Below are 53,547 nucleotides of genomic sequence, written 5' to 3'. Positions count from 1 at the left end.
CGGCATCTCGCCCACTTCGTCAAGGAACAAGGTTCCGCCATCGGCCTCGGCAAAGCGCCCGATCTTGCGCTCGAACGCGCCCGTGAACGCGCCCATTTCATGCCCGAACAATTCGGACTCGACCAGATTGGCGGGGATCGCGCCGCAATTGACGCAGATCATTTCCTTCTTGTTGCGCGGCGACGCGGCATGGATCGCCTCGCCCACCACTTCCTTGCCGACGCCGCTCTCGCCTTCGATCAGCACCGGCACGCGGGCGCGCGCCGCCTTGGCGGCAATGGCGAGCGCCGCGCGAAACAATGGGGCGGAGCCGACAATCTCGTCAAATGCCAGGCTGGCGGTAAGCTTTTCGGTGAGGGGGCGCAGTTCGCCGGCGCTCTTGCCGCCGACTGCCGCCTCGAGCGCGGCGAGCAGCCGTTCGGAAGCCAGCGGCTTGACGAGGAAATCGGTGGCCCCCGCGCGCATCGCGCTGACAGCGGCGGCAACCGAATTGTTGGCGGTGACCATGAGAATGGGCAATTGCGGACGGCGCGCCCGAAGCTCGGCGATCAGATCGGCGGCATCGGCATCGGGGGAGGCATGATCGAGTATCACGGCATCGAGCGCCATGCCATCGGGCGTGCCCAGGGTCGCGACGCCGGTTTCGGGATCGCTCGCGAAGATGGTGCGCCAGCCACGGCGCGCGGCGATGGCCGCGACGAGGCGGCGCTGCGCCGGCTCGTCGTCGATCAGCATCAGGAGGCGCTGGCCGTTGCGCGTCATATCGTCCCCATCGTCCCGTTTCAGGTCGCCACTCATAAAACGGATGGGTAAAGGCCGGCTTAAGCCTATCCTTCAGTCATCTTTCGCCATGGGGTTGAGGCTATGGAACCCTGCGGTTAAGGTCGCATGACATTGTTGTTCTGGAGAGAAACCGCATGGCCGACACTGGCGACCACGGCATGGATTATCCCGCCCATGAGAAGACCTGGGGCGGCTTCACCGCCATGATGACTTGGGGCACGGTGGCGAGCGCTTTAGTCGCCGCGCTCGTCGTTTTCCTGATCGCCTAGGGTGAAGATCGCGGTCCTGAAGGAAACCGCCGCCGGCGAACGGCGCGTTTCCGCGACTCCCGAGACCGTCAAGAAGTTCATCGGTCTCGGTGCCAGCGTAACGGTGGAGAAGGGCGCGGGCGAAACTGCCTCGATCGCCGATCAGGGCTATTTCGATGCGGGCGCGTCCTTAAGCAGCCGCGCCGATGCGCTTAAGGACGCCGATATCGTGCTCGGCGTCGCCGGCCCCGATCCGAAGAGCCTCACCGGCATGAAGTCAGGCGCGTGGCTGGTCGCGGGACTCAACCCCTTCGGTGAGCGCGCGCGCATCGATGAATATGCCGCGCTTGGCCTGGAGGCGCTGGCGATGGAGTTCATGCCGCGCATCACGCGCGCGCAATCGATGGACATCCTCTCTTCGCAATCGAACCTGGCCGGCTACAAGGCCGTGTTGGATGCCGCGGGCGAATATGGCCGCGCTTTCCCGATGATGATGACCGCGGCGGGCACCGTCTCCGCCGCCAAGGTCTTCGTGATGGGCGTCGGCGTGGCGGGGCTCCAGGCGATCGCGACCGCAAGGCGGCTCGGCGCGCAGGTCTCCGCCACCGACGTGCGCGCCGCGACCAGGGAACAGATCCTGTCCTTGGGCGCCAAGCCGATCTTCGTCGAGGCGGTGAAGGGCATCGAAGGCGAAGGAACCGGCGGCTACGCTACCGAGATGTCTGACGAGTACAAAGCCGCGCAGGCCGAACTGGTCTCGTCGCATATCGCCAAGCAGGACATCGTCATCACCACCGCTTTGATCCCAGGCCGCCCCGCGCCGCGGCTGATCAGCGACGCGCAGATCGCCAGCATGAAGCCGGGCAGCGTGATCGTCGATCTCGCGGTCGAGGCGGGAGGCAATGTCGAGGGCGCGGCAGCGGGCGAAATCGTCGAGAAGCACGGCGTCAAGATCGTCGGCCACAAGAACGTGCCGAGCCGCTTGGCGGCGGACACCTCGGCCTTGTTTGCGCGCAACCTGTTCAACGTCCTCTCGGCCTTCTGGGACAAGGAAGCGCAGCGGCCGGTGCTCGACGAGGAAATCGGCGATGCGATCCGCCTGACCCGAGGCGGAAAAGTGGTGAATTCCAGGTTGCTCGCGTGATCGACTCCTTGTTTCGAACTTGGCTGAGCGAGAACTATTCATCGAACAGTGCCGCCAGTCATTTTTCTTGCGCGAAGCGGGTCGAGGAACATTACGGCGACCTAGATGCGCACTTTGACGATGGCACTCTCGATGATTTGGTGGAGCAACTCGCGTACTCCAAGGCGGACGAGAAAGCAGGCAAACCAAATCCCACAAAGCTTCCCGTTGGGGGCAATCCCTATAACGCACTGAATAATTTCAAGTCTGCGGTTCGATGCTATCGGTTCTTCAAGGATCAAGGCGGCGTTGCCGAGGTAGCGACGGAGTCGGTCCTCGAGAAGGCGGCAGAGATCGCGAAGGCGAACAAGGAGGGGAAGCAGTTCGAACTTGAGCGAAATTTGCAAGCCGCATTGCGCGCAGAGATTTGCCAGCTTGAGCCGGGCTTGAAGATCATCGACGGCGGCAATGAGCTGAGTGTAGCGTCGGGCAATATCGATATCCTTGCTGAGGATCCCAGCGGCTGCGCTGTGGTAATCGAGTTGAAGGCGGGGATCGTTAAGCGCGAGGCGATTGGCCAGATTACCGGGTACATGGGCGATCTAGTCGAAGACGAAAAATTCGACAAAGTTCGCGGAATTCTCGTTGGGGCTACGTTCGACAAGAGCGCTCGTGCTGCTGTCCGAGTGATCCCCACTTTATCGCTCAAACAGTACCGCTTCTCGTTCTCGTTCTCTGAACCACAGGTGGCGTAATGGATTTCATCTCGATCTTCTCGATCTTCGTCATGGCCTGTTTCGTCGGCTATTATGTCGTCTGGTCGGTCACGCCGGCCCTGCATACGCCGCTGATGGCGGTGACCAACGCCATTTCATCGGTGATCATCGTCGGGGCGCTGATCGCGTCCGCAGCGATCGGGCTCGGCAATGGCGGGACGGTGTCGAAATGGCTGGGGCTGCTCGCGGTGGTGCTGGCCAGCGTCAATATCTTCGGCGGCTTCGCAGTGACTGCGCGGATGCTGGCGATGTACAAGAAGAAGGTGCGCTGAGATGGAACATGCCGTCGCGGTAAGCCCGTGGGTTTCATTGGCCTATCTGGTCGCGGGCATCTGCTTCATCCTCGCGTTGCGCGGACTTTCGAGCCCGGTCACCAGCCAGCGCGGCAACCGCTTCGGCATGATCGGCATGGCGATTGCGGTGGTGACGACGCTGGTGACCCATGTCCCGACGGGGGGGGGCACATCGCTCGACGGCAGCGAGATCGACTTTCTTACAATATTCGAAGTCCTGGCTGCGATCGGCATCGGCGCGGTGATCGGTCTTGTCACAGCTCGCCGAATCGCAATGACCGATATGCCGCAGCTTGTCGCGGCCTTCCACTCGCTGGTCGGCCTGGCGGCAGTACTCGTCGCCGCCGCCGCATTCCTCAATCCCGATGCGTTCGGCATCGTCGACGCCGCTGGTGCTATCCTGCCCGTAAGCCGCGTCGAAATGGGCCTCGGCGTCGCGATCGGTGCGATCACTTTCTCCGGATCGGTGATCGCCTTCCTCAAGCTCAACGGCAATATGGGCGGCAAGCCGATCATGCTGCCCGGGCGGCACGTCATCAATTTGGCAGTCCTTGCGAGCATTCTCGGCTTGATCGCTTATTTCACCCAAGACCAGTCGCCCTGGATCTTCTGGACCGTTACCGGGCTCAGCTTCGCGATCGGTTTCCTGCTGATCATCCCGATCGGCGGCGCGGACATGCCGGTCGTCGTGTCGATGCTCAATTCCTATTCGGGCTGGGCCGCCGCCGCGATGGGCTTCACGCTGCACAACACCGCGATGATCATCACCGGCGCACTCGTCGGGTCGTCGGGCGCGATTCTCAGCTACATCATGTGCCGCGCGATGAACCGCAGCTTCATCAGCGTGATCGCCGGCGGGTTCGGCGGGGACAGCGGCGGGGGCGGCGATGGAGAAGCCAAGGAGCAGCGCCCGTGGAAGCGCGGATCGGCCGAGGACGCGGCCTTCCTGATGCAGCAGGCCGAGCAGGTCATCATCGTGCCAGGCTATGGCATGGCGGTCGCCCAGGCGCAGCACACGCTGCGCGAGATGGCGGACAAGCTCAAGCATCACGGCGTTCGTGTCAAATACGCCATCCACCCGGTCGCAGGGCGGATGCCGGGGCACATGAACGTCCTGCTTGCCGAAGCCAACGTGCCCTATGACGAAGTGTTCGAGCTAGAGGACATCAACAGCGAATTCGCCCAGACCGACGTTGCCTTCATCATCGGCGCGAATGACGTGGTCAATCCAGCTGCCAAGACCGACAAGGCATCGCCGATTTACGGCATGCCGGTGTTCGATGTAGGCAAGGCCAAGACCGTGCTCTTCATCAAGCGATCGATGGGGGGCGTCGGCTATGCGGGCGTTGATAACGACGTCTTTTATGCCGACAATACTATGATGCTCCTTTCCGACGCGAAGAAGATGGTCGAGGAAATTGTGAAATCGCTGGATTGAGATGGATCTCGATCCCGTTACCCGCCGTGAAAGACACGACTGATCCATAACGGAGATAGTTTCGGCCACAGGACAGAGTAGCCGCCATACAAGGTCCATAATGGAGGAGTGCGGACTCCGTCGTTCCCAAAGCCGGGTGAGGCCTTCGGAACGAATGTGAATTCAGGGCGGGGGCGAATTTGGGCACTGATGAAACCAATTCGTACGCGATCGGCGCGACAGCGCTGCTTATCGCGGAAAGCGCGCCAGGCGACGCCACGCAGGCGCTCGCGCTGACGGGTATAAGAGTCCGCGCGCAAGTCGATTTCGCACACGCCGCCGAACACCTGTCCGAGCAGGGACTCGACATGATCGTGATCGAGGCCGCCGCAGCTCCCGAGGCATTGGTCGAAAATGTCCTGGCCCGAGTGGATGCCGTGGCGCGCGAGCGGCATTTATCCATCGTGGCGGCGGTCTCCTTCGATCAGGTCGATCTCGCGTACGCAAATTTATTTGGCCCGCACGCCGGTTTGCTATGCGATCCGACCATGCCCGAACGAGTGAACGCCTTCGCAGTGGCGCGCGCTTCAAAGGATTGCCGCCGCCGGCCAGCCCTGCACGATGTCGGCCGCGATGCCGAAGCCGCACGCCTCCAGCGGCTCAACGAGGAAGTTGCGCGCATCGCGGACACGCTCGCGCGGTTGAGCCGAAGCGAAGGCGTCACGCGCCGAGGCAATGCCGTACGCGAGCCCGGCAGTGAATATTGCGGGCCGGTAGCCGTTACCGCGGAAACCAGCGCAGCTGAAATCCGCGCAGTAATCCGCTCGCGCCGGCTGCGCGCGCAGTTCTTCGCCCCCGATCTGCTCGCAGATCCGGCCTGGGACATGTTGCTCGATCTGTTCGCGGCGGCGCTGGAGCAGCGCCAAGTCTCTGTGTCGAGCCTGTGCATCGCCGCGGCCGTGCCGCCGACAACCGCCTTGCGCTGGATCAGCACATTGCATGAAGCGGGGCTGTTCGCGCGCCAGGCGGACCCGAGCGACCGCCGACGCGCCTATATCGGGCTCAGCGCCAAGGGGCTGGAAGGAATGCGCGGCTATGTGAGCGCAGCCAAGCGCGCGGGGATCGGACTGGTCTGAAGCTTGTACGTTCGCCGAGAAACAGGCGCTAAGGGGCTTGCCCCGCCGCACGCGCTTTGGCATCTCCGCAGTGCGGGCGCTTAGCTCAGTTGGTAGAGCATCTCGTTTACACCGAGAGGGTCGGCGGTTCGAGCCCGTCAGCGCCCACCACGCATCAACTCTGGTCAGTTCGCCGTAAAGGTCGGCGTTCCGGCGGCGTTGTAGCGGATCGTCACATAGGCGTTGTCGCATACGTTGATCGCGCTCCATGTCGATGTGGCGCCATCGGCAAAGGTCGCCTTCACATCGTACCTGCAGCCCGGCCCCTTGTCGAAATGGACGGTCATCCGTCCCCCCACCTTGGTCGTCGCATCTTCCTTCTTGAATTCGGGATCGACCTTGTTCGGCTGCCAGGTGGCGGTGCCCGCCGGGGCGAGTTCGACCGTCTTTATCGGCTTGCCGCTGCCGTTTATCAGGACGAAATCCCAATCGTCCGCGAATGCCGGTGCTGCCAAAAGAGTCATGGCGGCCGCCGTTACAGCCAATTTCATCATCGCATTCCCTCCTGCGTGGATCGAAACTGCGCCTATCCGCGCAATAGGGCAAGGGGGTCTCACAGGGAACGCACGAGACGCACCGCGCGGGCGATCCAGGCGGGGTCGGCAACGACTTGCTGGCGCGCGCCCGCGCCTAACGGCAGCAGGTGCAGCTTGCCCTCCTCCCGGCCAATCAGCCTTCCGAAGAGGAAGCGCCCGGCGGGGCGCGGCACGAGCACATCGCGGTTAAGCGCGCGGGCAAACTCCTCGGGCGCGAGCGTCGCACACCAGATCTCGTCTCCCGCGCGGTAATCGCCGATCCCGCCGGACACCGTCACTGCGACCATCCCAGCCTCGCCGCGCGGCGGCGCGACCATGGCGGGCCGGCGCGGCGCCTGGACACCGCCGCCATCCAGCACCGCCGCGACAGCGATCTCCGGCCGGTCGGCAAGCCGGACCAAGTCGGCGCCATCGACGTCGAGGGCGCCGGCGATGCGATTGAGCCAGCCGACCGACACCGTGCGCGTCCCGGTTTCGAGCCGCCCGATCGTCTGCGCCGTGGTTGGGGGGACGCACCGTTTCGCCACATCATCTAGGGTGAGACCCTTTGCCCGGCGGACTTCGCGGATAGCGGTGATCATTCACGGCCCTTTATAACCAGCGTGGTTTTCTCTGTCCTACAGATGCGCCGGCATGGCAAGCCCTGCGACTCGCAACAGGAGGCAGCGGATGCGTGAATTGGTCGAGAAAGAAATCATTTCAGGCGTTGTGGTGCCCGGGAGGACAGCAAAACACCGGCAGCGAACCGTAACGGTAAATCTAGCGGAGTCACCACTGGGTTGGCTACGCTCTCGCGGGCATGTCGATGCCCGGCAGTTCGAGGCTGGCGAGCGACTGCGCCTTGATTACGAGACGGCGGCGCTCGGCCCTCGCGTGACGATGTGCTGGGATTCCGCGCCTCGCGCCGGGCGCTCAGGTCCGCCGGTCGGCCTCGATCCCGCCCTCGCCCAGATCTCAGCCAAGCGACGGTTCGACGCGGCAATCGACGCCGCCGGCCCGGGACTGAGCGACATATTATGGCGCGTGGTCTGCGCTTGCGAGGGACTAGGCCCAGCCGAAAAGGCGCTGGGCTGGCCAAGCCGCGCCGGCAAGTTGGTGCTCTGTCTCGCACTGGACCGCGTCGCCAGCCATTATGGCCTGCGATGAGGCGAGATCGCTAACGCCACCGGCGCATTGGATTGCTCAGTGGCCCCGGCATGCCAGAGCTTCGAGAATATCGTCGATCCGCGCGGGATCGCCTGCGGCGATGACCTCGCCGCTGCTGCCGGCGTGAAGCGGGTCACCCTGCCAGTCGCACATCCGCCCGCCCGCACCCTCGACCACGGGGACAAGCGCTGCGAAATCGTGGAGCTTGAGCCCGGCCTCTACCACCACGTCCATCCAGCCGCTGGCGACGCAGCCATAATTATAGCAGTCGCCGCCCAGCACCGTGCTCATCACTGCCCCGTCGAGGTGCTCGAAGGCATGAAGCTGATCGTCGCCGAACAAGGCGGGTGAAGTCGTGCCGAGAATGGCCTGCTTGAGGTCGCGGCAGCGGCGCGTGCTGGCCGGCGCTCCGTTGAACAGGGTCGGGCGGCCCATCACGCCCAGCCAGCGTTCCTTTGCGATCGGCTGGTCTATGATCCCGAGCAGCGGCCAGCCATCCTCGATCAGCGCAATCAGCGTGCCGAAGATTGGGCGGCCGGCGATGAATGCGCGCGTGCCGTCGATCGGGTCGAGCACCCATGTCCGCCCGCTGGTCCCCGGTCGCTCGCCCAACTCTTCGCCGATAATGCCGTCCATCGGCGCCTCGGCGATCAGCAGCTTGCGCATCGCTTCCTCGGCAGCGCGGTCGGCCAGGGTGACAGGGGACAGATCAGCCTTCGCCTCGACGCCATGCTCGGCCCGGAAGTAGGGCCGGATCGCCGCACCGGCCGCGTCGGCGAGAGCGGAAGCGAGGGCGACATCTGTCTTGGTTACGGCCATTCGCCTGCCGTAGCGGGCGCATTTTGACTCGCCAAGCCGCCAAGTGAATGCCACCCACCGCGATCATGCGCCTGCTCCTTTTAGCCTTCGGCCTTATCGCCGCCAGCCCGGCGGCCGCGCAGCTACGCGCGATACCCGCTCAGCCGGCGTCCGAAAGCGAGGCCTTGCGGGGCGTGGAAGTGTTTCTCGTCAATGAAGGCGAGGCCCCGGTCAGTGATGCGGGGCCGCGCGCATTGGAAGTGACCGCGACCGACGGCACCCGCCTCATGCTGGAGCGCGCGCCAGGACCGACACGCACCGTGCAACCCGGGGGGTTCGTCAAGGCCCGCTACGTGCCGGTAGGCATTGCGGGCAGGGCCGTGCCGCCAAGCGCCGCACACGCCCCGGCCGAGGCGCCTGCAAGCGAAACTACAGTGCAAAGCTCGACCGGCAGCTCCTCCGCCTTTATCGATCGCTTCGAGCCGCATGAACCGGTCTATGGCGTGGTCGGGGCTGGCAACGCAGGTGGCAAGCTTCAGGTCAGCTTCGCCTTCCGCCCGTTCGACGCAGACGCGCCGCTCAAGCTCGGCAACCTCCGCTTTGCCTATACCCAGACCATGTTCTGGGCGCTCGACCTGCCCTCCGGTCCGCTCAGCGCGACCAATTACGCGCCCGAAGTCTATGCCGACATGCCGCTCGACGAGACCACGAAGCTGGCGTTGGGCTATCGTCACGATTCGAATGGGGGCGGGCTGCTGCACTCGGTCGATGTGAATCGCATTTTCGCCCGCGCGGAGAAATCCTTCGATCTGGGCGATGACTGGCGGCTTGATCTTGCGCCCCAGGCCTGGTTCTACATCGGCCAAACGACTGTCACGCCCGATCTGCGCGACTATTTCGGCTACACGTCGCTCAGCGCCGCGATCTCGCAGCCCGAGGGACTCAAGCTCTCGCTGACCGGACGCGGCAGTTTCGAGACGGGCAAGGGCGGGGCCGAACTTTTTGTGTCCTATCCGCTCACCAGGCTGGGCGGCGGCGTGGGCTTCTATATCTTCGGCCAGGCCTTTACCGGATATGGCGAAGCCCTCGATGAGTATCGCCGCAACCGGACCCGTGCGCGGATCGGCATCGCACTGACGCGTTAGACTCGCAGGCGCGCGGCAGCTAGGCTAAGCCGTCCCATAGGAGACTTGCCATGCGCCCGTTGCTGTTCGCCGCCCTCGCCTTCGCGCTGGCTGTCCCCGCAAGCGCGGCGCTCGCCCCGGGCGCGCGTGCGCCGGACTTCACTGCGCAAGGCGCCATCGCCGGCAACCCGGTGACGGTGAGCCTGAAGGCGGCGCTGAAGAAAGGGCCGCTAGTCCTCTATTTCTTCCCTGCTGCGTTCACCTCCGGCTGCAACGCGGAGGCCGCCGCCTTCGCTGAAGCGCTACCCGATTTCACTGCGGCGGGCGCGACGGTGATCGGGATGACCGCAGGCAATGTCGATCAGCTCGCCAAATTCTCGAGCGCGCATTGCGCGGGCAAATTCGCGGTTGCCGCAGCCACGCCGGCGGTGATCAAGGGCTATGACGTAGTCAGGATGGCCGACGGCAAGCCTTCGAACCTCACCAGCCGCACCAGCTTCGTCATCGCTCCGAACGGCAAGATCTTGTCGGTGCATGCCGATATCGGCCCGGTAGAACATATCCGCCTGACGCTCGCCGAGGTCCGCAAATATCGAAAAGCGCACAAGCGCGGCTGATATCTTCACCAACCGGCAAGTTTTGCTCACCGGATATTAGCAAAGGGGGGACTAGGTAATTTCCCGAATGACATGCCGCTCCATCCGGGAGCCTGGCATAGAACGGGGCTAGGCGATGGGCGGGGCGAGTGCCTTAAGAGGAGCAGGCGGGGAAGATCCCGCGCGCCGCCTCTATGGGCGCATCGGCACTTTCCTGACCGACCAGCGGCTGGATCCAAATCCGGCCAATTACGCTTTTGCCTATCATCTGCTCGCCAATCCCGATGGTCCGCTGGCCCGGGCGGTCGCGGCGCTGACGGACGGCGGCGTGCGGCTGACCCAGCGCGACATCGAGACGCTGGGCTGCGAGAACAAGCCCGTCGCCAATCCAAAGGCCATTGTGCAGAAGGCGGACGGCCTGGTCGCGCAGACCCAGATGCAGGTTGAAGGCTTTGAGGATATGGTCACTGCGATCCGAGCCGAGACCGAAGGTTTCGGTCGCGATCTTGCGGCCAGCGCCGAAGCGATGCAGCGCTCGACCGGGGGTGATATCGCCGAAATCGCGGGGATCACGGCGGCGATGCTTGAGCGTGTGCGCACTGCCGAGGCCCGGCTCGATTCGGCGACGCGCGAGGCGAGCGAATTGCGCAAGAAGCTCGAGGAAGCGCGTGACAATGCCCGCCGCGATCCGCTCACCGATCTTCCCAACCGCCGCGCCTTCGAAGAGGCTTATGCGGCCCAGGCCGCGTCGGGCGAGCGGATATGCATGGCGGTTTGCGATATCGATCACTTCAAGTCGGTCAACGACCGGTTTGGCCACGCAGTGGGCGATCGCGTGCTGAAGGCCATCGCCGATGCCCTTTCGACTTCGTGCAAGGGCCATTTAGTGGCGCGCTATGGCGGGGAGGAGTTTGCAGTGCTGTTCGCCGGAGTCGATCTTGCCGCCGCGCGGGTGACGCTCGACGCCGCCCGCGCCGGTGTCGCCACCCGGCAATACCGGCTGCGCGAAGACGATGCGCCGCTTGGCGAAGTCACTTTTTCGGGCGGTCTCACCGCCGCCACGGCCGAGGACAGCTACCAGAGCCTGTTCCAGCGCGCGGACCAGTTCCTTTATGCCGCGAAGACCGCAGGCCGGAACTGCCTCCGTTCGGACTGACCGCAATCGGACATTTTAGTGTCCGCTTTTATCTGGTGAAATTTCCCACTCTATGGTGAATTTTTTACCATCCCCGCGAAACTTTGTTCGTCGTGCTAGTGATATCAATCACTTAGAAAACTGGCACGCTCCCTGCAATCCTGTTGGCATCGGCCGCCGGATGGTCCGGAAGAGCCGCATCACAGGGAGTAACTTCAATGACCGCTCGTCTCGACTCGCTTCAGCAGACCGCCGCCGTGTTCAGCGCCGTACTTTTCACGACTGCCCTGGTTCTTTTCTCCGGTGTCATCGCGCCCCTCGCATGATGCCGGAACAACAGGAGAAGATCAGCATGGTGCGCAGTCTCTTGGTGGGCGTGCTATCGTTCGCGGGCACCGCGGCGATCCTCGTCGGCAGCTTGCAGGGTTCGGCCGTGATCGGCTGAGCCCTGCCCTCACTCAACAAACAGCGGAACTCCCGCTTCCGCAACAGGTTACCTCCGGCAAACCCCTTTTCAGGAGCTTGGCCGTGAGTGAGACCGAAGTGATCGACATGATCCACGAAGATGCGCTGCCGGGGCATGAAAGCGCGCTCGAGCCCAAGCCCGACTGGGAGCCGCTCTACCCTGGCTCGGGGCGCCTCAAGGACAAGGTCGCGGTAATCACCGGCGCCGATAGCGGCATCGGCCGGGCAATCGCGGCGCTCTATGCCCGCGAAGGCGCCCATGTGGCGATCCTCTATCTATGCGAGCATGACGACGCGGCGATGACCGCCGACATCGTCCGCCAAGAGGGCCGCGAGGCAATCACAATCGCCGGCGACGTGGGCGACAAGGCTTTCTGCGACTCCGCGATCGCCAAGGTCGTCGAGAAGTTCGGGCGCATCGACGTGCTCGTCAACAATGCCGGGGAGCAGCATCCCGACAAGGAAATCACCGACATCACCGAGCAGCAGCTCAAGCGGACCTTCCAGACCAACATCTTCGGGATGTTCTTCATGGTCCAGGCCGCGATGCCGCACCTGAAAAAGGGCGCGGCGATCGTCAATTGCACCTCGGTCACCAATTACCAGGGCTCCAAGGAACTGCTCGATTATTCGTCGACCAAGGGTGCGATCACCGCCTTTACGCGCAGCCTTTCGGAGAATTTGATCGAGAAGGGCATTCGCGTGAACGGCGTCGCCCCCGGCCCCATCTGGACGCCGCTCAACCCGATGGGCGGCGCGAGCAAGGAGAAGCTGGCGACATTTGGCGAAAGCACGCCAATGGGGCGCGCCGGCCAGCCCAACGAAGTCGCGCCGAGCTTCCTGTTCCTCGCATGCGAGGATTCCAGCTACATGTCCGGCCAGGTGCTGCACCCCAATGGCGGCACCATCGTCAACGGCTGAGCCGCGCGAAAGGTTAGTAAAGGTTACACCAAGAACGCGGTTTGGCGTCAGGGGTCTGCAACGGTTCAAAGAGCGGCTGACGGCAAGGTCGGCGCTGCGAGTCAAGCAGGTGAAATCCTACATTGCAAGCGCCGGCGCTCAGGCCAGCGCGCCCAAGCCCGCGGGACCCGACAGCGACTCTTCGCCGCGCGAATAGGTGCCGGTGAGCAGCCCGGCCGCCAGTACCCTGCCCTCCATCGCCGCGAGCAATGCGCCGCGGCCGGGGGTGTCGCCGACGTCGGGTCCATCCGCCAGCGCGAAGAGCTGAAAGGCGTAGCTATGCTCGCCATGCCCGGTCGGCGGATCGGGGGCGAGCCAGCCTTCTCCGAAGAAGCTGTTGCGGCCGACATCGCTGCCATCGGCCCCGCCGGCGCCGTCGCTAGTGATCGCGCCTTCCTTCAGATCGCCGTCCGCACCGGGGATGTCCCACACTATTGCATGAACCAGGGGCTGCGGGGACGGCGCGTCGGAATCCTCGACGATCAACGCCAGCAGCGCAGTGCCCTCGGGCACGCCTGTCCAGAACAAGGGCGGCGACACGCCCTCTCCATCCGCGGTGAACCGCTCGGGCAGCCGCGCGCCATTGGCGAAGGCGGGGCTGGCGAGATGCATGGTCTCGAAGCTGCCGAGCTGCGGCTGGACGATCGCAAGCTTGTCCGCGCCCGCCCGCAGCCCGCTCAGTGCACTGCCGAGCCAATGGGGTATATGTTCGAGCATCGGGGCCTCCATGGGTGAAACGTACGAAAGATCATCTTTGCTCGCGCTCAAAACAGGTAATTTGCGAAGGCCAACATGATCAGCGCAATGCTCACCGCACGCCCTCTGCAGAAAGCCAGCGCAAGCAGCACAGTCGAGAAATAGCCGGTTTTCAAGATGGTACCCGCGGAGCACACTGCCGCCCAATATTCCTGCGGAGTCGATACGAACGCAGTAAAGCCGAAGCCGGCGACCAGGTTCGCTACCAGCACGCCCAAGCTTATCCAGCGCTTGTGCGCGAAGAAATACTCGTCGAGCGAAGGCCATGCATTGAGGTCTCGCGGCACGAGGAGCGAGGCAGCGAGATAATAGATTGCCGCGACCGCGATACCGGTGAGCAGCAGGCCCAGCGAAATGCTGACCGTCTGCATCCATTGCCACAAATTGTTCCAGAAGCTGGCAAGATCGACAAGGACGAACAGCGCCATCAGCGGCGTAAGCACGCCAACGGCGACGTGCTTACGCCGCTGGATGGCCTGAGAGAACCCCGTCACCACCTCCGTCACCGAGAGGCCGAGGACTAGGCCGAAAAAGCCGAAGAAATATTCGAAGGCGCTCATTGCCCGTTCTTCGGCTCCGACATGCTAAAGATCCAGTTTCTCGTAATCGGCGGGCGGCGGGATGCCGGCCATGCGTTCCGACAAGAGCGGCCGGAAGCTCGGGCGGCTCTTCATCCGGACATACCAACCCTTGGCCTGCTCATGGCTCTTCCAGTCGATTCCGCCAAGATAGTCGGCGATGGAGATGTGCGCCGCGGCGGCGAGATCGGCCATGCTCATCGTGGCGCCCGCGAGCCAGGTGCGGTGATCGAGCAGGTAATCGATATAATCGAGATGCGCGACCGCGGCCTTCATCGCTTCGCGCAGCGTCCTGGCATCGGGCGTCTGCTTGTGGACGATGCGCTTGATCATCCGCTCATGGAGCAAGGGCGCAGTGATCTCGGCATAGAAATTGGTGTCGAACCAGATCGTCAGCCGGCGGATTTCGGCGCGGTCTGTCGCGGTGCCGTTGAGCATCGCCGCCTTGCCGACGGTCTCTTCGAAGAACTCGCAGATCACGCTTGAGTCGATCAGCGTCACGCCGCGCTCGGTATCGACCATCACGGGCACCTGGCCCGTGGGGTTCAGATCGAGAAATTCGTCACGCCGGTCCCAGGGCGATTCACGCACCGGCTCATAGCCCACCTGCTTCTCGCCGAGCAGGAGCCGGACCTTGCGCGAGAAGGGGCAAAGCGGGAATTGATAGAGCTGCCACATGGGGGTGCTTTAGGCTCGGGCGCGCGGTTGCGGCAAGCGCTTGCGCTTTCACAACCCACGTGGGAGCATCCTTGTATGGACGGAGATCCATTCGAGACGGTAGCGATCGCGTATAGCCAGCCTCAGGCGGGCGTGATCTTGTCGCTGTTCGCGTGGCACGGCATGCTGGCCTATGCGATGAATCTAGAAACCGCGCGCACGAATTGTCCGTGGACATTGGCGCTGGGCGGCATCCCGATACGCGTGGAGCGCTCCGCGGCCGAGGAAGCCAGGGCGCTGCTCACCGAAGCTGCCGACCGGTCAGGCGAGCCGCAGGTCGAGACGGCATCGGGCCGCATCAGCAATGGCGTAATCGCCGCCTTGTGCTTCGTGATGGCAGGTGCCGCGCCGCCGCCACGACTAAGCGCGTCGATCGTCAGGCGCTGAGGGGTTCTGCGGCGGCCAGTTAAACGCCTGTCTGCCCCCTGCTTGGGACCGGGCAAGCCAACCCGGCCCCGCTCATGCTGAGCTTGTCGAAGGGTGCTTCGACAAGCTCAGCATGAGCGGGTGATCGGTGCCTATCCCGCGGCCACCCGATACCATGGCACGTCGAGTGGATGTGCTGGAAGGCGGTCGCAAGATTAACGTCGGGTCCGGCCAGAGGCACGGTAATCCAGCGCCGGCCTCAATAATCCTCGTCGTCGCGCGCCGTCAGCGGGCGGAGGGGGGCGAGGGCGGCGCGGAGACGGCTGGCGGTGCGGGTGATTTCGTCGCTCATGGTCAGCGCGTCGTTCGCAGTGATGCCGACGACCGCCACCGCGCGACGCGCATCTTCGCGCAACCGGGCTTCGAAGCGAGGATCCTCCCGCCTTACCAGCGAGCGCAGCGTATCGTCGGGGCGAATGCCTTCGCCTGGATCGGCATAGCGCGCGATCGGGCCGACGCGCGTGTCGAGCACGATGCCGGCAAGCGCGCCGAGCATGGCGACCGCGCCTTCCTGCACGACGGGATTGTTAAGCTGGCGCACGGCCTCACGATCGGCGCGCGATTGCGCCATTGCGGGCGCGGCCAGTACACAGACAGCAAGCGTGGCGGAAATCAAACGCATGACACACTCCCGAGTCGAGCAGGAACGCGCTTCATAACCGATCAGAAGCGCTAAGTGAAGCGAATCGGGCGCTATTCCGCCGCCACGGCCTCCACCGCATCGTCCAGCGGATAAGCGAGCCGCGTCAGCATTTCCCTGGGCACGACTTGCCAGAAATAGCCGGCCGCGCGGTCCCACTCCTCCAATATGCCTTGCGACCATTTGCTGTCGGTCGCCTCGGCATGCGCCTCGACAAGCTCGCGCAAGCGGCCTTCCCAATGCGCCGAAGCAAGCCGCTGCCATACGATGCTTTCGGGATTGGCGCGCGAAGCGAAGCTGCCGTCAGCATCGTAGACGAACGCCATGCCGCCGGTCATCCCGGCGCCGAAATTCGCACCGACTGGCCCCAGCACCACCGCAGTGCCGTTGGTCATATATTCGCAGCCGTTGGCGCCGCAGCCTTCGACGACGACTTCGGCGCCCGAATTGCGCACCGCGAAGCGCTCGCCCGCTTGCCCCGCGGCAAACAGCCGGCCCGAGGTTGCGCCATAGAGCACGGTGTTGCCGATGATCGTGTTCTTCCAGCTCTCGATCGGCGAACTGACCATCGGGCGAACGACGATCGTGCCGCCGGAAAGCCCCTTGCCGACATAATCATTCGAATCGCCAAACACTTCGAGCGTGATCCCCTTGCACAGGAACGCCCCGAGCGACTGCCCCGCCGAACCGCGCAGGCGGACATGGATGTGACCGTCGGCGAGGTGCGACATGCCGAAGGTGCGCGTGACTTCCGAAGACAGCCGCGTGCCGACCGCGCGGTGCGTGTTGCGGACGGTGTAGGTCAATTGCATCTTCTCGCCGCGCGAGAAGACGGCGGCGGCATCCTTGATCATCTGCGCATCGAGGCTGTGGGGCACTTCGTTGCGGAAGGTGCTGAGGCTGAAGCGACGTTCGGCGTCGGTCGCGTCGACCTTGGCGAGGATCGGATTGAGGTCCAGATCATCGAGATGCTCGGCGCCGCGGCTGACCTGGCGGAGCAATTCGGTGCGGCCGATGATCTCGTCGAGGCTCTTTACGCCAAGCTTGGCGAGGATTTCGCGGACTTCCTCGGCAATGAAGGTCATCAGGTTGATGACCTTTTCGGGCGATCCGTTGAACTTGGCGCGCAACTTCTCGTCCTGGGTGCAGACGCCCACGGGACAGGTGTTCGAATGGCATTGGCGCACCATGATGCAGCCCATCGCCACCAGGCTGAGCGTGCCAATGCCGAACTCCTCGGCCCCCAGGATCGCGGCGATGACGATGTCGCGCCCGGTCTTGAGCCCGCCATCGGTGCGCAGCTTGACCCGGCCGCGCAGGCCGTTGAGCGTGAGCGTCTGGTTGACTTCGGAGAGGCCCATTTCCCACGGCGTGCCGGCATATTTGACGCTGGTCTGCGGCGAGGCTCCGGTGCCGCCGACATGGCCGGCGATCAGGATCACGTCTGCGTGCGCCTTGGCGACGCCCGCCGCCACGGTGCCGATGCCCGCGGAGCTAACCAGCTTCACGCACACGCGGGCACGCGGATTGATCATCTTCAAATCGTAGATGAGCTGGGCAAGATCCTCGATCGAATAGATATCGTGGTGCGGCGGCGGGCTGATCAGGGTCACGCCGGGAGTCGCGTGGCGCAGCCTGGCGATGAACTCGGTCACCTTGAAGCCGGGCAATTGCCCGCCCTCGCCGGGCTTGGCGCCCTGGGCCACCTTGATCTCGATCTCGTCGCACGCGTTCAGATATTCCGCGGTGACGCCGAAGCGGCCCGAGGCGATCTGCTTGATCACCGAATTGGCGTTGTCGCCATTGTCGCGCGGCGAATAGCGCTCGCTATCTTCGCCGCCCTCGCCCGACACTGCCTTGGCGCCGATGCGGTTCATCGCGATCGCCAGCGTTTCGTGCGCTTCCTTGCTGAGCGCCCCCAATGACATGCCGGGGGTGACGAAGCGCTTGCGGATTTCGGTGATCGCCTCGACCTGATCGATCGGCATGCCTTCACTTGGGAAATTGAATTCGAGCAGATCGCGCAGATAGACCGGCGGCAGATCGCGGACGCCGCGGGAGAAAGCGAGGTAGCTCGAATAGCTGTCGGTCTGCACCGCGGTTTGCAGCAGGTGCATGAGTTGCGCCGAATAGGCATGGACCTCGCCGCCGAAGCGCTGGCGGTAAAAGCCGCCGATCGGCAGCGTCGCCACTTCCGGGTCGAACGCGGCTTCGTGGCGCATCATCGCGTTGAGGTGGAGCGAAGCATAGCCTTCGCCCGAAATCTTGGCGGGCATGCCGGGAAAGAGATCGTGGACCAATGCGCGGCTGAGGCCCACCGCCTCGAAATTATAGCCACCCCGATAGGAGGAGATCACAGCGATCCCCATCTTGGAGAGGATCTTTAGCAGCCCCTCGTCGATCGCCTTGCGGTGGCGCTTCAGGCACTCTTCGATCGACAAGTCGCCAAACAGCCCGCGCGCGTGGCGATCGGCGATTGCCGCCTCGGCAAGATAGGCGTTCACGGTCGTCGCGCCGACGCCGATCAGCACCGCATAATAATGCGTATCGAGGCATTCGGCGGTTCGGACGTTCACCGATGCATAGGACCGCAGGCCCCGGCGGACGAGATGCGTGTGCACCGCGGCCGCCGCCAGCACCCCGGCGATGGCGACCTTGCCGGCCGAGATATGCTCGTCGGTGAGGAACAGTTCCGTGCAACCCGCGCGAACGGCCTGTTCAGCTTCATAGCGGATGCGCGCGATCGCGGCGCGGAGCGCATCCGGGCCGCCCTCGCGCGCAAAGGTGCAATCGATCTGGGCGCACTGGCCGCCGAAATGCGCGCGCAACCGATCCCAATCGCTGTTGATCAGCACGGGGCTTTCCAGCACGAGCACCTTCGAGCGCCCGCCCTGGGGATCGAGGATGTTGGCCAGATTGCCGAAACGGGTGCGCAGCGTCATCACCTGACGCTCGCGCAGCGAATCGATCGGCGGGTTGGTAACCTGGCTGAAATTCTGGCGGAAGAACTGGCTGATCAGCCGCGGCTTGTCGCTGATTACCGCCAGCGGCGTATCATCGCCCATCGATCCGATCGCTTCCTTGGCGGTCTCGACCATCGGCGAGAGGATCAGCTCCATATCCTCGAGCGTCTGGCCCGCGGCGACCTGCCGACGCGTGAGCTCGGCACGGTCGAAGCGGAGGGGATGGGCCGTGGGAGGAGCGAGATCCTCGACGCGGATGAATTCGCCGATCATGCCCGGATAATCCGCCTCGGCGGAGATGCGGTCCTTGATCGCCTTGTCGTCGAACAGGATGCCATTTTCGAGATCGACCGCGATCATCTGGCCCGGACCCATCCTGCCCTTGGCGATCACGGTGGATTCGGGGATCTGGACCATGCCGGTCTCGGAACCGACGATGAGCAGTCCGTCCGAGGTCTGGGTGTAGCGCAGCGGGCGGAGCGCGTTGCGGTCGACGCCCGCCACGGCCCAACGGCCATCGGTCATCGCCAGCGCCGCGGGTCCGTCCCACGGCTCCATGACACTCGCCAGATATTTGTACATCGCCAGATGATTCGGCGGCGTATCCTGATCGGACCATGCCTCGGGCACCAGCATCAGCTTGGCAGTGGGGGCGTCGCGGCCCGAGCGGCAGATCGCTTCGAACACCGCGTCGAGCGCGGCCGTATCGGAAGCGCCCGCAGGGATCACCGGCTTGATGTCTTCGCTCTGTTCGCCGAATGCGAGGCTCGCCATCTTGATCTCGTGGCTGAGCATCCAGTTCTTGTTGCCGCGGATCGTGTTGATCTCGCCATTGTGCGCCAGGCAGCGGAACGGCTGGGCGAGCCACCATTGCGGGAAGGTGTTGGTGGAATAACGCTGGTGGAAGATCGCGACGCGGCTGGTGAAGCGCTCGTCTTTCAGGTCCGGATAGAAATCGCTGAGCGACTCGGCAAGGAACAGCCCCTTGTAGATGATCGACCGGCACGAGAGCGAGCAGATGTAGAAGCCCTGCACCTGGGCTGCGATGATGCGCTTTTCGATGCGCCTGCGGATCAGATAGAGGTTCTTCTCGAACTCGGCGGCGTCGGACTCGTCCGGAAGGGGCCCGGCGATCATGATCTGCTCGATTTCGGGGCGCGTCGCCTGCGCCTTGAGGCCGATGACCGACACGTCGACCGGCACCTGGCGCCAGCCATAGATGGTGTAGCCCGCGCCGATCACTTCGGATTCGACGATCGTGCGGCATGCTTCCTGCGCGCCCAGGTCGGTGCGCGGGAGAAAGATCATGCCCACCGCCAGCCGGTTCGGCATCACGCGGTGCCCGCCCGCCGCAATCGCATCATCGAAGAAGCGCGCAGGGAGATCGACATGGAGGCCCGCACCGTCGCCGGTCTTGCCATCGGCATCGACCGCGCCGCGATGCCACACCGCCTTCAGCGCATCGATCGCGGATTGAACGACGCGGCGCGACGGCTTGCCGTCGGTTGCGGCGATCAGGCCCACGCCGCAGGCATCGCCTTCGAATTCGGGGCGGTACATGCCTTCGCGGGCGAGGCGTTCGCGCTCGGCTGTCATGTCGGTCATATCGGGCGGGTTCCGTCATCCTCGGCCGGAGCATCCGCTTCCGGCTTGGGCTCGGGCGGAAGATGCGCGGTCTCCTTTTCCATCCGCTCCATCAATTTAGGCATGATCTTCATCAGTTCGGGCATCATCTCGCCCATTTCCTTCATCATCTCCGGATCCATGAAGGCGATCATGAAGTCCTTGCCGAACGCCGTTCCCGAAGGAGTCGCGAGGAATGCGTCGAGATCGTCGAGCTGAACCAGGGTGAAGCGCCGCGCGAAGGTGCGGCCCAGCGCGGCGCGGACGCCAGGCTCTATCTTGTCCATGATCGGCGCGAATTCCTCGCCCATGATCTTCATCGTAATTGCAAGGCGCTCGCGAAAGGCCGGATCGCGCTCCACCATCGCCTGTTCGAGCGTCTTGCCGTCATCACCCGGCATGCCGCGAGTGAGCCCGCTCATGCTGCCCATCATCGCTTCCATCATGCCGGGGAACATGTCGCGCATGATGCGGCGATAGGTGCCCGGCGGAAGCAACCGCGCGACGACGCGCTGGGCCGCGGCGTCGCGCGCCGGATCGGCCGCAACCAACTGGTCAGGCTTGGCCGGCGCCGTCTGGGCAAGTGCGGGAGCGCCCGTCAGGACCAGCGCGGCGGCAGCGAGCGGCATGCGCATCAGCTTCTTCCCTTCAGGTAGCTCGCGGTGGCCTTCACCGCGAGCACGCGCAGCTTGGGAGCGTGCTTGTCGATGATGCGCTTCGACCAGGCACGGCTGGCGGCGGAGATCTTGCTATTCAGCGACTGCATCTTGGCGGCCGCGGGGCTCGCCCCGAACGCGATCAGCGCCGGATAGTCCTCGGCCTTCAAACTCGCCATCACCGCGCTCATCGCGGCGGCTTTCATCTGCTCTTCGGACTGGCTCGGCTTGTCGCCCACGCTCGCATAGACTTGCGTGCGGACCTTTTCGCCGGTCGGGCTCGAAAAGAAAGTTACGGAGTCCGCGATCTCCGTCGCGGTCATGCCCTCGGCGATGATCGCGCGCATCTCGCGCCGAAGCTCTGGCAGACCGGCGCGCATCCCCTTGATAAGCACGGGGCGAACCTGGGCCGAGATATGCGCCTTCAGGCCCGGATGCCTGGCATGAAGTTCCACCGACCGGGGGCTCTTGGCGAGTTCCTCCGTCAGACCGGCATCGAATGCGCGTGCGCCCAAGGCGAGCAGCGAATCCTCGGGCAGCAGCAACGCGACCAACTGGTCGATCGGCTTGACGGCAGCAGACGCCACCGGCGCCGTATCCCGGGCCTGGGCCGGGGCCAAGCCCGCAAGCGAGAGCGCCATCGCGGCGATCAGTTTTTTCATTATGTTACCCCCTTCAAGCAGCGCGCGCAGGCGCATCGGCGCCGGCGCGCATCCAGGCATGCATATGCGCCGCCACATCGCGGCCGTCGCGAATCGCCCAGACGACCAGACTCGCCCCGCGTACGATATCGCCCGCCGCGAACACGCCGTCGAGACTCGTCATCATCGTGCGTCCGTCCGCGCGGACCGTGCCCCAGCGCGTGATCCCGAGTTGGGGCGCGCCGAACAAGACGGGCAGATCCTCCGCTTCGAAACCCAGGGCCTTGATCACCAGATCGGCGGGAAGCTGAAACTCGGCCCCGGGATCGTGTTCGGGCGAGCGGCGGCCGCTGGCATCGGGTGCGCCGAGGCGCATCTTGGCCGCCCGGACACTGGTGACATGCTCGGCCCCGTCAAAGGCTTCGGGGGCGGAGAGCCAGACGAATTCGACGCCTTCCTCCTCCGCATTGGCGGTCTCGCGCTGCGAGCCGGGCATGTTGGAGCGGTCGCGGCGATACAGGCATTTGACCGAGGCCGCGCCCTGGCGGACCGCGGTGCGCACGCAATCCATCGCGGTGTCGCCCCCCCCAATCACGACGACATGCTTGCCCGCAGCATCGAGCTGCCCCGAATCGAAATCGGGAACCGCATCGCCAAAGCCCTTGCGGTTAGACGCAGTGAGATAGTCGAGCGCTTCTACCACGCCCGCCGTGCCGACGCCGGGGGCCTTGATCCCGCGCGCCTTGTAGACGCCGGTGGCGATCAGCACGCTGTCATGGCGGGAGCGCAACTCGTCGAGGCTGGCGTCGCGGCCGACTTCGAAGCTGTGATGGAAGACGATGCCGGCTTCCCTGAGGCGCTCGACACGGCGCATAACGACATGCTTTTCGAGCTTGAAGCCCGGAATGCCATAGGTCAGCAGCCCGCCGGCCCGATCATGCCGATCGTAGACATGCACCTCATGCCCCCGCTCGCGCAGATATTCGGCGGCGGACAAGCCGGCGGGGCCTGCGCCGATCACACCTACCGACTGGCCGGTGGCGGGGCCAACACGGACGGGCTCGACCCAGCCTTCTTCCCACGCGGTGTCGGTGATGAACTTCTCGACCGAGCCGATGGTGACCGCGCCGTGCCCCGAGAATTCGATCACGCAATTGCCTTCGCAAAGCCGATCCTGCGGACAGATTCGGCCGCAGATTTCGGGCATGGTCGAAGTCGCGTTGGAAAGCTCATAAGCTTCGCGCAGCCGCCCTTCAGCAGTGAGGCGCAGCCAATCGGGGATGTGATTGTGCAAGGGGCAATGCACCGTGCAATAGGGCACGCCGCATTGCGAGCAGCGCCCCGCCTGTTCCTCTGCGGCGGGCACGCCATAGCGATCCGCGATCTCGCGGAAATCCTCGGCGCGCAGGGAAGCCGCGCGCTTTGAGGGGTATTGCTGCCCCCGGTCGACAAATTTTAGCATGGAATCGTCTGCCATGCGTTGCAGCTATCCCGGCTCGATGGGAAATTAAAGACAGTTATGCTGTCCTATTTATTGATTCACGCCGGCCAATGAGAGATAATCATGAGATTGTGCTGATTATTTAGGTCCAATGCGGCCTTACTTAAATCCAAGCCATATCAATGCGGCTCCGCCCGCGACGATTCGATACCACGCGAAGGGAGCGAAGCCGTGCTTCGTGACGACCGCGAGGAATGCCTTTACCACCACCAGCGCGACCACGAACGACACTATGAAGCCGACGGCGATCAGTCCGAGGCTGTCCGACGTGATTGCGTCGCGATGCTTGTAAAGCTGAAGCGCGGTCGCGCCGGTGAGCGTCGGCAGCGCCAGAAAGAAGCTGAAATCGGCTGCGGTCCGCCGATCGATCCCCAGCGCCATCGCGCCCATGATCGTCGCCCCCGAACGGCTGACCCCGGGCACCATCGCGAGGCACTGGACCAGGCCGATCTTGACCGATTGGGAGAGGGAGACACCGGCGATGCCGAGCACATTCTCGGTGCGGGCAAGCCGCTCGACGACGAGGATCGCGACACCGCCCACGATCAACGCCCATGCGACAACCACTGCGTTTTCCAGCAGTGCGTCTATCTGGTCGGCCAACAGCAGCCCGAGCGCGACCGCAGGCACGAAGGCGATCAGCAGATTGCGCACGAACGCCACCGAATTGGCTTCCCAGCGGAGCAGCCCCTTGGTCACCGCGAGGAAGGTACGCCAATAGAGCACGACGATGGCGAGGATCGCGCCGGGCTGGATCGCTATGTTGAACACCGCCCATTTCGCCGCGTCATAGCCCATCAGCTCGGTGGCCAGGATCAGGTGCCCGGTCGACGAGACCGGCAGGAATTCGGTAATGCCCTCGACGATCCCGAGCAGGATCGCGACCAGAAGTTCGCTCATTCGATCACGCCCCCATTACCAATCTCTTCAGGCCGCCGCGTTCCGGCCGAACCGCCCCTGCTTGCGGAAGCGCACAAGCCATGCGGGCGCCACGCTCGCAAGCGGGGTGGGCACGATGCCGAATGCCGCGAAACCCAGAGCCGCGGGGGGCACGACATTGTCGCATGCAAGCATCCGCCACTGATCGCGCGTGACCGGCGCAAAGGGAAGATACGGGACCAGCGCGCCGATCGCATCCGGCAGCTCGACGAAGGGAACATCACGGCCGATCGCGCCGCCGATCCAGCGGAACAGCTGCGCCATCGTCATCACGTCGGGACCGCCCAGCGCGTAGGTCTGCCCCGCATGCGGGGCGGGCTCCGCGAGCGCCTGGACGATCGCGCCGGCGACATCGGCGGCATAAGCGGGCTGGAACTTCGCTTCGCCGCGCAGCACCGGGACCACCGGCGCGGCGGCGATCAGGCCGGCGAAGCGGTTCACGAACTGGTCTTCGCGACCAAACAGGATAGAGGGGCGGAAGATCGTCGCGGCGGGAAACGCCGCACGGACCGCGACCTCGCCCTCGGCCTTGCTGCGGCCATAAGCGGAGGCGGATTCGAGGCCGGCTCCGAGCGCCGAGACATGCACCATGGTCGCCACCCCTGCCCGCGCCGCGGCCTCCGCCACGTTGCGCGCGCCATCGACGTGCACGCCCTGGAAATCGCCCGACAGCAATCCGGCGAGATTCACCACCGCATCCGATCCCTGGAGCGCGCGGGCAAGCGTATCCGGCCTGCGGATATCGACGCAGGCGAACTGGATCTGGCCGAGCCCTCCCTGGGGCCGCAGGAACCAGGCGTCACGCGGGCGGGGCTGGGCGACGCGGAGCCGCGCGCCGGCGGCAAGCAGCTCACGCGCGACATAGCGGCCCAGAAATCCGCCACCGCCGATCAGCGTAACCAGCCTGTCCTTCATCGCCTGCCACTCCTGCGCCCGGGGCCGTCTCCCATGCCGCGCGGCGCGGGAAACGGCAAGCGCGAGTGAGCCCCGTTAAACGGTGACTTCGGTCAGCGTCGTCGTCTGGGGCTTGGTCAGGCCGCCGGCCTTGTAGCCGGCGATCAGCTCTTCCTTGCGGGCGCGGAGCTGTTCGCCCAGCGCATCCATGTCGAGCCCGGCCTTGCGCGCTTGGGAAAACATGCCCTCCATGCGCTTTTCCTCTTCCTCGACATGATGCTCGATCTGCTCGGAGAGCACCTTGACCTTGGCGTCGTAATATTCGTCGTCGGGGCCGCCGGCTTCGATCTCCGCGATCAGCACCTTGGCGCCGTCATGCTCGACATAGGCTTCCTTGAGCAGGTCTTCCTCGATCTTGCCTTCGCAAGCCGGGTAGAAAATCTCTTCCTCGATCTGGGCATGGACTGTCAGCTCCAGGCAGATCTGCAGCGCGATCTTCTGCTTCTTGCCCGATCCACTGGCGGATTCGAATTGCTCGAACAGCTCCTCAACCGTGCGGTGGTCCGCCTTGAGAAGTGCGATTGCGTCGGGTTGGTCGGCCATATTGAATCTCCGGGTTGTTCCGGGTTCGAACGCTTCCGTTTCGACTCCGTGCCAATTGCGAGTCGTTCGCGGCTCAGGACTTTCTCCGGTGTGGCGCGAAGTTGAGCCGGCGCGTCACATTATAGTCGAGCACCGCCATCACGAAATATGCGCCCGCCTGCTTGATCCGAGTCCACAGCCCGGTGCGGGATTTGTGGAGTGCGGCGGTGATCCGTTCGGAATTTGCGATCTCGCCCTCGACATAATTGCGCACATGCGCCGCGAAGTGCGCATCCTCGATCCGCAGCATCAGCTCCAGATTGAGGAACATCGAGCGGATGTCGAAATTGGCCGAACCGATATGGACGACATCCCCGATCACGAACAGCTTGGTGTGCAGCTTGGTCGGCTGATACTCGTAGATCTGAACCCGCTTGCGCAGCAGCCCGGCATACGTAAAGCGCGCCGCCCACACCGCCGCGCCGTGATCGAGCTTCGAGGGCAGGATCAGGCGCACCTGGCCGCGCTTGCCCGCCTTGTCGAGCCGCCGCAGCATCGCGGGATTAGGGGCGAAATAGGCGGCGATGATGTCGATCGCGTGCGACCGCTCCATATCGCGCTTCACCACGCGCGCCCAGGGCGACAGCCGGCGCATCGGCCCGCCCAGGAGCCAGCGTGTCGCGCCTTCGGGCTCGCTCCATTCGCACAAGGTCTTGCCCAGGCTGCGCATCGACGCCTTGGGCCGCTTCGCCCAGCGGGACAGCGCATCGAAATAACCGGTCAGCCGCGCCGCCGCCGGCCCTTCGACCAACAGGCCCAGATCGCGCCACGCGGCTTCGGCCTGGGTGCCGAAATAGCTGTCTTCGATATTGAAGCCTCCGATGATCACGCGCGCTTCGTCGGCGAGCGCCAGCTTCTGGTGGTTGCGCAGCAGGTAGCGCCGGCCCCAGCGCGGGACGAAGCGGCAAACCGAGACGCCCGCCTCTTCAAGCGGGGCGAAGAACTTCCGGGCCTGGGCGGGCTCGCTGCCCATGCCGTCCACGATCAGGCGAACCTCGACTCCGCGCTTCGCCGCCGCGATCAACGCGTCGCGCACCGCCTCGCCCGCCTCGTCGGCGACATAGATGTAATAGAGCACCCGCAGCGAATGCCTGGCCGAGCCGATCAGCGCGAGCAGCGCTTCCATCCGCGCGGGCCCTTCGGTGATCAGCGTCAGCCGGTTGCCATCGACCAGATGGGGCAAGCGCGCGGGCATGCCCGGCATGTGCGGAGCATCGGCTGGCTTGGCAAGCGCGTGCATCGTCGGGAAGGGGCCTTTCGTTTCAGGTGCGTTACTGAACGCGCGATGCGGCGATTTGGTTCGCCGCCGTGCCGGTCGGCGCATTTCCTTGACAATTCCGGCACCCCCAACTAGGTGCCACGCCTTTCCCGGACACCATTAATCCAAGGAAGCGTTCCATGGCGCGCGTCACCGTCGAAGATTGCGTCGACAAGATTCCGAACCGTTTCGACCTGGTGCTCTTCGCAGCCCAGCGCGCCCGCCAGATTTCGGGCGGCGCCGAGCTGACGATCGACCGCGACCGCGACAAAAACCCGGTGGTAGCGCTGCGCGAGATCGCCGAGGAGACCGTCCACCCGGGAAACCTCGAGGAATCGGTCGTCTCGGGCATGCAGCGCGTCCAGATCGACGACGAGGAAGCTCCGGACGAAGTCGGCAGCATCGCGGCTTCGGCCGAGGCGCTTCGCCTGACGGCTGCCGCGCCGCCTCGTAATCAGAACCTGGGCGGCGATTACGACGGTTAAGCCGACGCTATCGCGAGACTCGTAAAAAGGCCGGGGGCAAACCCCGGCCTTTTTCGTTTCAGCGCTTAATTGCCGGACCGCTGCTGCTGGCGTGCGCGCGCGGCTTCGATTTCGGTCGCGTCGATCTTGCCGTCCTTGTTGGCGTCCATGCGATCGAAGCGCATGCCAGCCGACGCCCGCATTTCCTCAAGCGAGATCAGCCCATCGCCATCGGTGTCGGCGCGGCCCATGCCGCGGCCGCCCCCGCCGCCATTACCACCACCATTGCCGCCGCCAGCGCCGGCGCCCGCCTGGCGCTCCGCAGTGCTGAGCTTGCCGTTCTTGTCGGTATCGAGCCCCGCGAAACGCGCTTCGCTGGCCGCCACCATTTCATCCTTGGTCGTGACACCGTCGCCATTGGGATCGGGAAACATCTGCGGGCGGTCCTGCGCGCTCGCCTGGGCAGCACCCCCAAGCAAGGCCGTACCGAGCAGGGTGCCGAAAAGCAGCTTCTTCATGGATCAACTCCTGAGAATCGCCCGCAAATTCGGGCATTGCGGATGTAATGGACCCCAGCTGTCGCAAAAGTTTGTCAGCTATTCGGCGCGACCCTTGAAGCCTTGCGCCACCACGAACCATTCAACCGAGCCCTTGCGGCTGGCAGGTGGCTTCGCATGTTTCACGGTCGTGAAATTGCGCTTGAGCTCAGCCACCATCGCCGAATCCGCGCCGCCGGCGAAGACCTTCGAGACGAACGTTCCGCCGGGCTCAAGCTGCCGGACCGCGAAATCGAGCGCGAGCTCGACCAGCGCCATGGTGCGCAGTGCGTCGGTCTGGGGATGGCCCACCGTGTTCGCCGCCATGTCCGAGATAACCAGGTCGGGCTGACCGCCCAGCGCCTCGATCAGCCTGTCCGGCGCGGCATCGTCCATGAAATCCATCTGGAGAATCGTCGCCCCCTCGATCGGATCGACCGGGAGTAAATCGATGCCTACGATCGCCGCCTTGGGCAGCTTGCGCCGGATCACCTGCGTCCAGCCGCCCGGCGCCAGGCCCAGATCGACGACGCGTTTGGCGCCCTTCAGAAAGCCGAACTTCTCGTCGAGCTCGGTCAATTTATAGGCCGCGCGGCTGCGATAGCCCTCCGCCTTGGCCTTTTTCACATAGGGGTCGTTCAGCTGGCGCTCCAGCCAGCGGTTCGATTGCGGCGTCCGCCCGCGCGAAGTCTTGACGCGAGTGTGGCCCCTGGCTCCGCCTCTACTCACAACATCCGCCCGTTCATCAGCCGGCGCAAAATGCCTTCGCGGATGCCACGATCGGCGATGCCAAGGCGCTGCGCGGGCCACAGATCGAGGATCGTCTCGAGAATCGCGCAGCCCGCCACCACCAGATCGGCGCGCTCGCTGCCGATGCACGGCACCTGGCCGCGCTCGGCCAGCGTCATGCCCGCCAGCCTGGTGCTTACTTCGCGCATCGCCTGGGTAGGAACGATCAGCCCGTCGACTGCGGAGCGATCATAAGCGGCAAGACCCAGATGGACGCTGGCGAGCGTGGTCACCGTCCCGCTGGTGCCGAGCAGCCGCGGCGTCCCCACCGGCGGCTGGAGCCGATCGGCAAAGGGCGCGAAGCTGGCTTTCACGCGTGCGCACATATCGGCGTAAAGATCGGCAAGTCCGTGCGCGCCCGGTGCGGCCTCTCCCACTGCCTCGGTGAGCGAGACCACACCCCAAGGCGCGCTGTGCCAGTCGAGGATGCGGGGGACCGGGACCTGCGAATCGACGAGCACCAATTCGGTGGATCCGCCGCCAATGTCGAACACGATCGCGGGGCCGTCGCCGGGCTCGAGCAGGGCGTGGCAGCCGAGAACCGCGAGCCGCGCTTCCTCTTCGGCAGTGATGATATCGAGCGCGATCCCGGTTTCGCGATAGACGCGCTCGATGAATTCGGCGCCGTTCGAAGCCTGCCGGCAGGCTTCGGTCGCGACCGAGCGCGCGAGCGTCACGTTGCGGCGCTTCAATTTCTCGGCGCACACCTTGAGCGCGGCGAGCGTTCGCTCGATCGCAGCGTCCGACAATCGTCCGCTGGTCGCAAGCCCTTCGCCCAGCCGGACGATCCGCGAGAACGCATCGACCACGGCAAAGCCGCCGCCCTGCGGGCGCGCGATGAGCAGGCGGCAATTATTGGTGCCCAGATCGAGCGCGGCATAATGGCGCGATTCCGGCCAGCGCGCGCGGGGCTGGCGTTCCTGGGGCGGGGGCATTCCGAAGGGCTCGGAGCCCCCGGCGCGGGGCATGTTGGCGGAGCCATCCCCCATCTGTCTTCACTCGCTTATGTTCTGGTTCGGTCGCGGGCCGATGCGGCCCGTCCGTGCTTGAACCACGGCCTAGCGAAGAGTCTGCCGCGCGGCAAGGCGAGCGCCGCCGCGCCAGCGTTGACACACCCGAAAGCCCGCCCTATTTCGCCCGGCCTGCCCGTCGCGCCGTCGCGCTGGCCGATGCCCCGTCGTCTAATGGTAAGACTACGGACTCTGACTCCGTCTATTGAGGTTCGAATCCTCACGGGGCATCCAAGGCCACCAATCAGGGGCGATCATGGGCGATCAAATCGCCTTGCGTTTCCTCCACTTACCCCACACAAAACGATCATGCGCGATCATGCACGATCAGGGAAGGGCCCCCAATCTGGGGGCTTTATCGGGGGCCGGCTTTGCTGACCGATTTACAGGTGCGGAAGGCGAAGAATCGGGATCGCGCGTACAAAATAGCCGATTCGCTTGGCCTCTACCTATTCGTCACCACAACGGGTGCGAAGTCTTGGCGCTTCAAATACCGCTTTGGAGATCGGCTCGGGGGCAAGGCGGGCAAGATCGAGCGGAAGCTGGTCTTCGGCATGTACCCGGAAATGACGCTAGAGGAAGCGCGGGAAGCGCGGGACTCGGCTCGCCGATTGCTGAAGCAGGGGATCGATCCCGGCGTCCGCAAGAAGCAGGAAGCCGCCGCGGCTTCGTCGGCCTCAGCCAACACTTTCGAATTGATCGCGCGCGAGTATCATCGGCAGAAGTCTCTCGCGCTTGTGCCCAAGTACGGGAAGGCGATTCTCAGCCGCCTCGAGACCCACGTCTTTCGCGAGCTGGGCGGCGTCGCGATCACCGAGATCACGGCGCCAATGGTGCTGAAAGTAATCCGCGCGATCGAGGCGAAGGGCAGCTTGAATATGGCGCACCGCGTCCGAGGGCATGTCTCGGAGGTATTCGTCCACGGCATCTCGACTGGTCGTTGCGCCAACGATCCCGCGGCAATCATCCAGCGCGCGCTGGTGCCGATCGATACGCGTCTGCGGCCAGCAATAAGGAAGATCGAGCCCTTGCGGGCGATGCTGGCCCACACCGAGACCAGGCCAAGCTATTGGGCGACGAAACTTGCCTCGCGGCTGCTCGCCCTCACGGCTGCCCGGCCCGGTGTCGTGGAGCGAGCGGAGCGCAGCGAATTCGAGGATCTCGACGGCAAGGCTCCCATCTGGCGCATACCCGCCCTGAAAATGAAGCTCACCCGCGAACGCAAGCGGGATGTGTCGTTCGAGTTCGTCATCCCGCTGTCGAAACAGGCCGTCGAGGTTGTGAAGCTGGCGATGCAGCTGTCCCCCAGCAAGACCTTCCTGTTCCCAGCTTGGAAGGATTCGCACTCGCCGATCAGCAATTCCACCGTCAGCAAATTCTATCGGGCCTCGGGGTTCACCGGGATCCACGTGCCGCACGGGTGGAGGAGCAGCTTCTCGACGATCATGAACGAGGCGGCAGCGGCGCGCGATCGACAGGGCGATCGCGCCGTAATCGATCTGATGCTGGCACACATGCCGGACGACGTGGAGGCCGTTTACAACAGGGCGGCATACATGCCGCGCCGGCGCATGATCGCCCAGGCCTGGGCCGACCTTCTGATGAAGGACGCCGAACCGGCAGACACCCTGATCGCCAACTCTCGACGGTAGCCCCGGCGACGGGAGCCCGGGCATGACCGCGCGGACCTTCGCAGATCTCGCGGCCCAGCTACATGACAGCATTGCTCCGGCCGGCACAGCCAAGATCCGCCGCACCGGTCAGCCTGTGCGGCCGAACAGCTTTCACATTGGGGAACGTGAGCGCCAAGTGTGGCGTCCGATCGCAGATGGCACCAGCCGCGGCGCCCGCCGCTGGATCGGCGCAATGATGCAGGCGGCCGAGCGGTACGACCGGATGAAGAAAGCTGAGGGAAAGCGCAACGGCGCCCTCGGTCACGTCGGGCTTGAAGTGCTCCGCGAGTTGCTCCGGCTGGTCGATTATAAGACCGGCGCGCTCTTTCCCTCGATCGAAACGGTAGCGAGAAACATCCGGCGCGCGCGCGCCGCGGTGGTAGCGGCAATGGCCAGGCTGAGGGAACACGGCTTTTTGACGTGGATCCGCCGCACCGAGCCGACTGAAAATGCCGGCGGCTACGGCCCGCAGGTAAAGCAGATCTCCAACGCCTATGGCTTCGACGTCACGAAGCTGCCTAAGTTTGCCGCCGATCTTATCCGGCGGCTGATCGGCGTAGGCCCCCCGCCAGACGACGATTGCGCCCGTCGGGCGGAGGATCGCGCCGCGACCAATGCGATGCTTGACGGCCTTCCCCTAGCCAAACAGGGCAGCGCTCGCGTGTCTGATCCCCAACTGGCGGCAGCTCTCGACCGCCTCGGCGCGTCTCTCAGTAACGCGAATTCACCGGGCGGTCAGAATCCGGGCTCTGAAGGATAATATATGAGGAATCGCCTGCGGCGATGCTCCAGCAATGTGGAAGTCCCCCCAAGCGCAACGCACAAAGGCACGACCGGTTAGTCTCACGACTTTCGGGACGAAGCGGCTGTGGCCGCTTCGGCTGCTCTCCAGGGGGAGCAGGGCATGGATCGTGCCAAAGAAACGGACGTGGCGCCAAGGCCCGCTGGGTGCGTCATATCGCATCACGCAAATCACAATTCTCCTCAGCGGCGTCCTCAGAGGATACTTGCTGCGTCGAAAACCACATATTTAGCCCGCGGGCGAGGCGGGGGGAAAAGCGCCGCCCGTGGGGTCGCAGGTTCAGACCTCGGCCTGCCCCGGCGTCACGCCCAGCTCGATAGCGTCGATGCCCATGTATCGCGCCAGCCGCGCCGCGTCGGCTACCTCGAGCCGCTGCGGCGCCCCACGCTCGAGGAAGTCGTGAACGTAGCCAGGTGCCTTGCCGAGCACGCGCGATAGTTCCTGCCTATGCAGGCCGCGCCGATCGATGAGCACGCGCAGCGCGGCGCGCACTTCCGTGTCGGTGCGATATTCGGGCGCCATCAAACAATCTCCTTGCCGAATCGGGCGCCCTCCACATAGGTGCGTTCTACTTATGTTCCAATATCCTACAGCTCGTAGTGGCCGCGAACTCAGCCTCGCCGTCGTCGGCCTGGCCTATCCAAACCTCGACAAGAGCAGCCGACGATTCGAGGCTGAGCTTTGCGCCCCCGGTGATCGGGTCGAACTGCGCCTCGAGCCGAAAAACCCAAAGGATCCGCGCGCTATCGCCGTGTATAGCGAACGCGGTATCCAGCTCGGATATCTCACCGCCGAGCGCTGCGGCCTGGTCGGGTCCTGGCTGCGCGCTGGCGAGGAATGCGCTGCCGTATTTCAGGAGTTGCGGGGAAGCGTGGCGAGCATCCGTGCTCGCTTCGGCGGGGGAGAGCCTGCCTTGCCTACCCCGATCGACCGCGCCGAGTTCGATCATTGTGAATGGGTAGACCCGCCAGCACCGGATTGGGGAGCCTGACTTCATGGTCGGGCCGCCTAAGTCCCTTTCCGACCTTCGCCGCGTGGAGGCGCAGATCAACGTCATCTGCCGCGGCTGCAAGACCGAACAAGTGTGGGAGCTCGACGCGCTGATCGAAGAGGTGGAGCGCAACGGCGGTAACACCAACTGGTTCACCGCGCGCTATGCGGTCAAATGCCCGCGTAACTGCCCGGCGCCGCTGATCGACCTGCAGATCATCCCGTTCGGCGAGCGACGGGCGCGAAGGCGGGCGCATCGCCATGCGCTGCTCAACCTTGCTCTACAAATCCTTCACGAAGCAACGGCGCTGTCGGTGACCGAACCTGTCGGCACGATCTATGTCCGCCTCGCGCTGCATGTCCTGCGTCCCATGGTCGAAGATCACCAGCTTCTCACTGACTTCTGGGACGCGGCAACGGCAAAGCGGCGCGGGCCGTGGCGAAACTGTCGCGGGCAATATCGGCGCATTGTCGAAAGGCTGATCGAGCGCGGCGCGCCGATCGATGCCAAGCACCTTCCCTGACCGGAGCGCTCGATGTCAAAGGTGGGAGCCAATCGCCGACGCAATGAGCATCCCCCAGCCCGCCAGCTGGAGGATGATGAGGACTGTCAATTCAATCGCGATCAACCGGCGTCTGCGCATGCCCCATCGTCCGCTGCCGGATCGAAATTGGCAATCACCAGCTCGGCGACCTTTGACGCGGCGCCGCGGCCGACCGTGTAGGTCGTATCGAACTCGAGCATGTGGAAGCCGCTGAAGGTCTCCCGCACACCCGCGGTGTCATTGATCGACATCAGGAACCGCCCCCGGATCTCGCGCAGTTGCGCGGCCATGGCCTCGAAATCGGCCCGCGCGAATACATCCTGGCCATAGTCCGTCTCGCATCCCCAATAAGGTGGATCGAGATAGAACAGCGTACCGGGCCGATCGTAGCGCCGAATAAATTCCCCATAGGGTAATTGCTCGATCACCACGCCCGCGAGCCGCTCATGGATTTCGCCCAGCATCGGCTCGAGCTTCGAGACATTAAACCGCGCTCCCTGGCTGACATCAACGCCGAAATTGCGCCCGCTGACCTTCCCGCCAAACGCAAGGCGCTGGAGGTACAGAAACCGCGCCGCGCGCTGCAGATCGGTCAACCGCGCCGCTGGCAGAGCGTTGAGGCGCTCGAATTCGGCCCGGCTCGCCACGCGAAAGCGCAGCATGTCGATCAGATAAGGATAATGCTCCTGGAGCACGCGAAACAGCGTGGCGACGTCGCCCGAGATATCGTTGATGATCTCGGCCTTCGGCCGCATGCGCCGGCGCAGGAATATCCCGCCCATGCCCACAAAGGCTTCGGCATAGGCGTCGCACTCCACACGGTCGATCATGCGCGTCAGACGGCCGGCAAGGTTGCGCTTGCCGCCGATATAGCCCGCCGCGGGTGCGACAGGACGAACTAAACTACTGGACATGTAGGAAATCTCGCTCTTCTGGAATCCCGCCCGATGCAAATCGGGTGCGGGACGGCCGACTGGCCTATCTGTCGTGGAGAGCGTATTCTCGTCGGTGAGCCGGGCCGCCACCCGACTTGCCCCCGCTTGGCCACGTGCCGAGCGGGGGTATTCTCAAGCTGCTTTGCTCAAAGGGTTCTCCGGCTCGTCGAAGGCGATCAGCTCGCGCCCCAGATCCTCATTGACTTGATACATCCGCCGCATGATCGGCAGTATTTCGGCCCATGCGAACATGCGCATCGCATCGACCGGGTTGCCGAAGCCGCTCGAACCCTGCGCCGGCACGATGCCCAGGATCTGCGGCGGCGTGCGGTGCGCGGCGAGCACGTCGTCGCGCGTCGCATTTTTGATGCCGAGAAACTCGTCTTTCGCGCCCACTTCGGCGATCGGCAGGATCTTCAGGCTGCCTTCCTTCCCGCCCGGCGCATGGACGAACAAATTCTTGAAATTGCCCGGCCCCTTCGATTTGCGCAGGGCTTCCCGCAGGGCCCTGGTGTCATTCTCGTCGATATCGCCCGTGGCGTAGAGGATGTACCCGGCATGGCTGCCGTTCAGGTAATAGCGCCGGCGAAACAGCGTCGCGGCCTCGTTGAGCAACGCCGACTGGAGCGCGCTCAGATATTCGGGCACGCCATAGATCTCCTGGTTCACGTCGGGCTGCATCAGCATCCGCACGCTGCCGGCGCGAAACTCGGTCTCCTTATTGTAGCCCGGCACGAAGAAGAAGCGGCCGGCCTGCACGCCGCGGCGCGTATATTTGGCCAGCGCGTGCTCATATCGAAAAGCGCCGCCCAGCACGTTGCGCCGCTCCTCGAGGAACGCAAACCCGAAAACGAGATAGTCCTGGACGAACGCTTCGAACGTGGCGCGGCTAAGCAGCGGCGAGGGCTTGAACGCAGAGACGAGCAAATTGCGCTTGAGGTAGATAGCAGAGCTGTGGTGAGGCGACACGCGGAACGCGCGGGCCAGTCCATCGACGGGAATGGGGGGCTCGTACCAGCGGCCATTGTGCGGGCATTCCAGCATGTCCATGATCTGCCGGCGATCGAGCACCGGCTCCGGATCCCCGAAGCTGAATGCCAGTGCCGTCGATTCGCTGCTCGAGTTCGCCACGATCGCTCCCCCCTCGATGGCCCCATGTGAGGCCGCCGCCGCTGCCGCCCTGCTCAGTCGCTTCGCTTTCGTCGGCTTCGCCATCGATAATCTCCATGCGCGTCTTTGGCCGCGCTCTGCCGTCCAGGGGTTCGTTGATGAGAATGTGCATGACGGCCCAGGCCAGGTCGGCGTGGCCGATATCTTCGCTGCGGCTCGCCTTGAACGTGATCGCGCGGCCGCTTCCGGTCAGGGCCTTCTTGATCGACAGGAACGATGACTGCACATCGATCCAGCCGGCGTCGAACTCGATGCGCTGGCGGGCGAAGCTGTGCTGCGCCTTCATCACCATCGCCGCCTTGGTTTCGAGCGAATATTCGATCTTCACCACGCCGCGCATGTCGTCGCGGAGCAGCTGATAGACCGCGGCGCCCACGCCCATCGCGTCGATGCCCAGATAGGTGCAGTTGTAGCGCTTCAGCCGCTCGCGGATGAATTCGGCCTGCGCCTGGAAGTCGAGTCCGCGCAGCTGGTAACGCTCGAGCAGCCGGAATTTGCCCGTCGGGCTCAGGGGCGGCAGCGCGATCACCAGCGCCGCATTATCGCCGTCCTCGCTCTCCTGCGGATCGTAACCGGCCCAAACCTCGCGATTGCCGACGGGCCGCTTGGCCAACAGATCCACATCGAGCCAATCGACTCCCGAATCGACTGTCGCGCGCTGCAGCTCGTTGAACTTGAATGCCGAGAGGCTGTCATCGACGAACTGGCACATCAGCAGATTGGCGAATTCGTCGGGCGCATATTCGATGCGCAGCTCTTCCACGTCGAACAGGTCGCATCCGCGCGCCCCCGCGTCCTCGATCGTCACGATCTGGCGCCACACATTGTCCTCGCACAGCACGCCGCGCTGCAAGCGGGCATGGCCGGTGTCGATCTCCACCCGATCGGCCTTCTTCACGCGCCGGTTGCGGCGGTCGCCGGTCCAATAGGGATGCGCCTGGTGCGCCACGCTCGACGGCGTCGAGAAATAGGTCCGGCGCCAGCGCTTGTGCATCGCCATGGCGCTGGCGACCTTGTTCAGCTCCTCGAAGCCATAGGTCCAGAAGAACTCGTCGAAATAGAAATTGCCGTGATAGCCCTGCGCAGTGCGGGCGTTGGTGCCCAGGAAGATCAGCTCGGCCGCCGGCTCGCCTTCGGGCATCGTGTCGGCGGTGATCACGATCGGGTCGCCCTGCAGCTTCACGCCGACGCGCGCCGCGAACTGGATGATATAGCCGCGGAAGATGTGCGCCTGGTTCTTCGATGCCGAGAGGAAGATCTGATTGCCGCCGCCGCGCAGTGCGTCGAGCAACGCCTCGCGGGCGAAATACCAGGTCGCGCCGATCTGGCGCGATTTCAGGATCATGCGGGTGCGCTGATCCTTCGCGCTCCACCAATCCTCCTGATAGCCGAACAGCTCGGCATGGAAGATGCGCTCCAGTTCCTCGACCTGCTCGGCCGTGAAGTGGTTCTTTTTCTTGCCCGCCTTGCGGTCGCCGGCATTGCGATTGGCGATCTTCTCGTTGAGATCGCCCTCATGCCCTCCCGGCGCTTCGTAACGCCGCACCCGCGCGGCCATCACGATCGCCCGCATCAGCAGGTCGATTTCCTTATAGTCGGCGCCGGTCTTCTGTTCCTTAAGGATCAGGCGGCTGAGCCGCATTTCGGCGGTGTTCTCGACGCGATCGAGCGGGCTGGTTTTATCCCAGCCCTGGCGCTGCTTCCACGCCTCGATCGTCGATCGCGCATAAGCGTTTCCAGTCTCGTCGTTGCGGTAGCCGAGGTTGTCGAGCTCGCCGGCGATCTGGGTGACGCCCCATCCGGCCCAATACAGGCTGCGCGCCCAGCGATCCGCCGTGATCGGGATCGGGAACGTGTTTGCCGGCAGGTGCATGCCAGTGTCGGGCGGAAGCTTGTTCATCGGCGCGGAACCTAGCCACGCCACGCCGCCGGCATTGAGCAGCCGCCCTTGTAGAAACCGTCTCTACAAGCCTGCCAGCTTGAGAAGCCGTCCGCCTTCGTCCCCTTTCGCCCAGTCAGCGCGACCCTGTGTCGCCAGAATTTGAGCAGATCCGAGGGAACGCACCGCCATGGGCACCAAGAGCAAGTTCTTCCGCGCCTTCGTTGAAGGTCAGACGATCAGTGACGGCCGCACCGTAACTGCCCAGATGATCGACGACGCGGTCACGACCTTCGACGTTGCCACCTATTCCCCACGCATCAACATCGAGCATATCTCGGGCTACAGCCCGGAACCGCCTTTCAATGGCTATGGGGATGTCTGCGCAGTGAAAGCGCAGACGGACGATATCAATATCGCCGGCAAGACGGAAAAGCGCCGCGCGCTCTACGCGCAAGTCGACGCCAACGATCAGCTCGTCACGCTCTCGGGCAAGGATCAGAAGCCGTTCCCGTCAGTGGAACTCACCCCTGACTATGCCGGCAGCGGCAAGTTCGGCCTGGTCGGCCTCGCCTTTACCGACACGCCCGCCAGCATCGGCACCGAGAAGCTTCAATTCTCCCGCTCGGCACCGGGGACGCTGTTCTCCGCAGCTACCGATGCGATCGAGTTCGGTTTCGAAGCCCCCGCTGCAGATTCCGCCAAGGTCGAGAGCGCGATCGCCGGATTCTTCTCGGCACTCACTGCCAAGTTCAAAGGCGGCGATGCCGGCCCGGTCAAGGAAGAGCCCGTCAAGGAACCCGCCAACGACAATTTCGCCGCCTTCGCCACGGCGATGGGCGAAACCGTCACCAAGTCGATTGCCGCTGCAATCGCTCCCCTCACGCAGGCTCAGACCGCTCTCGATGGGAAGTTCGCCGCACTTGAGGGCAAGCTCGAGAAGACGCCTGACAGCAGCTTCACGCGCCCGCCGGCCTCCGGCGGGACCGGCGCCCTCGTCACCGACTGCTGATCGCCCGCCCGCCGAAATTTCGTTCCGCCAGGAGTCCAAAATGCGCAATCCCACCCGCGTCCTCTTCAACGCCTTCGTCTCCCAGATCGCTCTGCTCAGCAGCGTCCCCTCCGCAGCCGAGACTTTTTCGGTCGATCCCGCCGTCGTGCAGCGCCTCATCGAGGTTCAGCAGTCGCAGAGCGAATTCCTGTCGACGATCAACGTCATCACGGTTCCCGAGCAGGAAGGCGATAAGGTTGGCGTCGGCATTACCCGCACGATCGCGGGACGTGTCAACACCGCGAACGGCACGCGCCGCACGCCGACCCCGGCGACCGACACCAGTGACGGTGGGCGCTATCGCTGCGAAAAGACGAACTTCGACACTGCCATCAAATATGCGACGCTCGACGCCTGGGCGCATCGCAAGGAATTCCAGACGCTCATCCGCAACGCGATCCTCAAGCGTCAGGGTCTCGATCGCATCCTCATTGGCTGGAATGGCACCTCGGTTGCCGCGACCACCGATCGCGGCGCCAACCCGCTGCTCCAGGACGTCAACAAGGGCTGGCTTTACAAGATCCGCACCTTCGCCGCATCGCGCGTCCTCGCTGATGGCGGCCTGACCACCGATCCGACCAAGGCGATCTATGTTGCCGAAGGCACGGATACGCAGGTCGATTACGTCAATCTCGACGCCCTGGTCTTCGACGCGATTGAGTTGCTCGACGAGTGGAACCGTGACGATACGGAGTTGGTCGTGATCTGCGGCCGCGACCTGGTCCACGACAAATATTTCAACATCGTCAACGCCGCCGGCGACAAGGCGACCGAGCAGCTCGCGCGTGACGTCCTGCTCTCTACCAAGAAGATCGGCGGCCTGCAGGCAGTGCGCGTTCCCGGCTTCCCCGCCGGCAAGCTGCTGATCACCCGGCTCGATAACCTGTCGATCTATGAGCAGGAAGGCAGCCGCCGCCGCATGGTCAAGGACGAGCCCGCGCTCGACCAGATCGAAAACTACGAGAGCGTCAACGAGGCCTATGTCGTGGAGGATTACGGCCTCTGCGCGCTCGTCGAAAACATCGTCATGGGCAAGAAGCCGGCCTGATCGGCCCGCTTCCCCCGCCGCTAGTCCGCCCGTCCTAAAGGAACCGCAATGAGCCTCGCACGCGCACACCGGGAAGCATTCCTGGCAGCACAGTCTGAAACGGCGGTCGCTCCTGTTGAGACGGGCGGGCAACCCGAGCAGGCACCAATCGAAGGCGGGCGTGCGAGCCTTGCTCGCGATCATATTGCCCGCACCCTCGCCGCCGCGGTCGCAATTTCCGCCGCGGCGACCCCCGCGCTTTCACCCGAGGCCATCCCCGGCACACCCGAAGAGCGCGGCGCCGCCCAGATCAACCTGCGCCTGCAGACTGATCTCCGCCGGCTTCGCGATATCGCATCGATCGAGCGCAAGATCGACGCCAAGCGCGAAATGCTGCCCGAATATGCCGCATGGGTCGAGGGGCTGCTCGCCGCCGGCGTCGGTGTCGAGGAAGACGTGCTGCCCACTATCATGATCTGGCGCATCGATACCGGCGACTTCGCCGCCGCGATGCCCCTGGTCGAGCACATGCTCGCCCACAAGCTCTCGCTCCCCGCCCGCTACGATCGCAGCGCGCCGGCGCTGATCGTCGAGGAGATCGCCGAAGCCGCGCTCAAGCTTCAGCAGGCCGGCGCTGCCTTCGATCTCCCGACCCTAAACCGGATCGATGAGCTGACCGCCACGGCGGACATGCACGATCAGATCCGCGCCAAGCTCAAGAAAGCCATCGGCGTCGAGCAGATGCGCCCCGTTGATAATGAAGAGCTCGAACCGCTCCCGCGCGCTGCCGCCGCCGCGCTTGCTCTTGAGACCCTTCGCCGCGCCGTGGCGCTCAACCCGCGCGTGGGCGCCAAGGATCGCATCACGCGCCTCGAGAAGCTTCTCGCGCCGCCCAAGAAACAGCCGGCGAGAACCGGCGCATAAGCTCGCCCCCGGCGCTCGGGGGCGGATCGCGCAGCGCGGGAGGGGCTTCGGCCTGTGGGCCGCGTCTGATCCCGATCCCCACCCCCGTAACCGGCGGCGAGAAGAGGAAACCATGTCGCCGCTCGGATATGCCTTTGCCCTTATCGTGCTGCTGATCGGCTTCGCCGCGGCGGTGCTCGGCACGCTCGGCGGCGCCGCGGCCCTCGTCACCAGCGACAATCGCGACGCCCAGGTTGCGGGCACCGCCGTCGCCTGCTTCTCGCTGGCGCTGCTCATTGTCGTGGTGACTCAACTGCCCGCCTTGGTGCTGGCGCCGTGAGCGACTTCGTCTTCGACACTACGCCGACCTCGCCCGCGGATCCGGCGCCCGAAGCTGTCGTCACCAATGATGGCTGGTTTACCGACATCGATCCCGTCGCGATCCGCAAGGATTTCAGGATCCGCGAGGCCGTCACGCCTGAGCGCCTTCGCGGAGCGATCGTGCGCGCAATCATGACCGTCAATCGGCAGCTCACGGCATTCAGGGCGGGGCACTCGGCCGCAGGCCATAGCAGCCTCGCCGACGTCCCTGCACCCGAGATCGACGGCAAGAGCGAATTTGTGCAGCTTTACTCCGCCGCCATCGGCGCAGCCGCAAAGGTCGAGCTGGTCGAGCGCTACCGCGATATCGACCTGACCGGCGCCGGGCAGCGCCAGGTCGATGAAATGGATTCGGCGATCAGCGAGCTGCGCCGCGACATGATTCATGCCGTGCGCGATCTGCTCGGCGAAGGTCGCACCGTCGTGGAGCTGATCTGATGGCCGACACCGTCCACGCCCGCCAGGGCGACACGCTCGACGCCTTGCTCTGGCGCGAGCGTCGCCTCGGCCCGCCCGCGCTCGCCGGCGTTCTGGCCGCCAATCCGGGGCTCGCCGATCTTGGCGCGGTACTCCCGCTCGGCACGCCCGTCGTAATTCCCTTGGACGCGGCCGCTGCGCCGCAAACCCGAACCCTCGTCAATCTCTGGGACTGATCATGGACACCAACACGCTGATCGCTGCCCTAGCCAATGCCGGTCCCTTCGGGATCATGTGCTGGATCCTCCTCCAGCAACGCAAGGAAGATCGCGCCGAGCGCCGCGAACTCGACGAGCAGCGCCTGTCCTATGACAAGGATCGCCTCGCTACCGACAAGGCCCTGTCCGGTGCCCTCATGGCGCTGGCGATCAAGATCACCGGGAGCCCGGTCGATGCCGGCTAGGCTCGAAACAATGCCCGGCGGCCAAGGAGTGCGCTCTGCGGCCGAGTTGCTGCGCGCGGCATGCGCCGGCGCGCAGTCGGTGCTGATCGAGGATCCGAAACGCTCACGCAATTCGCACAGTCTCAAGGGAAAGAGGGCATGAACTACGATCGTGGCGCGCTTGCGCGGGAAATTGCTCGGGACGAAGGCGACAAGCTCAAGGTCTATCGCTGCACCGCGGGCAAGCTGTCGATTGGCAAGGGCCGCAATCTCGACGATGTCGGCATCTCCGCCGAAGAAACGCGCCTGCTCGGTATATCCAAGGCGAGTGCCATCCGCGACGGCATCACCCAGGCCCAGTCCGATCATCTCTTCGCCAACGATATCAAGCGCAGCGAGGCCGATCTCGATCGCAAGCTGCCTTGGTGGCGAACGCTCGACGATGTCCGCCAGCGCGTGCTGCTCAATATGTGCTTCAACATGGGCATCGGAACGCTGCTCACCTTCAAGAACACGCTGGCCAAGGTGCAGGCGGGCGATTGGGTGGGCGCCGAGGCGGGCATGCGGGCATCGCTCTGGCATCGCCAGGTCGGTGCGCGCGCGCTCCGCCTCGAGAAGATGATGCGCACGGGCCGTTCGGCATGAAGCCCGGCGGCTGGATATTGCTGGCGATCGTCGCTCTCGCGCTGCTCGGCGGGAGTTATGCTTATGGCCGAAGCGATGGCGCCGCCATCGAGCGCGACAAGCAGGCCGAGATCGCCGCTGCGGTGCTGCTCGAGCGCGCCGGCCGGGAATTGAAGGTCGATCAGCTCGGCGCCGGCCAGGCCAGGGCAGAGGCGGCTCGAGCCGGATCCATGCGGGAGATTTATCGTGAAACCAACACCGTCACTGAGCGCCCTGTCTATCGCAATGTCTGCATCGATGCTGACGGCGTGCAGCTCCTCGAGTCCGCCGCCGCCACAGCCAATGGCGCAAATCCCGGCGTCGGACCTGCAGACGCCGGCGCGCCTTCCCCTGCCGCGCCGCAATAGCGACGGCGGCCAGGACGGAAGCCTAGCGCTCGCCAGCCAGCTCGACCTGTACGACGTCGCGGGCAAGCTTCGCCTCGATTACGTCGCCCTGCAGTGCAAGGTGCTCGCCTCGCAGGGCATGACGCTGCGCGCTGATTGCCCGCGCGCCGTGGGAGCGGACTAGCATGCTTCACAAGCCCGCATCGTTACGCAAGGCGCTGCTCGCCCAGGTGCCCGCGATCAAGGCTAACCCCGAGATCCTGTCGATGTTCATCGACAAGGGGAAGGTGCTCGCGCGCGCCACCGGCTCGCTTTCCTTCCAATATCGCTATTCCCTTAACTTGGTCGTGCAGGACTATGCCGGCGATATCGACGCGCTGATCCTGCCCATCCTGATCTGGATCCAGCAGGCCGAGCCGGAACTGCTCGAGCGCGACCCCCACGAGCCGATCAAATACGAGTCCGAGATCCTCGACGCCGAGACCGCGGACGTCTCGATCTTCCTCGACTTGTCCGAGCGCGTGCTCGTCTCGCAGGGCAATAACGGCAAGTACCAGGTCAAGCACCTTGGCGATGCGAACCCAGCCCCAGCATTCGACGCCGAGAGCGCAACCCTCCGCTTCCCCGTCATAGACCCAGAGCCGGCAGCCTGAGCATGGCAGACGGCGGCCTCGAGCGGATCGAAGAGCTGTGCGGCGCCATGCTTCGCAGTGTGTCAGGTGGGGAGCGTCGGCGCATCATGCGAACGGTCGCGCGCCAGATCGCCACGAGCCAGCGCGAGCGCATCGCGCGCCAGCGCGCGCCCGATGGATCCGCTTTCGCACCGCGCAAGCCCAAGGACCCGCCTGCGCCCGGCGCCTATCCCCTCCGATTCCTCTATCCCAAGGGCGCGGCCGAGCCCCGCCTTGTCACCATGGCAAGCTGGGTGCGCCAGGGACCGCTTCTGACCGGCTTCGACCAGGAGGCTGGCGAGATACGCAGCTTCTTCTGGGACAAGGTCGCCAAGTGGCTACCCACTTCCGACGTCGCTGGGGGCAAGGGGCGCCTGCGCAGGCGCGGCTCGATCCGCCAGAAGGCGATGTTCCGCAAGCTGCGCAACGGTCGGAACCTTCGCAGTGGCGCTACCGATGGCGAGGCCTGGGTAGGCTTCAGCGGTCGCGCGGCCGAGATCGCATGGGTTCACCAGGAAGGGCGCCCCGATCGCCCCGCCCCGCGCGCGCGCGCCGTGCGCTATCCTAAGCGCGAACTGCTCGGACTCACTGAGGCCGAACGTGGCACGATGGTTGACCTGGTGCTCGCGCACATCGCGGACCAGTGAACTCCCGCGGCACATCGCTGGACAATCATTGAGATTGCCCGAGTTCCGCGAACAGCTGTCGTAGCCTGGCGTCAAGCTGGGCGATCTCTAGAGCATCCTCGGCCGTAAGCTGCGGCACGATAGGCTCGACTATCCCCGGCGGCCGGACTGCATTTAGTATCTCATAGCGTCGCAAGGCGGTCGCAACGAATGCCTCGCCTAACACGCTGCCGGACTCGGCCTTCATGACGTTGGGACGAAAGGCGCCGGGGTCATAGAAGGCTTTCGGATCGGGAAGAAACAGGATCTTGCGGTAGCCATTTAATTGGGGGCTCACATCGAGCAGCTCCCCGCCAGGCTTGCGCCAGATGCCGTGGTGCTCAGCTTCGAAATATGCGCCTCGGACGTGCCACACGGCCCAGCCAAAAGCGGTGCCGCCACCACGGGCAAGCACTCTCCGCGCTACATTCAAAAAGCATGCGGATGGGCCAGCATCCTGCAGCGGGGTTGAGCGGACGAATTTGGGGCGCTCGGGCGAAATTGAGCTGCAGAATTCTAGCAACTCGGGGCTTAGGCCGCGCGGGAGCGTATCGATCACGCGGCAGCCCTATCAGCTTCGCATGCCTCAATCGAGACGTTCGCGCGCTTGTAGAGACTATCTCTACAAGCCGACACGCTAGCCCACCCCACACCACCGCCGCGACATGGCGGCGATGCCCGATATTCTCGCCAGCTCCACTGCCGTAGACCTGTCGCGCCTTCCCGCGCCGACGGTGATCGAGCAGCTATCGTTCGATATGATCTTCGCGGACCTGCTCGATCTGATCCGGCAGCCCCAGCTCCTGCCCGCTTTCGATGCCACGGTCGCTTCCGATCCGGCGGTCAAGATCCTTGAAGTCTTCGCCTATCGCGAAATGCTCCTGCGCCAGCAATTTAACGATCGCGCCCTGCAGTTGATGGTGGCTTACGCGACGGGCGCCAATCTCGATAATCTCGCCGCCCTCGTCGGCGTCGGCCGCCTCGTCCTTCATCCCGGCGAGCCGAGCCAGGATGTGGCTCCAACATTTGAGAGCGACGACGCGCTCCGCCAGCGCATCGTATTGGCCGCGGAAAGCTTCTCGGTTGCAGGGCCCGAACTGGCCTATGTCTTCCACGCCAAATCCGCCGATGGCGACGTGCTAGACGCCAGCGCCATCTCCCCCGCACCCGGCGAGGTTTTGGTCAGCGTCCTGTCTCGCGCTGGCGACGGTACGGCGCCGGCAGACACCCTCGCCGCTGTCGAGGCGATCGTAAACGATCGCGCGATCCGGCCCCTTGGCGACCTAGTGACGGTGGCCTCGGCGGAGATCCTCCAATTCACGATCGATGCGACGCTTCACACCTTCTCCGGCCCCGACTTGAACGTCGTCTTGGCGGCGGCGGAAGCGCGATTGCTGGCCTATCTTGACGAAAGCCGCAGGCTCGGGCGGGACATTACCACTTCGGGGCTGATCGCGGCGCTGATGGTGGCCGGTGTGCAGCGCGTCATCCTGGCGGAGCCGTCAGCCGACGTTATCTGCGGCCCTACGCAGGCGGCCCATTGCACCGAGATCAGCGTCGGCCATGGTGGCTATGCCGAATAGTTCGCCACTGCTTCCCCCGGCTTCCTCGCCGCTGGAGCAAGCGCTCGCCCAAGCATCGGCGCGCGTTTCCGACGTGCCTATGCCGCTGCTCGATCTCTGGGATGCCTCGGCCTGCCCGATCGAGCAGCTACCCTGGCTGGCCTGGGCCTTGTCGGTCGATACTTGGGATTCGGCTTGGTCAGAGCAGACCAAGCGCAGCGCCGTCGCCAGCTCGATCGCCGACCATCGCCTCAAGGGCACGCCGATTGCGGTCGAGCGCGTGCTCGAGCGCTTCGACGCGCTGCTGCAGCTACTCGAATGGCACGAGGAAGGCGGCAGTGGCGTCCCCAACACCTTCGAAATCATTCTGCCTTTGGTCACGGTCGGCGGGATCGCCCCCGGCGGCACGCGCGCGACTGCAGCCTTCGCAGAGAAGATCCTGCGCGAGGTCTCCCGAGTGAAGCCGCTGCGCGAGCATTTCCAAGTGGTGCAGCAGCTGCTTACCGGCGGACTGATCGGCATCCAGTCTGCTCTCCGCGCCGCCAATTACGTCCGCCAGGACACCGCGCTCACCGTTGATGACAGCCAGCCTTGGGAGGACTTCCTGCAGGCCGAGACCGGTGAGCCGCTCCAGGCCGAAACCGGCGCCTTCCTTGAGGACGTAGCATGACGGCACCTGCGCTCTCACTCACCATCACGACCGCCGGGCTTGAGCGTTTCACCGCGGCGCAGCTCGACGGCGACGTCGATCTGACGATCTCTGAGATCGGCTTCACCGATGACGAGTTCGTCGCGTCTCCCACGCTGACTGCCCTGCCCGGCGAGTTTCGCCGCATCGACACGCTCTCGGGCGACACTGTCGGCGATAATATCGTCCACTTGGTAGTGCGCGATGAAGCGGCGATGACATATTCGGTTCGCGGTTTCGGACTATTCCTGGCCGACGGGACGCTCTTCGCGGTGTACGGCCAGCCACAGATCATCGTCGAAAAGTCCCTTCTCTCGACGGTTCTGATCGCGATCGACATCGCCTTCCCGACGGCAGACATCAATGCGCTCACCTTTGGCAACACCGATTTCCTGAATCCGCCGGCGACAACCGCCACCAGGGGCGTCGTCGAACTGGCGACGGAAGCCGAGGCGCTGGAGGGCGAGGACGTAACCCGCGCGATCACGCCAGCCGGGCTGGCGGCGGCGATCGAGGCGGCGCTGTACGCGAATGACAAGATCGGCACCGTAAAGATGTGGTGGGGCGCCCCGGCCGACATCGCGATCGGCTGGGCGATCTGTAATGGGCAGACCGTTGCGCGCAGCGATGGCGCAGGGAATGTCACCACGCCGGATCTGCGCGACCGCGTCCCTGTCGGCGTCAGCGGTACGCACGCCCTAGGCTCTGCCTTCGGCGCGACCAGCAAGACGGTAAACACGACGGCCGACGGCGCTCATACGCCTAGCGGAACGCTGCCGGCGCATAACCACGGCGTCTCCCTCACCGGTAGCGCGCAAACGAGCCTCACCGGCGCGTATGTCAGCGCCCCCCTGCGCGGCGACGTCGCCGGCGGCGGCTCGGGACAAGCGGTAAACACCGCGGGCCTGGTCGATCCGGGCCACGATCACGACGTCACGCTAACGGGAGGAACCGACAATGCGGCCGATCTCGCGCTGTCGATCGAGGCCGTGCCGCCCCACCAGCACGGCGCGACCATGGACGTCACCCAGCCTTCGCTTGCGCTTCACTTCATCATGCGAGTCTGATCATGAAGCTGTCCCAGCTCCTCGCAGCTACCGGTCTCACCGGCGCCGAGCGCTTCCCGCTAGTCCAGGGCGGCGAGACCAAAGGCGCGACCTTCGAGCAATTCCGCCTCTGGCTTCAGCCGCTGCTGCCTGAATGGATGAAGGGCGATCCCGGCCCCGCCGGCAATGTCGCCGCCGACCTGGTCGCGCTAAAGCTCGCCCCGCTCGCAAACGGCACGATGATCTTCGACCAGGCCAATTACACCTGGACCGAGGGCGACTTCGCCGGCCAGGCCGACGATCTCCTCATCGTCGAGAGCGAGCATGCCCCGCTCCCCGAGGGCGCTTGGAAGCGGGAGACCGCCGAGGACGTCCGCATGCCCGTCACGGGGCGAACCGTCTTTGCCGAAGTCAACAGCCGCGAGCGGGTGGAATACGTCCAGGCTTACTATGAACCCGAAGATGGTGACGACTGGTTTCCCGCGCATGATCGCTGCCTTGCAGTGCTGCGAGCGACCGTTGGCGTTAAGCGCAAGATGATAACGGATGCGATGCCCACGGGGGCGTGGATGAAGCTTTCGGACAGTGTGTTGATCAACTTTGACGACATCGAATTTGAGTATAGGCACAAGCTCAAGATCCAAAAGCGCAACGAGAACGGCGACATTATCGCCGCCCCAGCTATCGTCTTCAAGAACGACACGGATTTCGAGCCGATCCGGAACGTTCGTCTTTCCTCGCCAAATTTCTGCGAGATCCACGGCAACAAGCAGAATGTTACGGGCTACGAATATGAGTTCGCTCTCTACACGCCCACCCCTGTCCTGTTCATGTGGCCAGACAATTTCGAGATCGATCGCGTCATCGCTACCGACGGCGTAGTCAACGGCATCAAGGTTCAGCAGGGGCGTCGCGGCCTGATCACTTTTTCGGCCGGTCACAATTCCGAGTTCGACAACGGCATCACGCTCGATTTCCCTTGGGTGGCGATGCACTCGGATAATCCAACGGATGAGGACAATCTGACTAGGCAATCGCGCATCATGGTGCGGCATTGCGAAGCGAGCGGCAATCGCGGGTTCGGCGGCGGTAATTACAATTCCACGGGCAACGTCTGGGATAACTTTCAGTCGTGGAACAACGGCAACAATGACGGCGACCACCCCGCCGGCGCCTGTGGCGGCATGTCGATCGAATGCGATCCGTTCGCCCCGAGCCTGGCCGGCCGTCAGCTCGACGCCCGCTGCACGGTCATCAACCCCCGCTTCGACAGCAATTGGGGTTCGGACTTGTTCATCTCCACCCCCGGCGCGCAGGTCATTGGCGGGCGGCTGTCCCGCACGCGGAACCCCACCGAATACAGCGATCCCAACCAGCTCGAAGGCAATTCGGTGCGAATCACCGGTGCAGGCAGCTTGCTGGCGCGCGATCTTCGCATCGACGCCCCGGCCCGAGCGGGTTATTTCCTGCTCTCGACGGCCGAGGGAAAACCTTCGCTGGATGCTACCGGGCTCGTCACCAATTGCGGCCAGGCTGCGGTAAGAGCCCGCGGCCTCGCCAAGCTCGATCTGCGCAGCGGCCTCACTGTCCGCAGATCCAACCAGGCCAGCGGCAACTTTGCCGTTGAGCTCGATAATAGCGGCGGCGCCCAATACAATCAGGGCGGCGGGGTCGCGAGGATCAAATGCGCGTTTGAAGATAACCCGAAGAACCTCCTCATCTCTGAACATGTCGCATCCGTGCGGGCGCTCGGTATCGATGCCGACGGCAATGGCGATCCGGGTGCTCCCGACATTGCGATCATCATCCAGGACGCGGAGCAGGCAATCGTGCGCGATATTGGCTTCGAGGGTGACGAGGGCGCAAATTATCATATCGTCTCGGTCGCGAGCTCCGTTGCCTTCGCCGACATCCGCAATGTGCGCGGAAGCGCGATTGTGAAGCCTGTCGCTAACGCAGCGGCGATCAAGGGCGGACAGATCGAGCTGGAGCTGGGTGGAGCGGCCCCTGGCTTCGCGCCGTCGCGCGTCGGCGCAGAGCTTTTCGATACCACGGGCGGCAAGATCTATAAGGCGATCGGCACTTCTTCCGCCGCCGACTGGCTGCAAATCGCTTCGGCCTAGGAAAATGCAATGAACGACGTTCAGATCCTCAGCCTCCAGGTCGCCCGAATGGAAGGCGAAGCTGCCCTTTACGCCGATGCGCTGGCGCCCTGGCTCGGCGATGCCGCCTTCCAGATCGACGTCCAGGGCGCGGGCGACTTCACCCCCAAGCCCGTTCTCAATGTCCGGAGCGGCATTCTCACCACGATCACGGTCCCTGCATTTGCGCCCGAGTGGATCTACGCCACCCCGGTGCTCGATGTCGGCGGCACCGCGCATCGTCGCTCGGCGATCTACGACCCCGCCGCCAACGAAGAATTCCGCGCGGCTCTCCAGGCCAATCTCGCGACTATCGCCGCCCGCCTCGATCAGCTGCGCGCGCTGGTCGCTTGAACCCAGCCTTACGGCCCCATCCGCGAGCGACATTGCCAGGCGGTCACTACTGATCCGTTTGTAGAAAGCCTTTCTACAAGGAGGGGTCGAGGCACCTTTCGCTGGCCACCGCCATAACGGCCCCGTGAGCGACCCTGCCGATCTTCAGCGCCTTTTGGGCGACATGCTGCGCCTTGGCACGATCGTCTCGGTCGATCTCGAGGAAGGCACGTGCCGAGTCGCCATCGGTGACCTCGAATCCCCCGACGTTCCCTGGCTCACCGGCGCCGCCGGCGACACGCATATCTGGGCGCCGCCCAGCATCGGAGAGCAGGTGCTTCTCCTTGCTCCCGAAGGCGACACTCTAGGCGGCATGGTGCTGCGCGGCCTGCCCAGCGACGCCAACCCGGCACCCGGCAACACCCGCACTGTCGTCCTCACCTTCGCCGATGGCGCCAAGCTTTCCTACGATCCCGAGGCGCATAAGCTTGACGTGGTGCTGCCCGACGGGGGAACTGCCAGGCTGGTCTGCGACGTCGAGATCGATGGCAAGCTCACCGTTACCGGCGACGCGCAATTCGACGCCAAGCTCCACGCGGATGGCGAGATCGCGAGCGACGACGACGTCAAAGCGGGAAGCGTCAGCCTAAAGCAACACAAGCACACTCAGGTGCAGCCCGGCGGCGGCATCTCGGGGACGCCGCAGTGAACGGCATGGACCGCCTGACTGGCAGGCCCCTGGCAGGGATGGAGCATCTGCGTCAGTCCGTTGGCGACATCCTCGGTACGCCAATCGGTACGCGCTGTTGCCGCCGCGACTATGGTTCGCTGCTGCCTGAGCTGCTCGATCAGCCGATGAACGCCCTCACGCGCCTGCAGCTTTATGCCGCGACTGCGCTGGCGCTCACACGCCAGGAGCCGCGCCTGCGCCTTACTCGAGTCACGCTGGGCGGCGCAGCCGTGCCCGGCGCCTACGAGCTGGCGATCGACGGCGTCGCCCGCGACGCCACGGGTCGCCGCACGCCCGTCAGCTTCTCACTTCCCGTCCGCGCGCAGAGCGCCCTTTTTACCTGAGAGGAAACCCATGTCGTTTCAGCACGGAATCAGCGTTACCGAGGTCGCCAGCACCGCGCGGACGCTCGCGATCGTCGCCACGGCCACCATCGGCCTGGTGGTCACCGGCCCCGCTGCGGATGGTGCTGCCTTCCCGCTTAACACCCGCGTCAGAATCGCGCCCTCCGCGATCCTCGGGGCAATCGAAAAGGCCGGAGCCACCGGCACGATCAAGAGCGCGCTCGAAGCCATCGCCGGCCAGGTCCGCACGCCGATCGTTCTCGTGCGCGTCGCGCCGGGAGTCGCCGCTGGCGAAGTCTCCGAGGAAGAAGCTACCGAAGCCAACGTCATTGCGGGCATCCGCCTCCTGCTCGGCGCCGAGACCCAACTCGGCATCAAGCCCCGTATCCTCGGCGCTCCAGGGCTCGACACCGAGGCCGTGGCCGAGGAACTGGCAGCAACTGCCAGGAAGCTGCGCGCCTTCGCTTATGCCCGCGCCCAGGGCGATACGATCGAAGATCTGATCGAGTATCGTGAGCAGTTCGACCAGCGCGAGCTGATGTTGATCGCCCCCGACTTCCTCGTTTCTAATGGCGCTGGCGGCAGCAAGTCGAGCCCGGCGGTCGCGCACGCGCTCGGCCTTCGCGCACGAATCGACGAAGAGCAGGGCTGGCACAAGACTCTTTCCAACGTGCCCGTCGAGGGCGTGTTGGGCACCACGCAGGATATCGAGTTCGATTTCCAGTCGGTCGATACCGAGGCAAACCAGCTCAACGAAGCCGGCGTCACTACGATCGTGAGCATCAACGGCGCGCTGCGCTTCTGGGGCAACCGCACCTGCGCGGATCCGGTGACTGACATCGGCAAGGACTTCGTATTCGAAAGCGCCACGCGCACTGCACAGGTGCTCGCCGACTCCGTCGCCAAGGGCCTGATCTGGGCAATCGACAAGCCGCTCACCCCCGGCCTCGCCAGCGACATCATCGAGCGCATCAACGAGACCTTCCGTCAGCTCACCCGCGCGGGCTTCATCCTCGGCGCAGTGGCCTGGTACGACGCCGATCTCAATCCGGTCGGCAACCTCAAGGCCGGCAAGCTGCTGATCCGCTACAAATACACGCCGTGCCCGCCGCTTGAGAACCTCCTGTTCCGCCAGGAAATCACCGAGGATTACCTCGCCGACTTTGCCGAGCTGGTCGCCGCCGCCGCTTAACCTTCCCGTCGCTGGAGAACCGACATGGGCCTGCCCCGCAAACTGAAGATCATGACCACCATCATCGACGGCATTGGCTATGCCGGCGAAACCAAGTCGATGAAGCTCCCAAACCTCGATCGAAAGTTCGAGGCCTGGCGCGGCGGCGGCATGAACCGACCAGCCAAGCTCGATATGGGCGGCGGCGACGATCTCGACATCGAGCACACCTATGGCGGCCCGATCCGCGAGATCCTGCGCCAATACGGCCTGCCCTCGCTCACCGGCGTGCAGATCCGCTGGGTCGGCTCCTACGAGAATGACGACACCGGCGAGATCACTACGGTCGAAGTCGTGGCGCGCGGGCGTCACGAAGAAATCGACCGCGGCGAGCAACAGTCCGGGGAGGTCGGCGACTTCAAGGTCAAGACCGCCTGCGCCTATTACAAGGAAGTCTGGAACGGTCGCACGGAGATCGAGATCGACATCCTGGGCGGGACCGAGATCGTCAACGGCGTGGATCTGATGGCTGCGCATCGCGCTGCCCTCGGCGGCTTCTGAGGATCTGATCGATGGAAACGAACTCCACCCAGGGCAACGAGCCGAAGATCCGCAAGTTCGTCCTCGATGAAGACGTGAAGCTCGGCGAGCAGGTCTCGATCTCCAAGGGCACCGAAATCATGGTACGCAAGCCCGGATCGGGCGAGCTGCGCGGCCTCACGCTGATGGCGCTATCGCAGCTCGACGTCGATGCGCTGCATAAGCTTGCGCCACGCATCACCACGCCGGTCATCCTGCAGAACGCCACCATGGATCCCGCCGATCTGATGCAGTTCGGCGGCGAGGTAATGGATTTTTTGCTGCCGACGGCCGCGAAGCAGGCAGCCTCCCAAACCGAGTAGAGGACGTCATGGCCGATCTGGCGGTTGTCTTTCATTGGCAGCCGCCAGCCATGGACCCGATGTCCCTGCCCGATCTGATGCAATGGCGCGCCCAGGCCGAGCGCCGCACGAATTCCGAGAAGCGGTGAAGGACGCCCATGGACCGCAATCTTCGCATCCGCATGCTCCTCGAGGCGGGCGACCGCGTTTCGCGGCCCCTGCGCGAGATCGCCGGCGGTTCGGCCAAGGCGGCGCGCGAGTTGAGGGCCACCCGCGATCGGCTTCGCGATCTCGATCGCGCCCAGGCCGATATCAACGGCTTCCGCGAACTGAAGACCGGCCTGCGCTCGACCGAGGCCGAGATGACGCAGGCACAGGCGCGCGTCGCGGCGCTAGCGCGGCAGATGGCCGCGACCGACACCCCCACCAAGAAGCTGGCGGCCGAGTTCGCCAGGGCGAAGCGCGAATCCGCCACGCTCAAG

The 53,547-nt window shown here is 64.5% G+C and carries 64 protein-coding genes, 2 tRNA genes and 1 pseudogene (1 of these 67 only partly in view); 42 read left to right on the top strand and 25 right to left on the bottom strand.

Annotation, left to right across the window (positions count from 1 at the left end; genetic code table 11):
• Positions 1–762, bottom strand: partial view of a sigma-54 dependent transcriptional regulator gene (locus tag VF617_RS05665; protein ID WP_331013895.1) — the 5' portion only. The gene continues 666 nt to the left of window position 1, outside the view; 762 of the gene's 1,428 nt are visible here — the first part of the coding sequence; it begins with the start codon at positions 760–762; its stop codon lies beyond the left edge, outside the window.
• Positions 763–917: 155 nt separating this feature from the next.
• On the opposite strand from VF617_RS05665, the gene VF617_RS05660 reads away from it, so the two are divergent.
• The 7 genes from VF617_RS05660 (at position 918) to VF617_RS05630 (ending at position 5,926) form a co-directional block, all read left to right on the top strand.
• Positions 918–1,052: an aa3-type cytochrome c oxidase subunit IV gene (locus VF617_RS05660; protein WP_331013894.1), complete on the top strand. Its 135-nt coding sequence runs from the start codon at positions 918–920 to the stop codon at positions 1,050–1,052.
• Between the two features lies 1 nt (position 1,053).
• The gene (locus VF617_RS05655; RefSeq protein WP_331013893.1) at positions 1,054–2,175 is read left to right on the top strand and encodes an NAD(P) transhydrogenase subunit alpha; all 1,122 of its coding nucleotides are present in this window, start codon (positions 1,054–1,056) and stop codon (positions 2,173–2,175) included.
• Positions 2,172–2,909 (top strand): endonuclease NucS domain-containing protein, encoded by a 738-nt coding sequence (locus VF617_RS05650; RefSeq protein WP_331013892.1) that lies wholly within the window; start codon positions 2,172–2,174, stop codon positions 2,907–2,909. The genes VF617_RS05655 and VF617_RS05650 overlap by 4 nt, the downstream gene beginning before the upstream one ends.
• The gene (locus tag VF617_RS05645; RefSeq protein WP_331013891.1) at positions 2,909–3,202 is read left to right on the top strand and encodes a proton-translocating transhydrogenase family protein; all 294 of its coding nucleotides are present in this window, start codon (positions 2,909–2,911) and stop codon (positions 3,200–3,202) included. The genes VF617_RS05650 and VF617_RS05645 overlap by 1 nt, the downstream gene beginning before the upstream one ends.
• Before the next feature lies 1 nt (position 3,203).
• A complete protein-coding gene (locus VF617_RS05640) occupies positions 3,204–4,661 on the top strand; it encodes an NAD(P)(+) transhydrogenase (Re/Si-specific) subunit beta (protein ID WP_331013890.1) in 1,458 nt (485 codons plus the stop codon).
• 179 nt (positions 4,662–4,840) lie between these two features.
• On the top strand, positions 4,841–5,776 hold the full coding sequence (locus VF617_RS05635) for a winged helix DNA-binding protein (RefSeq protein WP_331013889.1): 936 nt from the start codon (positions 4,841–4,843) through the stop codon (positions 5,774–5,776).
• A gap of 74 nt (positions 5,777–5,850) precedes the next feature.
• Positions 5,851–5,926: transfer RNA gene (locus VF617_RS05630), tRNA-Val, on the top strand.
• A gap of 14 nt (positions 5,927–5,940) precedes the next feature.
• On the opposite strand, the gene VF617_RS05625 is transcribed toward VF617_RS05630, so the two are convergent.
• Positions 5,941–6,279 carry a hypothetical protein gene (locus VF617_RS05625; protein WP_331013888.1) on the bottom strand — a complete coding sequence of 113 codons (339 nt, stop codon included), beginning with the start codon at positions 6,277–6,279 and terminating at the stop codon, positions 5,941–5,943.
• Positions 6,280–6,368: 89 nt separating this feature from the next.
• On the bottom strand, positions 6,369–6,932 hold the full coding sequence (locus tag VF617_RS05620) for a helix-turn-helix transcriptional regulator (protein ID WP_331013887.1): 564 nt from the start codon (positions 6,930–6,932) through the stop codon (positions 6,369–6,371).
• An 88-nt stretch (positions 6,933–7,020) separates the two neighbouring features.
• On the opposite strand from VF617_RS05620, the gene VF617_RS05615 reads away from it, so the two are divergent.
• Positions 7,021–7,497 carry a DUF6456 domain-containing protein gene (locus VF617_RS05615; RefSeq protein WP_331013886.1) on the top strand — a complete coding sequence of 159 codons (477 nt, stop codon included), beginning with the start codon at positions 7,021–7,023 and terminating at the stop codon, positions 7,495–7,497.
• A gap of 36 nt (positions 7,498–7,533) precedes the next feature.
• Here VF617_RS05615 and hisN read toward each other — a convergent pair whose 3' ends face one another.
• On the bottom strand, positions 7,534–8,316 hold the full coding sequence (gene hisN, locus VF617_RS05610; protein ID WP_331013885.1) for a histidinol-phosphatase: 783 nt from the start codon (positions 8,314–8,316) through the stop codon (positions 7,534–7,536).
• Positions 8,317–8,363: 47 nt separating this feature from the next.
• On the opposite strand from hisN, the gene VF617_RS05605 reads away from it, so the two are divergent.
• The 4 genes from VF617_RS05605 (at position 8,364) to VF617_RS05590 (ending at position 12,536) form a co-directional block, all read left to right on the top strand.
• Positions 8,364–9,440 (top strand): phospholipase A, encoded by a 1,077-nt coding sequence (locus VF617_RS05605; RefSeq protein ID WP_331013884.1) that lies wholly within the window; start codon positions 8,364–8,366, stop codon positions 9,438–9,440.
• Between the two features lie 50 nt (positions 9,441–9,490).
• Positions 9,491–10,036 carry a peroxiredoxin gene (locus VF617_RS05600; protein ID WP_331013883.1) on the top strand — a complete coding sequence of 182 codons (546 nt, stop codon included), beginning with the start codon at positions 9,491–9,493 and terminating at the stop codon, positions 10,034–10,036.
• A gap of 115 nt (positions 10,037–10,151) precedes the next feature.
• Complete coding sequence (locus VF617_RS05595) at positions 10,152–11,171, top strand: GGDEF domain-containing protein (protein WP_331013882.1); 1,020 nt, start codon at positions 10,152–10,154, stop codon at positions 11,169–11,171.
• A 531-nt stretch (positions 11,172–11,702) separates the two neighbouring features.
• Positions 11,703–12,536, top strand: a complete 834-nt coding sequence (locus VF617_RS05590; RefSeq protein ID WP_414713968.1) for an SDR family oxidoreductase — start codon at positions 11,703–11,705, stop codon at positions 12,534–12,536.
• Positions 12,537–12,674: 138 nt separating this feature from the next.
• On the opposite strand, the gene VF617_RS05585 is transcribed toward VF617_RS05590, so the two are convergent.
• The 3 genes from VF617_RS05585 to VF617_RS05575 are packed head-to-tail and all read right to left on the bottom strand — an operon-like array spanning position 12,675 to position 14,587.
• On the bottom strand, positions 12,675–13,292 hold the full coding sequence (locus VF617_RS05585; protein ID WP_331013880.1) for a YbhB/YbcL family Raf kinase inhibitor-like protein: 618 nt from the start codon (positions 13,290–13,292) through the stop codon (positions 12,675–12,677).
• A 47-nt stretch (positions 13,293–13,339) separates the two neighbouring features.
• Entirely contained in the window at positions 13,340–13,891 is a 552-nt protein-coding gene (locus tag VF617_RS05580; RefSeq protein WP_331013879.1) for a hypothetical protein, read from the bottom strand.
• Between the two features lie 24 nt (positions 13,892–13,915).
• On the bottom strand, positions 13,916–14,587 hold the full coding sequence (locus tag VF617_RS05575; protein WP_331013878.1) for a glutathione S-transferase family protein: 672 nt from the start codon (positions 14,585–14,587) through the stop codon (positions 13,916–13,918).
• A 75-nt stretch (positions 14,588–14,662) separates the two neighbouring features.
• Here VF617_RS05575 and VF617_RS05570 point away from each other — a divergent pair, with 75 nt between their 5' ends.
• A complete protein-coding gene (locus VF617_RS05570; RefSeq protein ID WP_331013877.1) occupies positions 14,663–15,013 on the top strand; it encodes a hypothetical protein in 351 nt (116 codons plus the stop codon).
• Positions 15,014–15,251: 238 nt separating this feature from the next.
• Here VF617_RS05570 and VF617_RS05565 read toward each other — a convergent pair whose 3' ends face one another.
• From VF617_RS05565 to VF617_RS05525, 9 genes are all read right to left on the bottom strand, one after another.
• Complete coding sequence (locus VF617_RS05565; RefSeq protein ID WP_331013876.1) at positions 15,252–15,674, bottom strand: hypothetical protein; 423 nt, start codon at positions 15,672–15,674, stop codon at positions 15,252–15,254.
• Positions 15,675–15,745: 71 nt separating this feature from the next.
• On the bottom strand, positions 15,746–20,260 hold the full coding sequence (gene gltB / locus VF617_RS05560; RefSeq protein ID WP_331013875.1) for a glutamate synthase large subunit: 4,515 nt from the start codon (positions 20,258–20,260) through the stop codon (positions 15,746–15,748).
• Positions 20,257–20,913: a hypothetical protein gene (locus tag VF617_RS05555; protein WP_331013874.1), complete on the bottom strand. Its 657-nt coding sequence runs from the start codon at positions 20,911–20,913 to the stop codon at positions 20,257–20,259. Before VF617_RS05555 ends, gltB begins: the two co-directional genes overlap by 4 nt.
• Positions 20,913–21,596, bottom strand: coding sequence for a DUF2059 domain-containing protein (locus tag VF617_RS05550; RefSeq protein ID WP_331013873.1), 684 nt, complete (start codon positions 21,594–21,596; stop codon positions 20,913–20,915). Before VF617_RS05550 ends, VF617_RS05555 begins: the two co-directional genes overlap by 1 nt.
• Before the next feature lie 13 nt (positions 21,597–21,609).
• Positions 21,610–23,052 (bottom strand): NAD(P)-dependent oxidoreductase, encoded by a 1,443-nt coding sequence (locus tag VF617_RS05545; protein WP_331013872.1) that lies wholly within the window; start codon positions 23,050–23,052, stop codon positions 21,610–21,612.
• Between the two features lie 123 nt (positions 23,053–23,175).
• Entirely contained in the window at positions 23,176–23,976 is an 801-nt protein-coding gene (locus tag VF617_RS05540; protein WP_331013871.1) for an undecaprenyl-diphosphate phosphatase, read from the bottom strand.
• Positions 23,977–24,003: 27 nt separating this feature from the next.
• Positions 24,004–24,930, bottom strand: coding sequence for a complex I NDUFA9 subunit family protein (locus VF617_RS05535; protein ID WP_331013870.1), 927 nt, complete (start codon positions 24,928–24,930; stop codon positions 24,004–24,006).
• Between the two features lie 75 nt (positions 24,931–25,005).
• Positions 25,006–25,512 (bottom strand): hemerythrin domain-containing protein, encoded by a 507-nt coding sequence (locus tag VF617_RS05530; protein WP_331013869.1) that lies wholly within the window; start codon positions 25,510–25,512, stop codon positions 25,006–25,008.
• A 73-nt stretch (positions 25,513–25,585) separates the two neighbouring features.
• On the bottom strand, positions 25,586–26,755 hold the full coding sequence (locus VF617_RS05525) for a phosphatidylserine/phosphatidylglycerophosphate/cardiolipin synthase family protein (protein ID WP_331014015.1): 1,170 nt from the start codon (positions 26,753–26,755) through the stop codon (positions 25,586–25,588).
• 194 nt (positions 26,756–26,949) lie between these two features.
• Here VF617_RS05525 and rpoZ point away from each other — a divergent pair, with 194 nt between their 5' ends.
• Positions 26,950–27,294 carry a DNA-directed RNA polymerase subunit omega gene (rpoZ, locus tag VF617_RS05520; RefSeq protein WP_331013868.1) on the top strand — a complete coding sequence of 115 codons (345 nt, stop codon included), beginning with the start codon at positions 26,950–26,952 and terminating at the stop codon, positions 27,292–27,294.
• Positions 27,295–27,359: 65 nt separating this feature from the next.
• On the opposite strand, the gene VF617_RS05515 is transcribed toward rpoZ, so the two are convergent.
• From VF617_RS05515 to VF617_RS05505, 3 genes are all read right to left on the bottom strand, one after another.
• Entirely contained in the window at positions 27,360–27,791 is a 432-nt protein-coding gene (locus VF617_RS05515; RefSeq protein ID WP_331013867.1) for a ca2+ sensor protein, read from the bottom strand.
• 78 nt (positions 27,792–27,869) lie between these two features.
• Entirely contained in the window at positions 27,870–28,538 is a 669-nt protein-coding gene (locus VF617_RS05510) for an RlmE family RNA methyltransferase (RefSeq protein WP_331013866.1), read from the bottom strand.
• Positions 28,535–29,587 (bottom strand): Ppx/GppA phosphatase family protein, encoded by a 1,053-nt coding sequence (locus VF617_RS05505; protein WP_414713962.1) that lies wholly within the window; start codon positions 29,585–29,587, stop codon positions 28,535–28,537. Before VF617_RS05505 ends, VF617_RS05510 begins: the two co-directional genes overlap by 4 nt.
• A gap of 181 nt (positions 29,588–29,768) precedes the next feature.
• On the opposite strand from VF617_RS05505, the gene VF617_RS05500 reads away from it, so the two are divergent.
• From VF617_RS05500 to VF617_RS05490, 3 genes are all read left to right on the top strand, one after another.
• Positions 29,769–29,842, top strand: a tRNA-Gln gene (locus tag VF617_RS05500).
• Positions 29,843–29,979: 137 nt separating this feature from the next.
• The gene (locus VF617_RS05495; RefSeq protein WP_331013865.1) at positions 29,980–31,260 is read left to right on the top strand and encodes a tyrosine-type recombinase/integrase; all 1,281 of its coding nucleotides are present in this window, start codon (positions 29,980–29,982) and stop codon (positions 31,258–31,260) included.
• Between the two features lie 22 nt (positions 31,261–31,282).
• Entirely contained in the window at positions 31,283–32,041 is a 759-nt protein-coding gene (locus tag VF617_RS05490; protein WP_331013864.1) for a hypothetical protein, read from the top strand.
• Positions 32,042–32,362: 321 nt separating this feature from the next.
• Here VF617_RS05490 and VF617_RS05485 read toward each other — a convergent pair whose 3' ends face one another.
• A complete protein-coding gene (locus VF617_RS05485) occupies positions 32,363–32,605 on the bottom strand; it encodes a hypothetical protein (protein WP_331014024.1) in 243 nt (80 codons plus the stop codon).
• On the opposite strand from VF617_RS05485, the gene VF617_RS05480 reads away from it, so the two are divergent.
• Together VF617_RS05480 and VF617_RS05475 are read left to right on the top strand one after the other, a co-directional pair.
• Positions 32,550–33,074, top strand: coding sequence for an HIRAN domain-containing protein (locus VF617_RS05480; protein ID WP_331013863.1), 525 nt, complete (start codon positions 32,550–32,552; stop codon positions 33,072–33,074). The genes VF617_RS05485 and VF617_RS05480 overlap by 56 nt on opposite strands.
• Before the next feature lie 43 nt (positions 33,075–33,117).
• A complete protein-coding gene (locus VF617_RS05475) occupies positions 33,118–33,597 on the top strand; it encodes a hypothetical protein (protein ID WP_331013862.1) in 480 nt (159 codons plus the stop codon).
• Between the two features lie 101 nt (positions 33,598–33,698).
• Here VF617_RS05475 and VF617_RS05470 read toward each other — a convergent pair whose 3' ends face one another.
• The 3 genes from VF617_RS05470 to VF617_RS05460 form a co-directional block, all read right to left on the bottom strand.
• Positions 33,699–34,532, bottom strand: coding sequence for a DNA adenine methylase (locus VF617_RS05470; RefSeq protein WP_331013861.1), 834 nt, complete (start codon positions 34,530–34,532; stop codon positions 33,699–33,701).
• Positions 34,533–34,685: 153 nt separating this feature from the next.
• Complete coding sequence (locus VF617_RS05465; protein ID WP_414713960.1) at positions 34,686–35,522, bottom strand: phage portal protein; 837 nt, start codon at positions 35,520–35,522, stop codon at positions 34,686–34,688.
• Positions 35,443–37,623 carry a terminase large subunit domain-containing protein gene (locus VF617_RS05460; RefSeq protein WP_414713959.1) on the bottom strand — a complete coding sequence of 727 codons (2,181 nt, stop codon included), beginning with the start codon at positions 37,621–37,623 and terminating at the stop codon, positions 35,443–35,445. The genes VF617_RS05465 and VF617_RS05460 overlap by 80 nt, the downstream gene beginning before the upstream one ends.
• Positions 37,624–37,792: 169 nt before the next feature.
• Here VF617_RS05460 and VF617_RS05455 point away from each other — a divergent pair, with 169 nt between their 5' ends.
• The 9 genes from VF617_RS05455 (at position 37,793) to VF617_RS05415 (ending at position 42,854) form a co-directional block, all read left to right on the top strand.
• A complete protein-coding gene (locus tag VF617_RS05455; protein WP_331013859.1) occupies positions 37,793–38,614 on the top strand; it encodes a GPO family capsid scaffolding protein in 822 nt (273 codons plus the stop codon).
• A 40-nt stretch (positions 38,615–38,654) separates the two neighbouring features.
• On the top strand, positions 38,655–39,701 hold the full coding sequence (locus tag VF617_RS05450) for a phage major capsid protein, P2 family (protein ID WP_331013858.1): 1,047 nt from the start codon (positions 38,655–38,657) through the stop codon (positions 39,699–39,701).
• A gap of 48 nt (positions 39,702–39,749) precedes the next feature.
• A complete protein-coding gene (gene gpM / locus VF617_RS05445) occupies positions 39,750–40,604 on the top strand; it encodes a phage terminase small subunit (protein ID WP_331013857.1) in 855 nt (284 codons plus the stop codon).
• A 112-nt stretch (positions 40,605–40,716) separates the two neighbouring features.
• On the top strand, positions 40,717–40,923 hold the full coding sequence (locus VF617_RS05440; protein WP_331013856.1) for a hypothetical protein: 207 nt from the start codon (positions 40,717–40,719) through the stop codon (positions 40,921–40,923).
• Entirely contained in the window at positions 40,920–41,402 is a 483-nt protein-coding gene (locus tag VF617_RS05435; protein WP_331013855.1) for a head completion/stabilization protein, read from the top strand. The genes VF617_RS05440 and VF617_RS05435 overlap by 4 nt, the downstream gene beginning before the upstream one ends.
• On the top strand, positions 41,402–41,617 hold the full coding sequence (locus tag VF617_RS05430) for a tail protein X (RefSeq protein ID WP_331013854.1): 216 nt from the start codon (positions 41,402–41,404) through the stop codon (positions 41,615–41,617). Before VF617_RS05435 ends, VF617_RS05430 begins: the two co-directional genes overlap by 1 nt.
• A gap of 2 nt (positions 41,618–41,619) precedes the next feature.
• A complete protein-coding gene (locus VF617_RS05425) occupies positions 41,620–41,844 on the top strand; it encodes a hypothetical protein (protein WP_331013853.1) in 225 nt (74 codons plus the stop codon).
• Between the two features lie 138 nt (positions 41,845–41,982).
• Positions 41,983–42,468, top strand: a complete 486-nt coding sequence (locus VF617_RS05420; protein ID WP_331013852.1) for a glycoside hydrolase family protein — start codon at positions 41,983–41,985, stop codon at positions 42,466–42,468.
• Positions 42,465–42,854 (top strand): hypothetical protein, encoded by a 390-nt coding sequence (locus VF617_RS05415; protein ID WP_331013851.1) that lies wholly within the window; start codon positions 42,465–42,467, stop codon positions 42,852–42,854. The genes VF617_RS05420 and VF617_RS05415 overlap by 4 nt, the downstream gene beginning before the upstream one ends.
• 22 nt (positions 42,855–42,876) lie before the next feature.
• Here VF617_RS05415 and VF617_RS05410 read toward each other — a convergent pair whose 3' ends face one another.
• Positions 42,877–43,020 carry a hypothetical protein gene (locus tag VF617_RS05410; RefSeq protein WP_331013850.1) on the bottom strand — a complete coding sequence of 48 codons (144 nt, stop codon included), beginning with the start codon at positions 43,018–43,020 and terminating at the stop codon, positions 42,877–42,879.
• Here VF617_RS05410 and VF617_RS05405 point away from each other — a divergent pair.
• Both VF617_RS05405 and VF617_RS05400 read left to right on the top strand, forming a co-directional pair.
• Entirely contained in the window at positions 43,019–43,486 is a 468-nt protein-coding gene (locus VF617_RS05405) for a phage tail protein (protein ID WP_331013849.1), read from the top strand. The genes VF617_RS05410 and VF617_RS05405 overlap by 2 nt on opposite strands.
• 2 nt (positions 43,487–43,488) lie before the next feature.
• A complete protein-coding gene (locus VF617_RS05400) occupies positions 43,489–44,151 on the top strand; it encodes a phage virion morphogenesis protein (RefSeq protein WP_331013848.1) in 663 nt (220 codons plus the stop codon).
• Positions 44,152–44,176: 25 nt separating this feature from the next.
• Here VF617_RS05400 and VF617_RS05395 read toward each other — a convergent pair whose 3' ends face one another.
• Positions 44,177–44,728: a hypothetical protein gene (locus VF617_RS05395; RefSeq protein ID WP_331013847.1), complete on the bottom strand. Its 552-nt coding sequence runs from the start codon at positions 44,726–44,728 to the stop codon at positions 44,177–44,179.
• A gap of 115 nt (positions 44,729–44,843) precedes the next feature.
• On the opposite strand from VF617_RS05395, the gene VF617_RS05390 reads away from it, so the two are divergent.
• From VF617_RS05390 to VF617_RS05335, 12 genes and pseudogenes are all read left to right on the top strand, one after another.
• Positions 44,844–45,752 carry a baseplate assembly protein gene (locus VF617_RS05390; RefSeq protein ID WP_331013846.1) on the top strand — a complete coding sequence of 303 codons (909 nt, stop codon included), beginning with the start codon at positions 44,844–44,846 and terminating at the stop codon, positions 45,750–45,752.
• A complete protein-coding gene (locus VF617_RS05385; protein ID WP_331013845.1) occupies positions 45,742–46,401 on the top strand; it encodes a phage tail protein I in 660 nt (219 codons plus the stop codon). The genes VF617_RS05390 and VF617_RS05385 overlap by 11 nt, the downstream gene beginning before the upstream one ends.
• Positions 46,398–47,486: a hypothetical protein gene (locus tag VF617_RS05380; RefSeq protein ID WP_331013844.1), complete on the top strand. Its 1,089-nt coding sequence runs from the start codon at positions 46,398–46,400 to the stop codon at positions 47,484–47,486. Before VF617_RS05385 ends, VF617_RS05380 begins: the two co-directional genes overlap by 4 nt.
• Before the next feature lie 2 nt (positions 47,487–47,488).
• A complete protein-coding gene (locus VF617_RS05375; protein ID WP_331013843.1) occupies positions 47,489–49,588 on the top strand; it encodes a hypothetical protein in 2,100 nt (699 codons plus the stop codon).
• A gap of 9 nt (positions 49,589–49,597) precedes the next feature.
• Complete coding sequence (locus VF617_RS05370) at positions 49,598–49,960, top strand: hypothetical protein (RefSeq protein ID WP_331013842.1); 363 nt, start codon at positions 49,598–49,600, stop codon at positions 49,958–49,960.
• A gap of 124 nt (positions 49,961–50,084) precedes the next feature.
• Entirely contained in the window at positions 50,085–50,648 is a 564-nt protein-coding gene (locus tag VF617_RS05365; protein ID WP_331013841.1) for a phage baseplate assembly protein V, read from the top strand.
• A gap of 5 nt (positions 50,649–50,653) precedes the next feature.
• Positions 50,654–51,013 carry a GPW/gp25 family protein gene (locus tag VF617_RS05360; RefSeq protein WP_331013840.1) on the top strand — a complete coding sequence of 120 codons (360 nt, stop codon included), beginning with the start codon at positions 50,654–50,656 and terminating at the stop codon, positions 51,011–51,013.
• 10 nt (positions 51,014–51,023) lie between these two features.
• The gene (locus VF617_RS05355) at positions 51,024–52,205 is read left to right on the top strand and encodes a phage tail sheath subtilisin-like domain-containing protein (protein ID WP_331013839.1); all 1,182 of its coding nucleotides are present in this window, start codon (positions 51,024–51,026) and stop codon (positions 52,203–52,205) included.
• A gap of 24 nt (positions 52,206–52,229) precedes the next feature.
• Positions 52,230–52,745 carry a phage major tail tube protein gene (locus tag VF617_RS05350; RefSeq protein WP_331013838.1) on the top strand — a complete coding sequence of 172 codons (516 nt, stop codon included), beginning with the start codon at positions 52,230–52,232 and terminating at the stop codon, positions 52,743–52,745.
• 11 nt (positions 52,746–52,756) lie between these two features.
• Positions 52,757–53,086 (top strand): phage tail assembly protein, encoded by a 330-nt coding sequence (locus tag VF617_RS05345; protein WP_331013837.1) that lies wholly within the window; start codon positions 52,757–52,759, stop codon positions 53,084–53,086.
• A gap of 8 nt (positions 53,087–53,094) precedes the next feature.
• Entirely contained in the window at positions 53,095–53,214 is a 120-nt protein-coding gene (locus VF617_RS05340; RefSeq protein WP_331013836.1) for a GpE family phage tail protein, read from the top strand.
• A 9-nt stretch (positions 53,215–53,223) separates the two neighbouring features.
• A pseudogene (locus VF617_RS05335) lies at positions 53,224–53,547 on the top strand (phage tail tape measure protein); the annotation flags it as partial.

Source organism: Sphingomonas sp. (assembly GCF_036388215.1).
GTDB lineage: Bacteria > Pseudomonadota > Alphaproteobacteria > Sphingomonadales > Sphingomonadaceae > Sphingomonas.
Note: the sequence above shows the minus strand (reverse complement) of the source record. Positions and strands in the feature narration are given on the sequence as shown.

What these genes read in the sequence shown, in the direction of transcription:
- VF617_RS05660 (WP_331013894.1), top strand. Translation starts at nt 918, where the DNA reads ATGGCCGACACTGGCGACCACGGCATGGATTATCCCGCCCATGAGAAG.
- VF617_RS05645 (WP_331013891.1), top strand. Translation starts at nt 2,909, where the DNA reads ATGGATTTCATCTCGATCTTCTCGATCTTCGTCATGGCCTGTTTCGTC.
- VF617_RS05640 (WP_331013890.1), top strand. Translation starts at nt 3,204, where the DNA reads ATGGAACATGCCGTCGCGGTAAGCCCGTGGGTTTCATTGGCCTATCTG.
- VF617_RS05625 (WP_331013888.1), bottom strand. Translation starts at nt 6,279, where the DNA reads ATGACTCTTTTGGCAGCACCGGCATTCGCGGACGATTGGGATTTCGTC.
- VF617_RS05620 (WP_331013887.1), bottom strand. Translation starts at nt 6,932, where the DNA reads ATGATCACCGCTATCCGCGAAGTCCGCCGGGCAAAGGGTCTCACCCTA.
- VF617_RS05615 (WP_331013886.1), top strand. Translation starts at nt 7,021, where the DNA reads ATGCGTGAATTGGTCGAGAAAGAAATCATTTCAGGCGTTGTGGTGCCC.
- hisN (WP_331013885.1), bottom strand. Translation starts at nt 8,316, where the DNA reads ATGGCCGTAACCAAGACAGATGTCGCCCTCGCTTCCGCTCTCGCCGAC.
- VF617_RS05605 (WP_331013884.1), top strand. Translation starts at nt 8,364, where the DNA reads ATGCCACCCACCGCGATCATGCGCCTGCTCCTTTTAGCCTTCGGCCTT.
- VF617_RS05600 (WP_331013883.1), top strand. Translation starts at nt 9,491, where the DNA reads ATGCGCCCGTTGCTGTTCGCCGCCCTCGCCTTCGCGCTGGCTGTCCCC.
- VF617_RS05595 (WP_331013882.1), top strand. Translation starts at nt 10,152, where the DNA reads ATGGGCGGGGCGAGTGCCTTAAGAGGAGCAGGCGGGGAAGATCCCGCG.
- VF617_RS05590 (WP_414713968.1), top strand. Translation starts at nt 11,703, where the DNA reads ATGATCCACGAAGATGCGCTGCCGGGGCATGAAAGCGCGCTCGAGCCC.
- VF617_RS05585 (WP_331013880.1), bottom strand. Translation starts at nt 13,292, where the DNA reads ATGCTCGAACATATACCCCATTGGCTCGGCAGTGCACTGAGCGGGCTG.
- VF617_RS05580 (WP_331013879.1), bottom strand. Translation starts at nt 13,891, where the DNA reads ATGAGCGCCTTCGAATATTTCTTCGGCTTTTTCGGCCTAGTCCTCGGC.
- VF617_RS05575 (WP_331013878.1), bottom strand. Translation starts at nt 14,587, where the DNA reads ATGTGGCAGCTCTATCAATTCCCGCTTTGCCCCTTCTCGCGCAAGGTC.
- VF617_RS05570 (WP_331013877.1), top strand. Translation starts at nt 14,663, where the DNA reads ATGGACGGAGATCCATTCGAGACGGTAGCGATCGCGTATAGCCAGCCT.
- VF617_RS05565 (WP_331013876.1), bottom strand. Translation starts at nt 15,674, where the DNA reads ATGCGTTTGATTTCCGCCACGCTTGCTGTCTGTGTACTGGCCGCGCCC.
- gltB (WP_331013875.1), bottom strand. Translation starts at nt 20,260, where the DNA reads ATGACCGACATGACAGCCGAGCGCGAACGCCTCGCCCGCGAAGGCATG.
- VF617_RS05555 (WP_331013874.1), bottom strand. Translation starts at nt 20,913, where the DNA reads ATGCGCATGCCGCTCGCTGCCGCCGCGCTGGTCCTGACGGGCGCTCCC.
- VF617_RS05550 (WP_331013873.1), bottom strand. Translation starts at nt 21,596, where the DNA reads ATGAAAAAACTGATCGCCGCGATGGCGCTCTCGCTTGCGGGCTTGGCC.
- VF617_RS05545 (WP_331013872.1), bottom strand. Translation starts at nt 23,052, where the DNA reads ATGGCAGACGATTCCATGCTAAAATTTGTCGACCGGGGGCAGCAATAC.
- VF617_RS05540 (WP_331013871.1), bottom strand. Translation starts at nt 23,976, where the DNA reads ATGAGCGAACTTCTGGTCGCGATCCTGCTCGGGATCGTCGAGGGCATT.
- VF617_RS05535 (WP_331013870.1), bottom strand. Translation starts at nt 24,930, where the DNA reads ATGAAGGACAGGCTGGTTACGCTGATCGGCGGTGGCGGATTTCTGGGC.
- VF617_RS05530 (WP_331013869.1), bottom strand. Translation starts at nt 25,512, where the DNA reads ATGGCCGACCAACCCGACGCAATCGCACTTCTCAAGGCGGACCACCGC.
- VF617_RS05525 (WP_331014015.1), bottom strand. Translation starts at nt 26,755, where the DNA reads ATGCCGGGCATGCCCGCGCGCTTGCCCCATCTGGTCGATGGCAACCGG.
- rpoZ (WP_331013868.1), top strand. Translation starts at nt 26,950, where the DNA reads ATGGCGCGCGTCACCGTCGAAGATTGCGTCGACAAGATTCCGAACCGT.
- VF617_RS05515 (WP_331013867.1), bottom strand. Translation starts at nt 27,791, where the DNA reads ATGAAGAAGCTGCTTTTCGGCACCCTGCTCGGTACGGCCTTGCTTGGG.
- VF617_RS05505 (WP_414713962.1), bottom strand. Translation starts at nt 29,587, where the DNA reads ATGGGGGATGGCTCCGCCAACATGCCCCGCGCCGGGGGCTCCGAGCCC.
- VF617_RS05490 (WP_331013864.1), top strand. Translation starts at nt 31,283, where the DNA reads ATGACCGCGCGGACCTTCGCAGATCTCGCGGCCCAGCTACATGACAGC.
- VF617_RS05480 (WP_331013863.1), top strand. Translation starts at nt 32,550, where the DNA reads ATGAGCACGCGCAGCGCGGCGCGCACTTCCGTGTCGGTGCGATATTCG.
- VF617_RS05485 (WP_331014024.1), bottom strand. Translation starts at nt 32,605, where the DNA reads ATGGCGCCCGAATATCGCACCGACACGGAAGTGCGCGCCGCGCTGCGC.
- VF617_RS05470 (WP_331013861.1), bottom strand. Translation starts at nt 34,532, where the DNA reads ATGTCCAGTAGTTTAGTTCGTCCTGTCGCACCCGCGGCGGGCTATATC.
- VF617_RS05460 (WP_414713959.1), bottom strand. Translation starts at nt 37,623, where the DNA reads ATGAACAAGCTTCCGCCCGACACTGGCATGCACCTGCCGGCAAACACG.
- VF617_RS05455 (WP_331013859.1), top strand. Translation starts at nt 37,793, where the DNA reads ATGGGCACCAAGAGCAAGTTCTTCCGCGCCTTCGTTGAAGGTCAGACG.
- VF617_RS05450 (WP_331013858.1), top strand. Translation starts at nt 38,655, where the DNA reads ATGCGCAATCCCACCCGCGTCCTCTTCAACGCCTTCGTCTCCCAGATC.
- gpM (WP_331013857.1), top strand. Translation starts at nt 39,750, where the DNA reads ATGAGCCTCGCACGCGCACACCGGGAAGCATTCCTGGCAGCACAGTCT.
- VF617_RS05440 (WP_331013856.1), top strand. Translation starts at nt 40,717, where the DNA reads ATGTCGCCGCTCGGATATGCCTTTGCCCTTATCGTGCTGCTGATCGGC.
- VF617_RS05430 (WP_331013854.1), top strand. Translation starts at nt 41,402, where the DNA reads ATGGCCGACACCGTCCACGCCCGCCAGGGCGACACGCTCGACGCCTTG.
- VF617_RS05425 (WP_331013853.1), top strand. Translation starts at nt 41,620, where the DNA reads ATGGACACCAACACGCTGATCGCTGCCCTAGCCAATGCCGGTCCCTTC.
- VF617_RS05420 (WP_331013852.1), top strand. Translation starts at nt 41,983, where the DNA reads ATGAACTACGATCGTGGCGCGCTTGCGCGGGAAATTGCTCGGGACGAA.
- VF617_RS05415 (WP_331013851.1), top strand. Translation starts at nt 42,465, where the DNA reads ATGAAGCCCGGCGGCTGGATATTGCTGGCGATCGTCGCTCTCGCGCTG.
- VF617_RS05405 (WP_331013849.1), top strand. Translation starts at nt 43,019, where the DNA reads ATGCTTCACAAGCCCGCATCGTTACGCAAGGCGCTGCTCGCCCAGGTG.
- VF617_RS05410 (WP_331013850.1), bottom strand. Translation starts at nt 43,020, where the DNA reads ATGCTAGTCCGCTCCCACGGCGCGCGGGCAATCAGCGCGCAGCGTCAT.
- VF617_RS05400 (WP_331013848.1), top strand. Translation starts at nt 43,489, where the DNA reads ATGGCAGACGGCGGCCTCGAGCGGATCGAAGAGCTGTGCGGCGCCATG.
- VF617_RS05390 (WP_331013846.1), top strand. Translation starts at nt 44,844, where the DNA reads ATGCCCGATATTCTCGCCAGCTCCACTGCCGTAGACCTGTCGCGCCTT.
- VF617_RS05385 (WP_331013845.1), top strand. Translation starts at nt 45,742, where the DNA reads ATGCCGAATAGTTCGCCACTGCTTCCCCCGGCTTCCTCGCCGCTGGAG.
- VF617_RS05380 (WP_331013844.1), top strand. Translation starts at nt 46,398, where the DNA reads ATGACGGCACCTGCGCTCTCACTCACCATCACGACCGCCGGGCTTGAG.
- VF617_RS05375 (WP_331013843.1), top strand. Translation starts at nt 47,489, where the DNA reads ATGAAGCTGTCCCAGCTCCTCGCAGCTACCGGTCTCACCGGCGCCGAG.
- VF617_RS05370 (WP_331013842.1), top strand. Translation starts at nt 49,598, where the DNA reads ATGAACGACGTTCAGATCCTCAGCCTCCAGGTCGCCCGAATGGAAGGC.
- VF617_RS05360 (WP_331013840.1), top strand. Translation starts at nt 50,654, where the DNA reads ATGGACCGCCTGACTGGCAGGCCCCTGGCAGGGATGGAGCATCTGCGT.
- VF617_RS05355 (WP_331013839.1), top strand. Translation starts at nt 51,024, where the DNA reads ATGTCGTTTCAGCACGGAATCAGCGTTACCGAGGTCGCCAGCACCGCG.
- VF617_RS05350 (WP_331013838.1), top strand. Translation starts at nt 52,230, where the DNA reads ATGGGCCTGCCCCGCAAACTGAAGATCATGACCACCATCATCGACGGC.
- VF617_RS05345 (WP_331013837.1), top strand. Translation starts at nt 52,757, where the DNA reads ATGGAAACGAACTCCACCCAGGGCAACGAGCCGAAGATCCGCAAGTTC.
- VF617_RS05340 (WP_331013836.1), top strand. Translation starts at nt 53,095, where the DNA reads ATGGCCGATCTGGCGGTTGTCTTTCATTGGCAGCCGCCAGCCATGGAC.